This window comes from Roseateles sp. (genome assembly GCF_039595595.1).
In the GTDB taxonomy this organism is placed as follows: Bacteria; Pseudomonadota; Gammaproteobacteria; order Burkholderiales; family Burkholderiaceae_C; genus Roseateles.
This window is the reverse complement of the sequence record NZ_JBCNLG010000001.1, coordinates 560,743-610,373: the sequence shown is the minus strand read 5'-3', so window position 1 is coordinate 610,373 and position 49,631 is coordinate 560,743. Positions and strand designations below refer to the sequence as shown.

General features: G+C 69.4%; 44 protein-coding genes and 3 tRNA genes (1 of these 47 running past the window's edge). 19 read left to right on the top strand and 28 right to left on the bottom strand.

Features of this window, described 5'->3' with window-relative positions; all coding sequences use genetic code 11:
* The 4 genes from ABDW61_RS02745 to ABDW61_RS02730 all read right to left on the bottom strand — a co-directional run.
* Positions 1–139: GTP-binding protein (locus ABDW61_RS02745; protein ID WP_343635984.1), on the bottom strand; the 139-nt coding region annotated here is incomplete at its 3' end.
* A gap of 47 nt (positions 140–186) precedes the next feature.
* Positions 187–261, bottom strand: a tRNA-Thr gene (locus ABDW61_RS02740).
* A gap of 71 nt (positions 262–332) precedes the next feature.
* A tRNA-Gly gene (locus tag ABDW61_RS02735) sits at positions 333–406 on the bottom strand.
* Between the two features lie 83 nt (positions 407–489).
* Positions 490–575, bottom strand: a tRNA-Tyr gene (locus tag ABDW61_RS02730).
* A gap of 450 nt (positions 576–1,025) precedes the next feature.
* Between ABDW61_RS02730 and ABDW61_RS02725 the strand changes: the two genes are divergently transcribed.
* Positions 1,026–3,665: a TonB-dependent receptor gene (locus tag ABDW61_RS02725; protein WP_343635950.1), complete on the top strand. Its 2,640-nt coding sequence runs from the start codon at positions 1,026–1,028 to the stop codon at positions 3,663–3,665.
* A 144-nt stretch (positions 3,666–3,809) separates the two neighbouring features.
* On the opposite strand, the gene ABDW61_RS02720 is transcribed toward ABDW61_RS02725, so the two are convergent.
* The 15 genes from ABDW61_RS02720 to trpE form a co-directional block, all read right to left on the bottom strand.
* A complete protein-coding gene (locus ABDW61_RS02720; RefSeq protein ID WP_217648452.1) occupies positions 3,810–4,520 on the bottom strand; it encodes a DUF6445 family protein in 711 nt (236 codons plus the stop codon).
* Between the two features lie 28 nt (positions 4,521–4,548).
* Positions 4,549–5,622 (bottom strand): heparan-alpha-glucosaminide N-acetyltransferase domain-containing protein, encoded by a 1,074-nt coding sequence (locus ABDW61_RS02715; RefSeq protein ID WP_343635947.1) that lies wholly within the window; start codon positions 5,620–5,622, stop codon positions 4,549–4,551.
* A gap of 28 nt (positions 5,623–5,650) precedes the next feature.
* Entirely contained in the window at positions 5,651–6,553 is a 903-nt protein-coding gene (locus tag ABDW61_RS02710; protein ID WP_343635946.1) for a glycoside hydrolase family 16 protein, read from the bottom strand.
* Positions 6,550–7,869, bottom strand: a complete 1,320-nt coding sequence (locus tag ABDW61_RS02705; RefSeq protein WP_343635944.1) for an MFS transporter — start codon at positions 7,867–7,869, stop codon at positions 6,550–6,552. The genes ABDW61_RS02710 and ABDW61_RS02705 overlap by 4 nt, the downstream gene beginning before the upstream one ends.
* A 22-nt stretch (positions 7,870–7,891) precedes the next feature.
* Entirely contained in the window at positions 7,892–9,373 is a 1,482-nt protein-coding gene (gene nagZ, locus ABDW61_RS02700; protein WP_343635942.1) for a beta-N-acetylhexosaminidase, read from the bottom strand.
* A gap of 67 nt (positions 9,374–9,440) precedes the next feature.
* Positions 9,441–10,463: an SIS domain-containing protein gene (locus ABDW61_RS02695; RefSeq protein ID WP_343635940.1), complete on the bottom strand. Its 1,023-nt coding sequence runs from the start codon at positions 10,461–10,463 to the stop codon at positions 9,441–9,443.
* Positions 10,460–11,581: an N-acetylglucosamine-6-phosphate deacetylase gene (nagA, locus tag ABDW61_RS02690; RefSeq protein ID WP_343635938.1), complete on the bottom strand. Its 1,122-nt coding sequence runs from the start codon at positions 11,579–11,581 to the stop codon at positions 10,460–10,462. Before nagA ends, ABDW61_RS02695 begins: the two co-directional genes overlap by 4 nt.
* Positions 11,578–12,321: a GntR family transcriptional regulator gene (locus tag ABDW61_RS02685; protein ID WP_343635936.1), complete on the bottom strand. Its 744-nt coding sequence runs from the start codon at positions 12,319–12,321 to the stop codon at positions 11,578–11,580. The genes nagA and ABDW61_RS02685 overlap by 4 nt, the downstream gene beginning before the upstream one ends.
* 16 nt (positions 12,322–12,337) lie before the next feature.
* On the bottom strand, positions 12,338–13,282 hold the full coding sequence (locus tag ABDW61_RS02680; protein ID WP_343635934.1) for a BadF/BadG/BcrA/BcrD ATPase family protein: 945 nt from the start codon (positions 13,280–13,282) through the stop codon (positions 12,338–12,340).
* Positions 13,283–13,451: 169 nt separating this feature from the next.
* Positions 13,452–14,153 carry a uracil-DNA glycosylase gene (locus ABDW61_RS02675; RefSeq protein WP_343635932.1) on the bottom strand — a complete coding sequence of 234 codons (702 nt, stop codon included), beginning with the start codon at positions 14,151–14,153 and terminating at the stop codon, positions 13,452–13,454.
* On the bottom strand, positions 14,153–14,944 hold the full coding sequence (gene trpC / locus ABDW61_RS02670; RefSeq protein ID WP_343635930.1) for an indole-3-glycerol phosphate synthase TrpC: 792 nt from the start codon (positions 14,942–14,944) through the stop codon (positions 14,153–14,155). Before trpC ends, ABDW61_RS02675 begins: the two co-directional genes overlap by 1 nt.
* 36 nt (positions 14,945–14,980) lie before the next feature.
* A complete protein-coding gene (gene trpD / locus ABDW61_RS02665) occupies positions 14,981–16,021 on the bottom strand; it encodes an anthranilate phosphoribosyltransferase (protein ID WP_343635928.1) in 1,041 nt (346 codons plus the stop codon).
* A gap of 13 nt (positions 16,022–16,034) precedes the next feature.
* The gene (gene ltaE, locus ABDW61_RS02660; protein WP_343635926.1) at positions 16,035–17,117 is read right to left on the bottom strand and encodes a low-specificity L-threonine aldolase; all 1,083 of its coding nucleotides are present in this window, start codon (positions 17,115–17,117) and stop codon (positions 16,035–16,037) included.
* Positions 17,114–17,698, bottom strand: a complete 585-nt coding sequence (locus ABDW61_RS02655; protein WP_343635924.1) for an aminodeoxychorismate/anthranilate synthase component II — start codon at positions 17,696–17,698, stop codon at positions 17,114–17,116. Before ABDW61_RS02655 ends, ltaE begins: the two co-directional genes overlap by 4 nt.
* A gap of 20 nt (positions 17,699–17,718) precedes the next feature.
* Entirely contained in the window at positions 17,719–19,203 is a 1,485-nt protein-coding gene (gene trpE / locus ABDW61_RS02650; protein ID WP_343635922.1) for an anthranilate synthase component I, read from the bottom strand.
* Positions 19,204–19,583: 380 nt separating this feature from the next.
* Here trpE and ABDW61_RS02645 point away from each other — a divergent pair, with 380 nt between their 5' ends.
* Positions 19,584–20,264 (top strand): chalcone isomerase family protein, encoded by a 681-nt coding sequence (locus tag ABDW61_RS02645; RefSeq protein WP_343635920.1) that lies wholly within the window; start codon positions 19,584–19,586, stop codon positions 20,262–20,264.
* Positions 20,265–20,284: 20 nt separating this feature from the next.
* Here the strand turns inward: ABDW61_RS02645 and gph are convergent, their stop codons facing one another.
* A complete protein-coding gene (gene gph, locus ABDW61_RS02640; protein ID WP_343635918.1) occupies positions 20,285–20,950 on the bottom strand; it encodes a phosphoglycolate phosphatase in 666 nt (221 codons plus the stop codon).
* Between the two features lie 230 nt (positions 20,951–21,180).
* Here gph and ABDW61_RS02635 point away from each other — a divergent pair, with 230 nt between their 5' ends.
* On the top strand, positions 21,181–22,146 hold the full coding sequence (locus tag ABDW61_RS02635; RefSeq protein ID WP_343635916.1) for an endonuclease/exonuclease/phosphatase family protein: 966 nt from the start codon (positions 21,181–21,183) through the stop codon (positions 22,144–22,146).
* The gene (locus tag ABDW61_RS02630; RefSeq protein WP_343635915.1) at positions 22,143–22,553 is read left to right on the top strand and encodes a hypothetical protein; all 411 of its coding nucleotides are present in this window, start codon (positions 22,143–22,145) and stop codon (positions 22,551–22,553) included. Before ABDW61_RS02635 ends, ABDW61_RS02630 begins: the two co-directional genes overlap by 4 nt.
* A 208-nt stretch (positions 22,554–22,761) precedes the next feature.
* On the opposite strand, the gene ABDW61_RS02625 is transcribed toward ABDW61_RS02630, so the two are convergent.
* Positions 22,762–24,795, bottom strand: a complete 2,034-nt coding sequence (locus ABDW61_RS02625) for a sigma-54-dependent Fis family transcriptional regulator (protein WP_343635913.1) — start codon at positions 24,793–24,795, stop codon at positions 22,762–22,764.
* 249 nt (positions 24,796–25,044) lie between these two features.
* Between ABDW61_RS02625 and ABDW61_RS02620 the strand changes: the two genes are divergently transcribed.
* From ABDW61_RS02620 to ABDW61_RS02590, 7 genes are all read left to right on the top strand, one after another.
* On the top strand, positions 25,045–26,565 hold the full coding sequence (locus tag ABDW61_RS02620; RefSeq protein WP_343635911.1) for an aldehyde dehydrogenase family protein: 1,521 nt from the start codon (positions 25,045–25,047) through the stop codon (positions 26,563–26,565).
* A 211-nt stretch (positions 26,566–26,776) separates the two neighbouring features.
* The gene (locus tag ABDW61_RS02615; protein WP_343635909.1) at positions 26,777–27,862 is read left to right on the top strand and encodes a carbohydrate kinase; all 1,086 of its coding nucleotides are present in this window, start codon (positions 26,777–26,779) and stop codon (positions 27,860–27,862) included.
* Positions 27,863–27,891: 29 nt separating this feature from the next.
* Positions 27,892–28,824 carry a pseudouridine-5'-phosphate glycosidase gene (locus tag ABDW61_RS02610; protein ID WP_343635907.1) on the top strand — a complete coding sequence of 311 codons (933 nt, stop codon included), beginning with the start codon at positions 27,892–27,894 and terminating at the stop codon, positions 28,822–28,824.
* Between the two features lie 167 nt (positions 28,825–28,991).
* Positions 28,992–29,330, top strand: a complete 339-nt coding sequence (locus ABDW61_RS02605; RefSeq protein ID WP_343635905.1) for a hypothetical protein — start codon at positions 28,992–28,994, stop codon at positions 29,328–29,330.
* Between the two features lie 12 nt (positions 29,331–29,342).
* Entirely contained in the window at positions 29,343–29,594 is a 252-nt protein-coding gene (locus tag ABDW61_RS02600) for a hypothetical protein (RefSeq protein WP_343635903.1), read from the top strand.
* A 239-nt stretch (positions 29,595–29,833) separates the two neighbouring features.
* Positions 29,834–31,144, top strand: coding sequence for an efflux RND transporter periplasmic adaptor subunit (locus ABDW61_RS02595; protein WP_343635901.1), 1,311 nt, complete (start codon positions 29,834–29,836; stop codon positions 31,142–31,144).
* Positions 31,145–31,192: 48 nt separating this feature from the next.
* A complete protein-coding gene (locus tag ABDW61_RS02590; protein ID WP_343635899.1) occupies positions 31,193–34,336 on the top strand; it encodes an efflux RND transporter permease subunit in 3,144 nt (1,047 codons plus the stop codon).
* Between the two features lie 90 nt (positions 34,337–34,426).
* On the opposite strand, the gene ABDW61_RS02585 is transcribed toward ABDW61_RS02590, so the two are convergent.
* Positions 34,427–35,035: a DNA-3-methyladenine glycosylase I gene (locus ABDW61_RS02585; protein ID WP_343635897.1), complete on the bottom strand. Its 609-nt coding sequence runs from the start codon at positions 35,033–35,035 to the stop codon at positions 34,427–34,429.
* 97 nt (positions 35,036–35,132) lie between these two features.
* On the opposite strand from ABDW61_RS02585, the gene ABDW61_RS02580 reads away from it, so the two are divergent.
* Positions 35,133–37,535, top strand: a complete 2,403-nt coding sequence (locus ABDW61_RS02580; RefSeq protein WP_343635895.1) for a hypothetical protein — start codon at positions 35,133–35,135, stop codon at positions 37,533–37,535.
* Positions 37,536–37,593: 58 nt separating this feature from the next.
* On the opposite strand, the gene ABDW61_RS02575 is transcribed toward ABDW61_RS02580, so the two are convergent.
* Positions 37,594–38,073 (bottom strand): low molecular weight protein-tyrosine-phosphatase, encoded by a 480-nt coding sequence (locus ABDW61_RS02575; RefSeq protein ID WP_343635893.1) that lies wholly within the window; start codon positions 38,071–38,073, stop codon positions 37,594–37,596.
* Positions 38,074–38,120: 47 nt separating this feature from the next.
* Positions 38,121–38,807 (bottom strand): ribulose-phosphate 3-epimerase, encoded by a 687-nt coding sequence (gene rpe / locus ABDW61_RS02570; protein ID WP_343635892.1) that lies wholly within the window; start codon positions 38,805–38,807, stop codon positions 38,121–38,123.
* A 70-nt stretch (positions 38,808–38,877) separates the two neighbouring features.
* Here rpe and apaG point away from each other — a divergent pair, with 70 nt between their 5' ends.
* The 3 genes from apaG to ABDW61_RS02555 all read left to right on the top strand — a co-directional run bounded on the left by apaG (position 38,878) and on the right by ABDW61_RS02555 (position 42,687).
* Positions 38,878–39,252, top strand: a complete 375-nt coding sequence (apaG, locus tag ABDW61_RS02565; protein ID WP_343635891.1) for a Co2+/Mg2+ efflux protein ApaG — start codon at positions 38,878–38,880, stop codon at positions 39,250–39,252.
* Positions 39,252–41,261 (top strand): site-specific recombinase, encoded by a 2,010-nt coding sequence (locus tag ABDW61_RS02560; protein ID WP_343635890.1) that lies wholly within the window; start codon positions 39,252–39,254, stop codon positions 41,259–41,261. Before apaG ends, ABDW61_RS02560 begins: the two co-directional genes overlap by 1 nt.
* A 142-nt stretch (positions 41,262–41,403) precedes the next feature.
* Positions 41,404–42,687 (top strand): MltA domain-containing protein, encoded by a 1,284-nt coding sequence (locus tag ABDW61_RS02555; protein ID WP_343635888.1) that lies wholly within the window; start codon positions 41,404–41,406, stop codon positions 42,685–42,687.
* Here ABDW61_RS02555 and ABDW61_RS02550 read toward each other — a convergent pair.
* Positions 42,677–42,958: a DUF427 domain-containing protein gene (locus ABDW61_RS02550; protein ID WP_343635886.1), complete on the bottom strand. Its 282-nt coding sequence runs from the start codon at positions 42,956–42,958 to the stop codon at positions 42,677–42,679. The two genes, ABDW61_RS02555 and ABDW61_RS02550, sit on opposite strands and share 11 nt — an antisense overlap.
* An 11-nt stretch (positions 42,959–42,969) precedes the next feature.
* On the opposite strand from ABDW61_RS02550, the gene ABDW61_RS02545 reads away from it, so the two are divergent.
* Together ABDW61_RS02545 and ABDW61_RS02540 are read left to right on the top strand one after the other, a co-directional pair.
* Positions 42,970–43,239, top strand: a complete 270-nt coding sequence (locus ABDW61_RS02545) for a hypothetical protein (protein ID WP_343635884.1) — start codon at positions 42,970–42,972, stop codon at positions 43,237–43,239.
* 123 nt (positions 43,240–43,362) lie between these two features.
* Complete coding sequence (locus tag ABDW61_RS02540; RefSeq protein WP_343635882.1) at positions 43,363–44,535, top strand: Fic family protein; 1,173 nt, start codon at positions 43,363–43,365, stop codon at positions 44,533–44,535.
* Positions 44,536–44,539: 4 nt separating this feature from the next.
* Here the strand turns inward: ABDW61_RS02540 and ABDW61_RS02535 are convergent, their stop codons facing one another.
* Positions 44,540–46,189: a GDYXXLXY domain-containing protein gene (locus ABDW61_RS02535; protein ID WP_343635880.1), complete on the bottom strand. Its 1,650-nt coding sequence runs from the start codon at positions 46,187–46,189 to the stop codon at positions 44,540–44,542.
* On the bottom strand, positions 46,186–47,136 hold the full coding sequence (locus ABDW61_RS02530) for a DUF2157 domain-containing protein (RefSeq protein WP_343635878.1): 951 nt from the start codon (positions 47,134–47,136) through the stop codon (positions 46,186–46,188). The genes ABDW61_RS02535 and ABDW61_RS02530 overlap by 4 nt, the downstream gene beginning before the upstream one ends.
* A gap of 100 nt (positions 47,137–47,236) precedes the next feature.
* On the opposite strand from ABDW61_RS02530, the gene ABDW61_RS02525 reads away from it, so the two are divergent.
* Both ABDW61_RS02525 and ABDW61_RS02520 read left to right on the top strand, forming a co-directional pair.
* The gene (locus ABDW61_RS02525) at positions 47,237–47,908 is read left to right on the top strand and encodes a dienelactone hydrolase family protein (RefSeq protein WP_343635876.1); all 672 of its coding nucleotides are present in this window, start codon (positions 47,237–47,239) and stop codon (positions 47,906–47,908) included.
* Positions 47,909–47,921: 13 nt separating this feature from the next.
* On the top strand, positions 47,922–49,403 hold the full coding sequence (locus ABDW61_RS02520) for a M28 family peptidase (RefSeq protein ID WP_343635874.1): 1,482 nt from the start codon (positions 47,922–47,924) through the stop codon (positions 49,401–49,403).
* A gap of 24 nt (positions 49,404–49,427) precedes the next feature.
* On the opposite strand, the gene ABDW61_RS02515 is transcribed toward ABDW61_RS02520, so the two are convergent.
* Positions 49,428–49,631 carry the end of a hypothetical protein gene (locus ABDW61_RS02515; RefSeq protein WP_343635872.1) on the bottom strand. 489 nt of this gene lie beyond the right edge of the window, so only the last 204 of its 693 coding nucleotides appear in the window; its start codon lies off the right edge, out of view — the gene reads right to left on this strand; the stop codon is at positions 49,428–49,430.

The window sequence follows — 49,631 nt, the reverse complement described above, 5'->3', positions numbered from 1 at the left end:
AGGCCTTGGCTTCGCCGCCGAACTTGGAGGCCAGCACGGTCGCGATCGCGGCCGTCAGCGTCGTCTTGCCATGGTCAACGTGACCAATCGTGCCCACGTTCACGTGCGGCTTGGTACGTTCAAACTTGCCTTTTGCCATCTTGCGCTCCTGGCGATCAGATCAAGAAACGGGATAGAAGAGATTGGTGGTGCCCATGACGCGGATCGAACGCGTGACCTCTCCCTTACCAAGGGAGTGCTCTACCACTGAGCCACATGGGCATCGACACAGGATTGATGACCTTATCAGCAAACCTGTGCCGATCTCTCGACACGACACCTTCAGCTTCCGGTGGAGCGGGAAACGGGAATCGAACCCGTGTCATTAGCTTGGAAGGCTAAGGTTCTACCATTGAACTACTCCCGCCCGGGAGCTTTCCAATTCCAGCTGCCTGAACCGCGAAGCGGGTGACGATCACCCGCTTCGTTGCTCTTGCAATCTGTTCGCCTTGGTGGAGGAGGCTGGATTCGAACCAGCGTACGCGTTAGCGGGCAGATTTACAGTCTGCTGCCTTTAACCACTCGGCCACCCCTCCGAGGCGAGCCCACGACTATAGCAGCGTTCTTATTTGGCGCAAACACTTTTTAGCCCGGGAACCGCAGCCGTGCGATTGGCGATTTGCCGCTCATGACCCCAACGTGCCCGAACGCACGCATGCCGAGGCATGTATATGGACCACCAGTAATACCAATTTGCGACCAAGTGGTCTCGTTCCAGCGTTCGCCGCCGCCCCTCGAATCCGCCCTCGCCGAAACCGTCAGACACCGCTGTCCATGGGGGTCGCGGCGGCGCTACAGCAGGGAAAACACGCCCCTTGAACTGGTAGCAAAGTGGCTTTACCGGCCGTTATAGTGGCATGGCATTGGTTGTATTGAGGTGTATTCGGGGGCGCCAGCAGCACGTCCACTCAGCGGTCGAGTGGCGTGATTTCGGGTGCCGAGTCTTCATCAAGGCCACAACTCCCTGGCCACTCGAGGAGCAGTTCATGAAGGTCAACAAGACCCCTATCGCGGCGGCGGTCACGCTGACGCTGCTGAGCGCGGCGTTCGCCGCGCAGGCGCAAGAACAGAAGAAGGACGACGGCACCCAGCTGGAACAAGTGGTCGTCACCGGCATCCGCGCATCGCTGCAGTCGGCGGCCAACATCAAGAAGAACGCCAGCGCCGTTGTCGATGCCGTGAGCGCCGAGGACGTGGGCAAGCTCCCCGACTCGGACGTCGGCCAAGCCCTGGGCCGGATCCCCGGCATCTCGGTGGGCCGGGCGTTCGGCCAAGGCGCGTCGGTGTCCATCCGCGGCACCGATCCGCAGATGACGTACACCACGCTGAACGGCCAGACGGTCGCGTCCACCGGCTGGTATGACCAGATGGACATCGACCGCTCGTTCAACTATTCGCTGTTGCCCGCCGAAATGATCGGCGGCATGGAGGTCTACAAGTCCTCGCAGGCCAACCTGACCGAAGGCGGCATCGGCGGCACGGTGATCGTCAAGACCCGCAAGCCGCTGGACCTGAAGGCCAACACGGTCTTCGGCAGCGTGCGCTACGGCGACGGCACCATCAGCGACTCGGAGAAGGAAGCCTCCGGCCTGTACAGCTGGCGCAACGAAAGCCGCACCTTTGGCGCGCTGATCGCCGCCGGCCTGTCCAAGGGCGACTACATCCGCCGCGGCGTCGAAGCCGACAGCCGCTGGAACAGCGACGTGGCCCCGACCGCCTTCGTGCAGGAGCGCAAGCGCACCTCGCTCAACGTCGCCCTGCAGGCGCGCCCGGTCGAGGGCTTCGAAGTCGGCCTGAACCTGCTGAAGCTGAAGCTGGACGCCGACAGCTCCAACTCCAGTGACTACCTGATGCATGACCAGAATTGCGACCAGCGCAATACCGCGGTCAAGTCGGACTTCAACCCGAACGGCATGTGCCTGCACAGCACGACCACGGCCGCCAACCCGCTGCCGCACAAGTTCTTCCAGGTCTGGGCGCGCGGCGCCAGCATGGATTCGGAAAGCGCCGTGGCCGACGCCCACTACACCCTGGGCAGCGCCAAGTTCGACCTCGTTGTCGGCACGACCAAGGCGGACGGCGGTACCTCGGCCACCACCAACTACCAGACCGCCGCCTTCGACGGCGCCGCCGGCCCGTTCACGCGCCCGAACTGGCAGGGCACGATCGACGCCACCGGCAAGCAGATCAAGGTCAACCCGAGCAACGACCAGTCCTGGGGCGTCGGCTCCCTGCCGGCGCAGATGTCGCCGGAAACCTGGGCCACCTCCGCCGGTCCCAACAAGGACAAGGAGAAGTTCGGCCAGCTCGACGCCACCTTCGACCTGGACTGGGGCGTGATCAACGCCTTCAAGACCGGTGTGCGCTTTGCCGACCACACTTTCGAGAAGCGCAGCTACCGCCCGATCTGGAACACGACGATCACGCCGGTGGCCACCTCCGGGCTGTTCGACGGCTCGGTGAACGTCGGCGGATGGACGGTGCCGCGCGCCAACATCGGCGCGATGCTGGACAACACCAACCGGAACATCTCCGGCTGGGTCGAGGACCGCTCCGGCTATGGCGAGCTGAACGAGAAGAACCGGTCGGTCTACGGCATGTTCGAGTTCGAGACCAAGGGCATGCGCGGCAACTTCGGCGTGCGCTACATCTCCACCAAGGCCACCAGCACCGGTTACCTGTTCGACGGCGTGACGCCGGCCGACCAGTACGCCGGCAACCAGAACTGGGCCAAGACCACCACGTCCACCAAGTCGACCTACAACGACGTGCTGCCCAGCATCAACCTGGCCTTCGACCTGAGAAGCGACCTGGTGCTGCGGGCGACCGCCTCGCAGGCCATCACGCGCCCGAACTTCGCCAACATGTTCGGCGTGACGGTGTCCGGCTACAACGACGACCGCAACGGCAACGAGACCTGGACCATCGGCAACATCGGCCTCAAGCCGATGAAGTCGAGCCAGGCTGACCTCGGCCTGGAGTACTACTACGGCCGCGGCAACATGATGTCGGCGACCTACTTCATCAAGGACATCTCCAACTTCGTCGTCGCCATCGCCACGCCGAACCAGAAGGTCGGCCTGGTCGATCCCAAGACCGGCGTCGACAACTGGACGGTGCAGAGCTTCCAGAACGCCGGCGGCGGCAAGATCCGCGGTATCGAGCTGCAGGCCAACCACGCCTTCGGCAACGGCTTCGGCGCGCAGGGCAACTACACCTTCACCGAAGGCACGGCGCCGGCCAGCAGCTACCTGGATGGGCTGAGCCTGTTCACGCAGTCGTCCAAGCACAACGTGAACCTGGTCGGCTACTACGAGAACGAGCAGTACTTTGCTCGCCTGGCCTACAACTGGCGCTCGAAGTACATGATCCGCGAAGGCGCGTTCTGGTATGGCAACCGCATGCACGATGCCTACGGCACGCTGGACGCCAGCGTGGGCTGGAACATCACGAAGAACCTGCGGCTGTCGTTCGAGGCGATCAACCTGACCAAGGAAGACGACGTCCAGTACGGCGCCGCCGCGGCCTCCAACACCGCCATCAAGGATCCGCTGCGCGCCGGCTTCCCGGCCTGGAGCTTCAAGGGCGAGACCACCTACAAGCTGGGCCTGAGCGCCAAGTTCTGACCGGCACCGCTGCGTCACTTCGAAAGCCCGGCAGCCGCCGGGCTTTTTTCGTTGCGCTGCGCGGCCGGGCAAGCAAGCAAGCCAGCAAGCAAGCAAGCAAGCAAGCAAGCGACTCTCCGCCTGCGGGCGGGCGGCGCTCGCGCGCTAGAAGTCGTAGAAGGTGGTGATGGTCAGCCGGCCCTGGCGTGGATCGCTGCTGAGGCCCAGCGCGGGATTGACGATGGCCGAGTGCAACAGGCTGCCCCGGTAGGCCACCAGGCGGTTGAATCGCGCCGGCAGCATGCCCAGCAGCTCGAAGCAATCGTCCGAGTCGCTGAAATACCGCGGCGGCGCCGGGGAGCGCTCCATCTCCGCATAGATCAAGTCGCCGTAGCGTTCGCGCTGATCGGCGGTGATCTGCTGCAGGCCGCTGGCCTTGTGGCGGTAGAAGGCGGTACCGCCATGGCGCTCGTCGCAGAGGTAGAGCATCACGGCCATGAAGTGCGGCGTGCTGGCATCGAAATGCGGCACCCGCTGCAGGGGCCCCAGATCCTCGGGTGCGACCGTCGTCAGCGAGAACGCGCACGGCGACTTGCGCAGCGGCAGTTCCTCGGGGACGCCGAAGTTCAGCCGGATCAACGGGTCCAGCAGCTCCGTCAGGCTTTCGCTATAGGCCGCCGGCACCGGCGCTCGCAGCCCGGGATAGCCCTTGCGCTCGTCAGCGCCCGGGCAGCGGTCGAAGCGGGCCTGGCAGGCTGCCTCGACCAGCGCCTGCGGATGCGCGAGGAAATCGTCGATGACGACGACCGGATGCTCGCCGACCCGCACCGAGCGGATGTCGGGCGGCATGCGGATGGCGAAGGTCTCCGGGCTCATGGAACGGTATTGTGCGGGCGCGGTCCGCTCAGATCTTCCAGTACCAGCGGCGCCTGTCGAGCTCACGCACGATGAGCCACCACACGCCCACGAAGGCCAGCGCGAAGCCCAGCGACTGCGCATGCGGCCCGAGCCAGGCGCCCAGCCAGCCGAAGCCGTGCGCGTAGAGCGGGCTCATCCAGCCGAAGCCTTCGAGGAACACGGTGCACATCCATGCACCGGCATAGGCCGCGATCGCGTTGACGCCGAAGCTGCGGAACAGCGCGGGCGCGCCGAGCCGGTCGATCAGCGCGTGCGCGGCGAGCAGCACCAGCGCGGCCAGCCCCCCGGTCCACAACACGAAGGACGGCGTCCAGAGATTCTTGTTGATCGGCATCAGGCCGATGGCGTCGAGCGCGAAGCCCGTGGCCGCCGCGATGAGGCCGACGGCCGCGAGCTGCCTGAGGGCGCCGGCGCGCAGCGCCTCGCCGCAGCGCCAGCCCAGCAGTGTCGTCGCCAAGGCGCCCAGCGTCGCGACGACCCCCTCGGGGTCATGGCCCAGGCCGGTCGCCGGATCCCATTCATACCCATGCGGACCGAGCAGCCACGCGTCGACCCGGCTGGCGATGTTGCCGGCCTTGTCGAGGGGACCGCCCCACAGCAGCAAGGCGCCATAGCCGGCCAGCAAGGCGGCGAGCCAGACGCGTTGACCGGCGGCGCGCCACTGGATCGCGATCAGGCCGGCGAGCGCGAAGCACAGGCCGATGCGCTGCAGCACGCCGGGAATGCGCAGCGCCGGCTTGTCCATCAGCCACCAGGCCAGCGCGTGCAGCACCAGGCCCAGCGCGACGATGCGCAAGCCGCGCTTCACCACGGTGGCGCGCAGGGCCGCGCCGCCGCCGGTCTCGATGCGCGCGCCCATCGCCAGCGACAAGGAGACGCCCACGATGAACAGGAAGAACGGGAACACCAGGTCGGTCGGCGTCCAGCCGTGCCAGGCCGCGTGCTCCAGCGGCGCGTAGACGTGGCCCCAGTCGCCGGGGTTGTTGACCAGCAGCATCGCGGCGACGGCCAGGCCGCGCATTGCGTCGACGGACGCGATGCGTTTCGAGGAAGCGTTCATGGGACGAGGATCGGAAGGAAACAGACGCTCAGAAGTCGCAGCGGCTCTCGAGCGCGGGCGTGGCCGGCGGGACCTGGTCGAGCCGCGCGATGCCGCCGGCGCGCCAGCGCTTCACCTGCGCCTCCACCTGGGCCGGGCTCAGGACGATGTCCTTCGCGTGGAAGACCCAGTCGACGTCCTGCTCGTACACGCGCGGGGGGCCGCCGGCGGGACCTTTCGGCAGCGGGCCTTCCGGCGAGAACCACAGGTTGAAGTTGATCGACATCGGCACCACCGGGTAGTTGCGGCCGCCGTGTTCGTCGATCTTGCGGCCGTCGATGAACCATTGGGTGCGGCCGTCGGCCACCTGCATCACCAGCGTGTGCCAGTCGCGGCCGCGCTCGCCGAGCGGGCCGAACTCCTCGTGCTGCTGGTTGAAGGCCAGCCACGGATCGAGGCGCACCGTCTGCCAGGTGATGCCGTAGATGCGGGTCTTGTCGCTGCCCCAGCCGCCATTGGGCAGGTACTCCCAGTCGAGCTCGCTGAACTCGGGATCGAAGTCGTGCCTCAGCGGGCTGACCGCGTAGAAGGTCTGGATCACCGGGTCGCCATCGGCGCCGCTGACCGGCAGATCGCTGAAGCGGATCCGCGCGGCATAGGTCCCCGCGAGGTATTTGCGCTGGTGACACACCTGCACCTGCGCGGTGCCCGGCCCGGTGCCGTCGGTCACGCCATGCAGGCGCAGCTTGCCGTCGACGAGGCTCAGACCCTCGGGCGCCCAACGCGCGCCGGGAATGCCGGGATGGCCCGGCGCGCTGCGAACCGTCCAGCCCTGCTTGAACAGCGCGGCGGTGTCGGCGTAGCTGAAGTCGTCGAAGAAGAACTTCGGCTCGGCGGCGTGCGCGCCAGCGGCCATCGACAACGCCGCCAGGCTCGCGGCGATCGCCTTCATGTCGCGTTCTCCACCGGCGCCGCCGCGACCGCCGGCTCCTGCGGCGCCCGTCCGGGCATGCGCACGAACAGCAGCAGGATCAGCGCCGGCGCGCCGCAGGCGATGGTCCACAGGAAGAAATGCTCGTAGCCCATCGCGAGCTGGATGTCGCCGCTGATGGTCTTGGAGAAGATGAAGCCCAGCTGCATCACGCCCGAGCCCAGCGCGTAATGCGCCGTCTGGTACTTGCCCGGCGCGACGGCCTGCATGATGAACAGGATCATCCCGACGAAGCCGAAGCCGTAGCCCAGCATCTCCACCGCGACGGCGAAGCCGACATGCCAGAGATCCGCTGGCATCGTGACGGCCAGGTAGTAGAAGGTCGCGTTGGGCACGGCCATCGCCACGATCAGGAAGGGCATCGCGCGGCGCAGGCTCATCCAGCTGGTGAAGTAACCCCCGGCGATGCTGCCCAGCAGGAAGGCCGCCGTGCCCACCGTGCCGTAGATGCCGCCCACCTGCTCGGTGCTCAGTCCCAGGCCGCCCTTGCCGCGCGCCTCGATCAGGAACAGCGGCCCGATCGTCTGCACCTGCCCTTCGGCGAAGCGGAACATCACGATGAACAGGATCATCAGCCAAATGCCCGGCTTGCCGAGGAAGTCCGCGATGACCTCGCGCAGCGTGCGCCAGACGCCGGCCGCGGTGAGGTCGCCGTGATCGGTGTTGAGCGTGCCGGGCAGCGCGTACGCGTTGTAGCTGGCCAGCACGAAGAGCAGCACCGACAGCAGCCCGAAGATCACCGACCACGCGTTCATGACGCCGATGCCGCGCTCCAGGTGACCGGCCAGCACCAGCAGGCCGCCCAGCGTCAGGAACTTCGACGCGTTGAAGAACGCGCCCTGCCACCCGGCATAGGCCGCCTGCTGCTTGTCGTCGAGCGCTGCCATGTACAGGCCGTCGCAGGCGATGTCGTGCGTGGCCGACGCATAGGCGAGCAGGAACAGCACCGCGATGCTGGCCGCGAACCACATCGGCAGTTGCAGCGCCACCGCCATCAGCGCCAGGCCCGCCGCGCCGGTGAACTGCCCGGCGACGACGATCAGCTTCTTGCTGCGCGCCAGCTCCAGGAATGGGCTCCACAGCGGCTTGAACGCCCAGGCCAGGCCCAGCAGGCCGGTCCAGCGCGCGATCTGGTCATTGGCCACGCCCATGTTCTTGAACATCAGGCCGGCGATCAGCATGACGACGAAGAACTGCATGCCCTGCACGAAGTACAGGCTGGCGACCCAGCGGATCGGCGATCGCGCGGGCGCGGCGGAAGTCTGCGTCTGGCTCATGTCGAGGCCCTCGGATCGATGCTCAGTTCAGCGTCACCGGCGACTGGCCGCCGGCCTCGCCGCGGCCTTGCAGCCACGCGCCCAGGGCGGCCAGCGCGCCGTCCGCGTAGCCCCAGCTGATCACCGTCGGCGCGTCGACGTCCAGCGCCTGGAACGGATTCCACAGCACCAGGTGCAGGTCCGGCGCCCACGCGCCAGCGTTGTCGCCATAGCGCGCGCGGTGCGTCGAGGCCACGATGCTGAAGCGGCCATCGCGCGGCACCGTCGCCCAGTCAAGCGCCGTGATGTCGGTGAGCGACACGAATTCCACGTCCGCATGGCCGTTGAAAAGCGCCCTCACCTGCGCGCCGGTCGGTCCGGCCTCGGAGACGCCGTCGGTGGGCACCTCGTCCTGCACGAACACGCGGATCGGCCGGTCGATCGCCGGCGGCGTGGCGCCGCGCAGCGCGCTCAGGCCCGCCGCCCAGGCCGCGCGCATCAGCGCGTCGTCGGCTTCGCGCCGCGCGCCCTGGTAGTCGTCGAAATGGATCGGGAAATCGCGCGCCAGCCGGTCCAGCCGTGCCTGCGCCTGCCGGCCGCGCTCGACGCTCAGTTCGCCGCGCGTGAGCGCGTCCTGCAGCGCGTGGATGGCCTGCGCCTGCTCGTCCAGCGAGCCCTGCGCCAGGATCATGTCGGCGCCGGCGTTGATGGCCAGCACCGCCGCCTTCGCATAGCCGTAGCGCTCGGCGATGGCCTTCATCATCAGCGCGTCGGTGATGACCACGCCGTCGTAGCCGTACTCGCCGCGCAGGATGCCGCCGAGGATCGTCTTCGAAAGCGTCGCCGGATAGTGCGGATCGATCTTCGGATAGACGATGTGCGCCGTCATGATCGACGGGGCCGCGTCGCGCAGCGCCCTGAAAGGCTTGAGCTCGAGCGCGTCGAGCTCGGCGCGCGACTTGTCCACGGTCGGCAGGTCCAGGTGCGAGTCGACATGCGTGTCGCCGTGTCCCGGGAAGTGCTTGATGCAGCAGGCCACGCCCGCCGCCATCGAGCCCTTCATCCACGCGCCGGCCAGGCGCGTCACGAGTTCCGCCGTCTCGCCGAAGCTGCGCTCGGCGATAACCGGGTTGGCGGCGTTGTTGTTGATGTCGGTGACGGGTGCGAAGTTCCAGTTGATGCCGATGCCGCGCAGCCCGCGCGCCACCGCGGCGCCGACCTGTTCGGCCAGCCCCTCGTCGCCCGCCGCGCCCAGCGCCATCGCCGACGGCGGCTGCGGCAGGAAGGTGGCGCGCACGACGGAACCGCCCTCCTGGTCCAGGCCGATCAGCGCATCCGGGCCCATGGCCTCGCGCAGGTCGCGCGTCAGCTGGCGGACCTCGGCCTCGGTGCCCAGGTTCTTGCGGAACAGGCAGACCGCGCGGATCCGGTTGTCGCGCAGGAAGGCGGCGGTGGCCGCATCCAGGCGCTTGCCCTGGATGTCCACCATCACCAGCCGGCCCGGATGGAATGCTGTCTCGCTCATGTCGTTCTCTTGCTGCCGGAAATCAATGGGGAATCCATGCGGGCCCCTGGCGGGATGCCTGCGGGAATCAATGCGTCTTCGTGACCTTGGCCAGATGGCGCGGCTGGTCGGGGTTCAGGCCGCGCGCCTGCGCGAGCGCCTCCACCATCGGATAGAAGCTCTGCACCGCGGCGATCGGATCGAGGTCCTCATTGCCGGTGCAGCTCAGCGGCAGTTCGGCGCCCGGCGTGCCTTCCGGCGCCGCCAGCAGCACGCGCGCGCCGCGGCCGCGCATTTCCTCGGCCAGCGCGAGCAGCCCCGCCTGCGCCGGTCCGCGCGGCGCGAAGACCAGCAGCGGGTAGCCCTCGTCGACCAGCGCCATCGGGCCGTGCTTCACTTCCGCGCCGGAGAAGGCCTCCGCCTGGATGCCGCAGGTCTCCTTGAACTTGAGCGCGGCCTCGAGCGCGATCGGCAGCGAGGTGCCGCGGCCGATCACGAACAGCTTGTCCGCATCCTTCAGCGCATCGACGGCCACGTCCCAGCGCTGGCGCGCGGCCTGCTCCATGGCCTGCGGCAGCGCCTGCAGCGCGGCGGACAGGTCCTCGTCGCCCTGCCAGGCCGCGACGACGCGCGCGCCGGCGACCAGTTGCGCGATGTAGCTCTTGGTCGCGGCCACGCTCTGCTCGACGCCGGCGTGCAGCGGGAAGACGTGCTCGGCGGCGGCGGCCAGCGGCGAGCCCTCGGCGTTGACGAAGGCGACCGTGCGCGCGCCGTTGGCGCGGAAGTACTGCGTCGGCGAGACCAGGTCCGGGCTCTGACCCGACTGCGAGAACGCCAGCGACAGCAGCCCCTTGCTCTCGATGCGGCTCTGGTAGAGCGTGATCAGCGACATCGGCAGCGAGGTCACCAGCCGGCCCAGGCGCGCCATGACCAGGTAGGCCAGGTAGTTGGACGCGTGGTCCGAGCTGCCGCGCGCGATCGTCAGCAGCGCGGCCGGCGGCTGCTCGCGCAGCGCGTCGCCCAGCGCCGCATAAGCGCCCTGATCGGCGGCCATCTGACGGGCCACCACCTGCGGCGCGCTCAGCGCCTCTTCCAGCATTCGCGAGGTCATATCGATTCCCCTTCCACGACCACGCGTTGCAACTGCAAGCCACGGTCCATCACCACGACATCCGCCCAGGCGCCCGGAGCCAGCCGGCCCCGGTCATCCAGACCCAAGTAATCGGCCGCATGCGTCGAGACGCGCCGCGACGCGTCCTCGAGCGGCAGGCCCAGCTTCAGCACCAGGTTGCGCAGCGCCTGGTCCATGGTCAGCGTCGATCCGGCCAGCGTGCCGTCGGGCAGGCGCACGCCGCCCAGGCACTTGGTGACGCGGTGCCGGCCGAGGCTGTATTCGCCATCGGGCATACCGGCCGCGGCCGTCGAATCGGTGACGCAGAACAGCCGCGGGATGCTGCGCAGCGCGACGCGAATCGCGCCGGGGTGCACGTGCAGCAGGTCCGGGATGATCTCGGCGTACTGCGCATGCGCGAGCGCCGCGCCGACCATGCCCGGCTCGCGGTGGTGCAGGCCGGTCATCGCGTTGAACAGGTGGGTGAAGCCGCCGGCGCCGCGGCCGAGGGCGGCCACGCCGTCCTCGTAGGTGCCCAGCGTGTGGCCGATCTGCACCTGGAAGCCGGCCTCGCGCAGCAACGGCACGAGGTCCAGGTTGCCGGGCAGCTCCGGCGCCAGCGTGATCAGGCGGATCGGCGCGATCGCGTGCAGCTCGCGGATCTCGCTGATCGACGCGGCCTTGGCGAAGTCCGGCTGCGCGCCGAGCTTGCCGGGATTGATGTAGGGCCCTTCGAGGTGCACGCCCAGCACGCGGGCGCCGCCGGCGGGCCGCTCGGCGCAGGCGGGCGCGAGTGCGCGCATCGCATGGCGGATCTCGTCCAGCGGCGCGGTCATCGTCGTCGCCAGCAGCGAGGTGGTGCCGTGCTTCGCATGCAGCGCCGCGAGCCGCGCGGCGGCCTCGCCGCCTTCCATCGTGTCGTGGCCGGCGCCGCCGTGGACGTGGGTGTCGATGAACCCGGGCAGCACCAGGGGCAGGTCTTGCGCGCCGTGGCGCGCCTCATGCTCGGGGACCGCGCTCCCGTCTATGCGGGTCACGCGTCCTTCTTGATGTTCCAGCACACCGCGGATGAAACCGCTGGGTGTCAGTATGAATCCGTCGATGTGCTGGGCCGTCATCCGTCTCGCCTCATCTCCGCGACGAAGTCGTAGTAATCGCTGCGGCAATAGGAATGGGTCAGCTCGACGGCTTGCCCCTGGTCCAGATAACCCACCCGCGTGATGAACAGCACCGCCTGGCCCACCGGAACTTCCAGCAGGCCGGCCAAGCGCGAATCCGCGTTGATGGCTCGAATGTGTTGCAGCGCGCGCACCGGCGCGCCGCCGTGCCGGGCCAGGTGCTCGTAAAGCGAGGACTCGACCTTCTGCGGCTCGGGCAGCACGGCCTCGGGCAGCACGGACAGCTCATAGGCCATGACCACGGCATCCGCCAGGCGCAGACGCTCCAGGCGCGCGACGCGCTGGCCCGTCGTCAGGCCCAGGGACAGCTGCTCGTCGGGCGCGGCCATGGCGAAGCCGCGGGTCAGCCAGCGGCTGCTAGGCTTGAAGCCGCGCTGGTGCAGTTCCTCGGAGAAGCTGGTCAGGCGCGAGAGCGGCTGCTCCAGCTTGGGCGCGATGTAGTTGCCGGAGCCGCGCTTGCGCACGATCAGGCCCTGCTCGACCAGGCGATCGATCGCCTTGCGCGCGGTGACGCGCGACAGGTCCAGGGATTCGGAGAGCACGCGTTCGGACGGGAGGGCCTCGTCGGCCTGGTACTGGCCTTCGCGGATCGCCTGCGCCAGCTTGTGGGCCAGCTGCATGTACAGCGGCGAGGCGGCGGCGGAGTCGGGCTTGAACTGGAAGGGCAGCTTGGTGCTCATCGGGCGTCTCTTCTTCTCAACGTGTTTCGGAGAGAGCGCCGCGGACCAGCCGCAGCGCGCCGTCGGCCGAGTCGCCCTGAGGCGACACGCAACGGGCCCGAATGTTGCCTGAGAAAAGCGCGGCGAGCCGCTGCGCCACACTGCCCGCCAGCGACAGCGGCAGCTGCTGCGAAGGGTCCAGCGCGAGCGCGAGCTGCTCCAGTTCCGCCACCGCCTGCGCGACCAGCGCGTGAGCGGCCGGGTCGGCGTCCGAGTGCTCGAACACCAGCGGCGCCAGCTGCGCGTAGGCATGCTGGCCGGCCTGGGCGACCCAGGCGTTGACGGCGTCGCGGTCCTGGTCGTGCGCGCAGCCGGCGGCAGCCCACACGGCGCGGGCCAGCGGGCCGGGTTCAGCGCGGCCGTCCATGGCCTTCTGCGCGATGCGCATCGCCTGGATTCCCAGCCAGGCGCCGCTGCCTTCGTCGCCGCCGATCCAGCCCCAGCCGCTGACGCAGACCAGCGAGCCGTCGGCGCGCAGCGCCTCGCCCACCGTGCCGGTACCCGCCGCGATCACACCGCCGGGGCGGCCTGCGTGGGCGCCGATGACGGAGGTGGTGCCGTCGTTCACGAGTTCGATGTGGGCGTAGCCGGGCTGCTGCGCGACGAAGGCCTGCGCTTGCGCGGCGACGCCGGCGCCGGAGAGGCCGAGACCGATCGCGGTGTCGGCCAGCGGCAGCCGTTCGAGGCCGGCCTTGGCGGCGGCTTCCTGGACCGCCATCTGGATGTGGCGCCAGGCCTGCGCGATGCCCTGCCCCAGCGCGGACGGGCCGGCCCACCCCTGGCCGAGCAGACGTCCGTGGACATCGCTGAGCCGGACCCGAGTGCCAGTGCCGCCGCCATCCACTCCCACCAGGAAGCGAACGGCCGCGAACTGCGGCTGCAAGGGCGCGGACCAGGCGTCCGCCAGGGAGTGGCTCGTCATGATTAATACCAGTTTAGTACCAAAAAACGCGAAGCGTCAATTGGTAGCGCACTGGACTTAACCCTGATGCACAAATCGCTCCGCTAGGGGCTTGCGGATGATAACCACCAACGTACCAGTGATGGCGCGCGAGTGAAATCGGAAGGGGCGCGCGTCCTGCGCGGTCCCTTCAGTCGAGCGACCACTCGAAGTCGACGCCCTGGCCCTTGAGCCAGTCGCGCGCGGTCGAGAAGTGCCCGCAGCCGATGAAGGGCGCCGGCCCGCGCGTGGCCGAGAGCGGCGACGGGTGATTCGCCTCCAGCACCAGGTGTCCATGGCCCGCCGCCTCGACGAGCGGCGCCTTCGCCTGCGCGTGCGCCCCCCACAGCAGGAAGACCTTCGGCGCCGGGTCCTTCGCCGTCGCGGCGATGAGCGCGTCGGTCAGCGATTCCCAGCCCTTCTTCGCGTGCGAGCCGGCGGCGCCGTCCTCGACGGTCAGACTGGTGTTGAGCATCAGCACGCCGCGCCTGGCCCACGCCGACAGGTGGCCAGAGATCGCCGGCTGCTGGCCCAGGTCGCGCAGCAGCTCCTTGAAGATGTTGCGCAGCGACGGCGGCAGCTTCTGCCCCGCCGGCACCGAGAACGCGAGTCCCTCGGCCTGCCCCGGCCCGTGGTACGGGTCCTGGCCGACGATGACGACCCGCACGCTCGCCAGCGGCGTCAAGCGCAGCGCGCGCAGCGGATCGGCGGGATAGATCGCCGCGCCTGTCGCCAGGCGCTCGCGCAGCAGCGCCTCGATGCGCTGGCCCTCGGCGCTGGCGCGCCAGGCGTCGACCAGCGGCTGCCAGCCGTCACCCACCTGCCAGTCGATGGCGCTCAGCGTCGCCGGCATCAGCCGAACAGCGCCGCCAGCGCCGCGCCCGGATCGGGCGCGCGCATGAAGGCCTCGCCGACGAGGAAGGCGTTCACCTGCGCCTGGCGCATGCGTGCCACGTCGCCCGGGCCGAGGATGCCTGACTCGGTCACCAGCAGCCGATCCGCCGGCACCTGCTTCAGCAGGCCCAGCGTCGTGTCCAGCGTGACCTCGAAGGTCTTCAGGTTGCGGTTGTTGATGCCGACCATCGGCGTCTTCAGGCGCAGCGCGCGCTCGAGCTCGTGGCCGTCGTGCACTTCGACCAGCACGTCCAGGCCGAGCCCCAGCGCGCAGTCCTCGAGCTCGGCCATCTGGCCATCGTCCAGGCTGGCCGCGATCAGCAGGATGCAGTCGGCGCCCATCGCGCGCGCTTCGTAGACCTGGTACGGGTCGATCATGAAGTCCTTGCGCAGCACCGGCAGCGCGCACGCGGCGCGCGCCTGCTTCAGATACTCGACCGAGCCCTGGAAGTGCGGCGTGTCGGTCAGCACGCTCAGGCAGGCCGCGCCGTGCTGCTCGTAGCTGCGGGCGATGTCGGCGGGACGGAAGTCCTCGCGCAGCACGCCCTTGCTCGGGCTGGCCTTCTTCACTTCGGCGATGACGCCGCTGCGGCCCGCGGCGATCTTCGCGCGCAGCGCGTTCACGAAGCCGCGCGTGGGCTCGGCGCGCGACTCGGCCTCGGCGCGCAGCGCGGCCAGTGGCAGCTTGGCCTGCGCCGCGGCGATCTCCTCGCGCTTGACGGCGTTGATGCGATCCAGGATGTCAGACATGCGGTTCTCTCTCCGGTTCTCTCTCCGTTACCGGCCTCACGCGTGCGCGGCGGCCTGTTTCTGCGTCTCGGCGACGAACTGGTCGAGCTTGGCCCTCGCCGCGCCCGACTCGATCGCCACCCGCGCCCTGGCCACGCCGTCGGCGATGGACTCGACGACATTGGCCGCGTACAGCGTCGCGCCGGCGTTCAGCAGCACGATGTCGCGCGCCGCGCCCGGCTCGTTGCCGAGCACGCCCAGCAGGATCTGCCGGCTTTCCTCCGGACCGCCGACACGCAGGTTGCGGCTCGCCACCATCGGCATGCCGAAGTCCTCCGGGTGGATCTCGTATTCGCGGATCTCGCCGTGCTTGAGCTCGCCGACCATCGTCGCCGCGCCCAGCGAGATCTCGTCCATCCCGTCCTTGCCGTAGACCACGACCGCGTGCTCCGCACCCAGGCGCTGCATCACGCGCACCTGGATGCCCACCAGGTCCGGATGGAACACGCCCATCAGGATGTTGGGCGCGCCGGCCGGGTTGGTCAGCGGCCCCAGGATGTTGAAGATCGTGCGCACGCCCAGCTCCTTGCGCACGGGCGCGATGTTCTTCATCGCCGGATGGTGGTTGGGCGCGAACATGAAGCCAATGCCGGCCGCTTCGACGCAGCGCGCCACCGCCTGCGGCGGCAGCGACAGCGTCACGCCGAGCGCCTCCAGCACGTCCGCGCTGCCGGTCTTGGACGAGACGCTGCGGTTGCCGTGCTTGGCGACCTGCGCGCCCGCCGCCGCGGCGACGAACATCGAGCAGGTCGAGATGTTGAAGGTGTGCGCGCCATCGCCGCCGGTGCCCACGACATCGACCAGGTGCGGCCCCGGCGCGATCGGCACCTTGACGGAGAACTCGCGCATCACCTGCGCGGCGGCGGTGATCTCGCCGATGGTCTCCTTCTTCACGCGCAGACCGATCAGGATCGCCGCGGCGGTCACCGGCGAGATGTCACCGCTCATGATGCGGCGCATCAGCGCCAGCATCTCGTCGTGGAAGATCTCGCGGTGCTCGATGACCCGCGTCAGCGCTTCGTTGTCGGTGATGGGCATGGTGGCCTCCCGCTCAGGCGTTGAAGAAGCGGCGCACCGCCGCGATCGCGCGGTCGACGCCCACGGCGTCGACATCCAGGTGTGTGACGAAGCGCAGCTTGTACAAGCCCGTCGCCAGCACGCCCTGCGCCTTCAGATGCGCGACCAGCGCCGCGGCGATGTCCTTGTCGACATCGCAGAACACGATGTTGGTCTGCGGCGCCTCGACCGTCAGGCCGGGCAGTCCGCGCAGGCCCTCGGCCAGGCGGCTGGCGAGCGCATGGTCATCGGCCAGGCGCAGGACCTGGTGGTCGAGCGCGTGATGCGCCGCCGCCGCGAGCACGCCGGCCTGGCGCATGCCGCCGCCGAGCATCTTGCGCGAGCGGTGCGCGCGCTGGATCAGCTCGCGCGAGCCGCACAGCACCGAGCCCACCGGCGCGCCCAGGCCCTTGGAGAAGCAGACCGAGACGCTGTCGAAATGCGCGCAGATGCGCCGCGCCGCGGCATACGGATCGCCGCCCTCGGCGGCGGCCACGGCGACGGCCGCGTTGAACAGGCGCGCGCCGTCCAGGTGACGGGCCAGGCCGTGACGCCGCGCCAGCTCGGACGCGGCGGCCAGGTAGTCCATCGGCAGCACCTTGCCGCCGATCGTGTTCTCCAGCGCCAGCAGCCGGGTGCGCGCGAAGTGCGCGTCGTCGGGCTTGATGTTGGCCTCGATGTCGGCCAGCGGCAGCGAGCCGTCGGGCGCGTGGTTCAGCGGCTGGGGCTGGATCGAGCCCAGCACCGCGGCGCCGCCGCCTTCCCAGCGGTAGGTGTGGGCGAACTGGCCGACGATGTACTCGTCGCCGCGCTGGCAATGCGCCATCAGCGCGCACAGGTTGCTCTGCGTGCCGGTGGGCATGAAGAGCGCCGCCTCGAAGCCCAGCCGCTCCGCCAGCGCCGACTGCAGCGCGTTGACGCTCGGATCGTCGCCGAAGACGTCGTCTCCGAGCGGTGCCGCAGCCATCGCGGCGCGCATGCCGGCGGTGGGCTGGGTGACGGTGTCGCTGCGCAGGTCGACGACCGCCGCGTCCGCATTCCTGCCCGCATTCCTGCCCGCATTCGTGCTCGCATTCATCGCGCCAACTCCAGGAAGTTCTTGAGCATCGCGTGGCCATGCTCGGAGAGGATGGATTCGGGGTGGAACTGCACGCCTTCCAGCGGCGTGGCGGTGCCGGCCAGCGCGCGGTGGCGCACGCCCATGATCTCGCCGTCGTCGGTGCGGGCGCTGATCTCGAGCTCCGCGGGCAGCGTCGCCTCCTCGATCGCCAGCGAGTGGTAGCGGATCACGTCGAAGCGCTCCGGCAGCCCGCTGAACACGCCGCGCGTGTCGGTCGCGATGGTCGAGGACTTGCCATGCATCTGCACCTTGGCGCGGATGATGTTCCCGCCGAGCGCCGCGCCGATGCTCTGGTGGCCCAGGCACACGCCCAGGATCGGCAGCTGGCCGATGAAGCGCTGGATCGCCGGTACGCACACGCCGGCTTCCTTCGGCGTGCAGGGGCCGGGCGAGAGCACCAGATGGCTCGGCTGGAGCGCGGCGATCTCGTCCAGCGTGATCTGGTCGTTGCGCACCGTCTTCACGTCGGCGCCGAGCTCGGCGAAGTACTGCACCAGGTTGAAGGTGAAGCTGTCGTAGTTGTCGATCATCAGCAGCATGTCGTTCTCCGTCGTCAGCCTCAGAAGCCTTCCTCGACCAGTTCCGCCGCGCGCAGCAGCGCGCGGGCCTTGGCCTCGGTCTCCTTCCATTCGAGCTCGGGCACCGAATCGGCCACGATGCCCGCAGCCGCCTGGACGTACAGCACCTGGTCCATGACCACGCCGGTGCGGATCGCGATGGCCAGGTCCATGTCGCCGCCGAAGCTCAGGTAGCCGCAGGCGCCGCCATAGATGCCGCGCTTGACGGGCTCGAGCGTGTCGATGATCTCCATCGCGCGGATCTTGGGCGCGCCCGACAGCGTGCCGGCCGGGAAGCTGGCGCGGAACACGTCCATGTTGCCGATGCCCGGCTTGAGCAGGCCCTCGACGTTGCTGACGATGTGCATCACATGCGAGTAGCGTTCGACGGCGAACGCGTCGGTCACCTTCACGCTGCCGGTCTGCGCGATGCGGCCGATGTCGTTGCGGGCCAGGTCGATCAGCATCAGGTGCTCGGCGCGCTCCTTGGGATCGGCCTTGAGCTCCACTTCGAGCGCCTGGTCCTGCTCCGGCGTGCCGCCGCGCGGACGCGTGCCGGCCAGCGGGCGGATCGTCACCTTGCGGCCCTCGGGCGTCTGCTCCTGGCGCACCAGGATCTCGGGCGAGGCGCCGACGATCTGGAAGTCCCCCATGTCGTAGAAGTACATGTAGGGACTGGGGTTCAGCGAGCGCAGCGCGCGGTACAGGCTCAGCGGGGATTCGGTGTAGCGCTTCTTGAGCCGCTGGCCGAAGACGATCTGCATGCAGTCGCCCGCGGCGATGAAGGCCTTGGCCTTGTCGACCGACGCCAGGAAATCGGCCTTGGCGAACTCGCGCTCGACCGGATGCGCCTGGGCGCGCGCCACGCGCGGCGCGGCGACCGAGTAGCTCAGCTTGTCCTTCAGCTCGGTGAGGCGCTTCTTGGCCTTGAAGTAGGCCTCGGGCTGCGAGGGGTCGGCGTAGACGATCAGGTAGAGCTTGCCCGACAGGTTGTCGATGACGGCGAGCTCCTCGCACTGCAGCAGCATCACGTCGGGCGTGGGCAGGCCGCCTTCGGGCGTGGACGCCGCCAGGCGCGGCTCGATGTAGCGCACCGCGTCGTAGCCGAAGTAGCCGGCCAGCCCGCCGCAGAAGCGCGGCATGCCCGGCCGCAGCGCGACCTTGAAGCGCTGCTGGTAGGCCTCGATGAAGGCGAGCGGATCGCCCTCGTGGGTCTCGATCACCGCGCCGTCGCGGATCACGCGGGTGGTGCGGCCCTCGCTCTTGAGCACGGTGCGGGCCGGCAGCCCGATGAAGGAGTAGCGGCCGAAACGCTCGCCGCCGACCACCGACTCCAGCAGGAAGCTGTGGCGGCCCGGGCCGTTGCCGGCGCACAGCTTCAGGTAGAGCGAGAGCGGGGTCTCGAGATCCGCGAAGGCCTCGCTGAGCAGCGGGATGCGGTTGTAGCCATCGGCGGCCAGGCTTTGGAATTCCAGTTCGGTGATCACGTCGTCAAGCCTCTTGTCGGGCGCGGCGCGGCGTCAGTGACGCAACAGGTCACGCGCGCGCATGCGCAAACTCAGGTCGCCTGTTGGACCTGCCCCGTCGGGTAAGGGTGCAGCAAGAGTGTGACGGTGACCCGCGTCCCGGGGTAGACGGTGGACGGCGGGTGGCAAGCAGCAGGCGGCTTCAGATGAAGTCGTGCCAGGATCGCCAGGGCCAGGCTCCCCGGTCGTTCGACCCCTTGATGTGCTTGCGCGTGATAAACATGGTGGCGGGCAGTGTAGCAGGACGATCCCGGATGTCCGGCCCTTGGATCCATGGCCCATACTCGCGCCCAGAGCCGGCCGCGGAGCCGGCCGATCTTCCTTGGAGGGAAGGAGACACCATGTCCAAGCGCCTTGTCCCGACGACCGCCGGCCTGCTCGCGGCCGTGCTCCTGATGCCCATCGCGGCGTCCGCCCAGACCGCCCAGACCGCGCCAACGGTGAGCGCGGCCACCGCCGCCGCGCCGGTCGAGGTGGCCGGCGTGAAGTACGACGGCACCGTCGAGGTGGCCGGCCAGAAGCTCGTGCTCAATGGGGCGGGCATCCGGTACAAGGCGATCTTCAAGGTCTACACCGCCGGCCTGTACCTGAACGCGAAGGCCGCCACGGCCGAGGCGGTGCTGGCCAACACCGGCCCCAAGCGCATCCACATCCAGATGCTGCGCGACATCGACGGCGAGGAGCTGGGCAAGCTCTTCACCAAGGGCATGGAGCAGAACGCCTCGCGCGAGGAATTCGGCCGCTCGATCAGCGGCGTGCTGCGGATGTCCGAGATCTTCGTGCAGAAGAAGAAGCTCAAGAGCGGCGAGACCTTCGGCGTGGACTACATCCCGGGCACCGGCACGGTGATCTTCGTCAACGGCCAGTTGATCCCCGGCGAGCCCATCAAGGGCGAGGACTTCTTCCACATGCTGCTGAAGATCTGGCTGGGCAAGTCGCCGGCGGACAGCGACCTGAAGGTGGCGCTGCTGGGCGGCGCCAAGCCGGCCAGCAATCGCAACGCGGCCGGCAGCAGCCGCTGAGGCGCAAGGCCTCCGCGGCTTCAGCCGCGCAGCAGTTCGTCGAGCCGGTCGATGTGGCGCTGCGCGGACACCTCGCGGATCGGCTCGCCGTGGTTGTAGCCGTAGCTCACCAGCGCGATCGGACAGCCGGCCGCGTGCGCGGCGCGCGCGTCGTTGCTGGAGTCGCCGATCATCCAGGTCGTCGCCGGCGCTGAGCCCATCGATTCGCAGGTCTTGAGCAGCGGCAGCGGGTCGGGCTTCTTGCGCTCGAAGTCGTCGCCGCCGAAGACGCGGTCGAAATAGCCGTCCAGGCCCTTGCGCCTGAGCAGCTCGCGCGCGAACGCGGCCGGCTTGTTGGTCAGGCACGCCATCGGCAGGCCGAGCGCGCGCAGCGCCTCGAGTCCCTCCACCACGCCGGGGAACACGTCGGCGTGCTGCCCGTTGAGCACCTCGTAATGGCGCTGGTAGAGGATCCAGGCTTCCTCGTAGCGCGCCTGCGGCGCGCCGGCCTCGGCGAGCACGCTGCGGATCAGGTGCTCGCTGCCCTGACCGATGGTGTGCTCGACGAAATCGCGCTCGACCGGCGGCAGCGCCATGTCGGCCATCACGCGGTTGAGCACCGCGACGAAATCGCCCAGCGTATCGACGAGCGTGCCGTCGAGGTCGACCATGAAGGCGGTGGGAATGGGATGGAGCGGAAGGATCATCTCGGCTGAAAAAGCGGGAGTCGATGCGGCGCGCGACATCGTATCCGCAGGCTCCCACCATTGTCGGTGGGTCCGCTGACTGATGCTCGGCATCGGCGGCGGAAAGTGCATCAAAAGGAGAGCGATCAAGCGCTGGCGGCGTGAAATCCCGACACGTAGAGTGACTGCCTTCCCCGCGAAATGCGCGATGGAAAGGCCGCCGCCCCGCAAGGGCTGGCGATGTCCTCCACATGCTCGGCGACGTCCGCCTTCCCCCGATGAAGATCCAGCTGTCCCACACCGATCCAGGCCTGTGCATTGCATGGTGGAACACCGGCCTGGCGCCGCCGCGCGGCAGGAGGCCCGTCACAGACGCCCATATCGACGCCGCTGCCGGCGTGCTTCAGCATCTCATCGAGGACAACGGCGCTGATCTCATCGCGCTCGCGGAGATGTCTGAGGATTGCGCCCATCGCCTGCGCGCCCGCTGCGAGATCGCGCGCACCGAGTTCACATGGCTGAAAGCCTTCGTTCCGGCGGGCCGCGGCCGCTTCTCCCTGTGCGTGCTGAGCCGCACCCGCCGGCTCCAGGTGACGCTGATCCACCCGATCATCAAGAAGGAGGGCAATGCCTTCATCAAGGTCGGCCTGCACTTCAGCGTCCAGCCGCACCACGAGGACGAATACCCCTTCACGCTGATTGCGTCCCACTGGCCCAGCCGGCTCCACATGGACCGGCATGACAGCGAACGGACCCACATCGCGGCCCACCTGCGGCGCTGGATCGACGATCACATCCCCTCGATCGAGGACGTCTCGAATGTCCTGCTGATCGGCGACTTCAACGACGAGCCCTTCGACGAAGGCCTGGAGCGCTATCTCCACGCGAGCCGGGATCGGGAGAAGGTCCGGCGCAATCCGAGGCTGCTCTACAACCCGTTCTGGCGCCACCTGAGTTCCTTCCAACCCGAGGCGCCCGCCTGCGCACAAGCGGATCCGGGGACCTATCTCCACCACGGCGGGACCTGCTCGCGATGGAGGACCTTCGATCAGGTCATCGTCTCGTCAGCGGTGCTGTTCGGACGCTCGGGTTGGCGCCTGAACGAGGCCGACACCCGAGTCGCGTCCGTACCGCAACTCGACCTCGAGCGCCCGCCGGCGCACAGGGTCTTCGATCACCTCCCCATCGTGGGCCATCTTGAAAGGTATTTCGCATGATCGACTTCGCAGAACGCATCCGCACCGGCATCGAGAACGCCACCACCGCCGACGGCGAGCGCGCCGAGATCGAACGCATCCTCGAGCAGCTCGACGCCGCCGTGCGCAGCGCCACCTTCGGCAACGCCAGGCTGTTCGTGGGCAAGTTCCGCAATGCCGAGGACGAGGAGGTGATGCGGATCTCCGACCTCAGGCACCGCCTGGTCATCCGGAGCACCGAGAACGAGCACGAAGGCCGGATCATCGCGGGCTGGGAGATCGACAGCCACGGCGGCTACAGCGTCAATCTCGTCTACGAGTTCCAGAGCCTCTACTGCAGCGACGGCGACGAACTGATGGAGGAACTGGGCAATCTGCTCGAGACCGCACGGGTCGGCCGCGCGATCCAGCATTTCGCGAATCGCTGAAGCCCCAACGACAAGCCCCAAAGACGAAGGCGGACATCCTTTCGGATGCCCGCCTTACCCATTGACGTCCGGCTTGCGCCTCTGCAATCCACCACCAGAAACCTTGGACCGCATGAACGAAAGAATACGGGCCCCAGCGCGCGCGCAGAAGGCGCGTTCGCCGCATCGCGGCTTCGGCGGATGGCTGATGGCCACGTGAGGCGTTGCCCTACACCGCGGAGCCGCCGGCACGCTCGCGCAGCAAGCGGTACAGCGTGTTGCGGCCGATGCCCAGACGACGCGCCGCCTCGGAATGATTGCCGGCGCAGTCCGCCAGCACGCGGTGCGCGTGCGCGCGAGACTGCTCGCGCAGCATCGAAGCTGCGGGCGCCGGCTCGGACGTCGTGGCCGGCACCGGCTCGCGCAGATCCAGATCCTCGATGAGGTCGTCCGGCAGATGGCCGCGCCGGATCACCGATTCGCCAGGCTCCATCAGCGCGCAGGCGATGCGCAGCGCCTGCTCCAGTTGACGGATGTTGCCCGGCCATCGATAGGCCGAGAACTCGCGCTCCAGCGCCGGGTCGAGCACGACGCCCCGCGACGGTTCGATCGCGGCCAGCAGCCGCTCCACGAGCCGCCGCAGGTCCTGACGCTCGCGCAGCGGTGGCAGGCTGAGCGTCAGGCCGTTGAGGCGGTAGTAGAGGTCTTCGCGGAACTGGCCCTGCGCCACGAGCTGGCGCAGCGGGCGGTGGCTCGCGCCGATCAACTGGAAGTCGACCTGAACCGGCGGTCCGCCACCCAGCGGCTGCACCAGCCGGTCCTGCAGCACGCGCAGCAGCCGGGCCTGCAGCGGCAGCGGCATGTCGCCGATCTCGTCGAGGAACAAGGTCCCGCCATGCGCCTCGCGCAGCCGCCCTGATGCGCCTTCGCGCGACGCCCCGGTGAAGGCGCCCGAGCGGTACCCGAAGAGCTCGGCCTCGATCAGGGAGTCGGGCAGGGCGGCGCAGTTCACCGCCACGTAGGCGCGCTCGCGCCGCGGTCCGCTGTCATGCACCGCTCGCGCGAACACGTCCTTGCCCACGCCCGACTCCCCTTGCAGCAGCAGCGGGATCGGCTTGTCGAGCACGCGCCGCGCGCGCAGCACCGCCTGATGCATCGCCGCGTCGCCAAGGTCCAAAGCCTGCAACGCATCCGCGGCCGCAGCGGCCATGACCTGCGCCACGGCGCCGGGCTGCGGTCTCGACGCCGGTCTCGCCACTTGCGCGCCGGCGTCGGCGTCGGGGTCCATCTCGACGACAGCCGGCGAGCTGCGGGCCAGCCGCACTCGCCATGCGCTCGGCGCCTCCATCCGCACCCAGAGCGACGGCGCGCCCTCGCGGCGAACCAGCCGTGCCCCCTCCCCGCCCGACCGCGCCCCATCCATCAGCTCGCTCCACCGGACAGGCAGCAGCGATTCGAGCGGACTGGCACGCGCCGCCTCGGCGCCCAGCCACGCCTGCGCCGCCGCATTGCAGCCGAGGATCCAGCCGTCGTCGCTGAGGGCGAGCAGGCCCTCGGTTGGCGTGCCCAGCCCTTCGGGTTGCACGTGCAGCTGCAGCCGCAGTCCATCCGCGTGCCGTGTCTGGAAGAGCCGGTGCTCCACCATCCGCGCCGCCGATCGCACCAGCGCCAGCGTGTGCCGCTGGAAGCCGCGCTGCTCGCCGGAGAGGTCGAGGACGCCCAGCACCCGCCCTTGCGGATCGCGGATCGGCGCGGCGGTGCAGCTGAGGAACCCATTGCGCTCCAGGAAGTGCTCGCCGCCGAGCACCGAGACCGGCCGCTGTTCCGCCAGCGCCGTGCCGATCGCGTTGGTGCCGCGCCAGCGTTCGTCCCAGATCGCGCCCGGCCGCAGTGCCACGCGCTGCGCGCGGTCGACGAATCGGCCATCGCCGAGCGCCCCCAGCAGCAGCCCCTGCGCGTCGGCCAGGATCACCAGGCTGTCGCTGTCGCGGGTCTGCTCGAACAGGTCCTCCATCACCGGCCTCGCATGGGCGACCAGCTCGTGTTGGCGCTCCAGTGCGCGCCGCAGCTGAGCGCTCGACGCATGCGGCGCGCCCGGCGGACGGCCGACGGGGCTCAGGCCGAAGTCGCGGCTGCGCAGCCAGCTGCGGCTCAGCCCTTCGTCCAGCACCTCGACGCTCAGACGGCCGGTGTCCAGCAATTCGCGCCGCGCCGCGCGCAGCAGCCGGGACGCCGGCATGGCGCCGCTCGGGGTTTTCACCATCGTGTCGTCTCCTTGCGTCCGGTTCGAGCCGCTCGCGCGATGCGGGTGTTCCATTGCGGAACAGCTGTGCCGCGCGGGCTCATCGCGGATCAGTCTGTGGAGCGATCCTGACCAAAGGCTTGCGGCTTGGGAAGGGGCTTTACGCCGGCCGGCGGGGTCTTCGGCGCGAAGCGAGGCGCCGCGCGGCCCTGGCACGCGCCGTGCAAGAAGGCGTCCGGCACCCTTCCATTCCTGCACGGAGACATCCCCATGATCTATGCCAAACCCAACGCGGCCGGCGCGCCGCTGCAATTCAAGCCGCGCTACGACAACTTCATCGGCGGCCAATGGACCGCGCCGCGCGACGGCCAGTACTTCGACGTGATCACGCCCATCACCGGGCAGGTCTACACGCAGGCGGCGCGTTCGAACGCGGCGGACATCGAGCTCGCGCTGGACGCCGCGCATGCGGCGGCGCAGGGCTGGGGCGCCACGCCCGCGGCCGAGCGCGCGAATGTGCTGCTGCGCATCGCCGATCGCATCGAGCAGAACCTGGAGCGGCTGGCCTACGCCGAGACCATCGACAACGGCAAGCCGATGCGCGAGACGCTGAACGCCGATCTGCCGCTGGCGGTGGATCATTTCCGCTACTTCGCCGGCTGCCTGCGCGCGCAGGAAGGGGCGCTGAGCGAGATCGACGCGAACACCGTCGCGTATCACTTCCATGAGCCGCTGGGCGTCGTCGGCCAGATCATTCCGTGGAACTTCCCGATCCTGATGGCCGCGTGGAAGCTGGCGCCGGCGCTGGGCGCGGGCAATGCGGTGGTGCTCAAGCCGGCGGAGTCGACGCCGGTGAGCATCCTGGTGCTCACCGAGCTGATCGCCGACCTGCTGCCGCCGGGCGTGCTCAACATCGTCAATGGGTACGGCAAGGAGGCGGGCATGCCGCTGGCGCAGAGCAAGCGCATCGCCAAGGTGGCGTTCACCGGATCGACGGCGACGGGACGCGTGATCGCGCAGGCGGCGGCGACCAACCTCATCCCGGCCACGCTGGAGCTGGGCGGCAAGAGCCCCAACGTGTTCTTCCCCGACATCGCCGCCCAGGACGACGACCTGTTCGACAAGGCGATCGAAGGGCTGGTGCTGTTCGCGTTCAACCAGGGCGAGGTCTGCACCTGCCCGTCGCGCGCGCTGATCCATGAATCGATCTACGACCGCTTCATCGCCCGCGCGATCGACCGCGTCAAGGCGATCAAGCAGGGCAACCCGCTCGACACCGACACGATGATGGGCGCGCAGGCGTCCTCGATGCAGCTCGACAAGATCCTGTCCTACCTCGAGATCGGGAAGCAGGAAGGGGCGCAATGCTTGATCGGCGGCGGACGCGCGGAACTCGGCGGGGAGCTGGCGGGCGGGTATTACATCCAGCCGACGCTGTTCAAGGGGACCAACGACATGCGGATCTTCCGCGAGGAGATCTTCGGCCCGGTGCTGGCCGTCACCACCTTCAAGACCGAGGAGGAGGCGCTGCGCATCGCCAACGACACGCCCTATGGCCTGGGCGCGGGGGTGTGGTCGAGGGATATCAACACGGCGTTCCGGATGGGCAAGGGGATCAAGGCCGGACGCGTCTGGACCAATTGCTATCACGCGTATCCGGCACATGCGACGTTCGGCGGCTACAAGGAGTCCGGCATCGGACGCGAGACCCACAAGATGATGCTGGACCATTACCAGCAGACCAAGAACCTGCTGGTGAGCTACTCGCAGAAGAAGCTGGGGTTCTTCTGAGATTGCTGGCACTGGCCGCCGCTGATATCCCACTCCCTCGCCCCGCCGGGGAGAGGGCGGGGGAGAGGGGGCGGTTCGATGGGCAGCAGCGCTGCGGCGAGACCCCTCTCCCCTTCCCTCTCCCCCTGGCGGGGGCGAGGGGGAAATACGGGCAAAGATTGTGAATTTTGGACATTTGTCTTTGTTGAAAACATTTGTCTAGAATGGGCCGATGTCTTCATCCAAGGACCAGTTGCTCGCCCTGGTCGAATCCAACCCCTTCATCAGCCAGCAGGAACTGGCCGACCAGCTCGGCCTGTCGCGCTCGGCAGTCGCTGGCCATCTGGCGCAGCTGACGAAGGAGGGCCGCATCCTCGGTCGCGCCTATGTGCTCCCGCAGCGCCAGCCCATCGTCTGCATAGGCGGCACCAACCTCGACCGCAAGCTGCGTGGCCTCGGGCCGCTGCGCATGGGCAGCTCCAATCCCGCGACCCAGCATGAGACCGCCGGCGGCGTCGCCCGCAACATCGCCGAGAACCTCGCGCGGCTCGGCCTGCCGGTGCATCTGCTGACGGCCGTCGGCCGCGATGCCGCGGGGCAGGCCTTGCTGGCGCAGCTGCAGGCGCTCGGCGTCGATTGCGCGGGCTCGCTGCAGGCGGTGGACGCGGCGACGGGCAGCTACACCGCGGTGCTCGATCCGCACGGCGAGCTGGTGCTGGCGCTCGCGCACATGGAACTCACCGACCGGCTCGATCCCGCGTTCCTGCGCCAGACCGCACCGCAGCGGGCGCCGGCGCGCTGGCTCGTTGCCGACCTGAACCTGCCGCGCGAGACGCTCGACGAGTTGCGCGCCGAGGCCCGCCTGCGCGAGCAGCGATTGCTGCTCGTCGCCGTGTCGGAACCAAAGATGGCGCGCCTGGGCCCCGACCTGCGCGGCGTGGAGCTGCTGGTGCTGAATCGCGGCGAACTGCAGGCGTTGGTCGGCCGCGCGCTGCCCGACGACGGCGCGCTCCGCGGCGCCTGGCATGCGCTGCGCGAGGCCGGCCTGCAGCGGCTGGTGATCAGCGACGGCGCGCGGGGCGTGCGCCACTCCGAAGGCGATGAACTCGCCCTGCTCGCCCCGCCACCGCTGGATCCCGCGGCCATCCGCGAAGTCACCGGTGCCGGCGACGCGATGACCGCCGGCATCGCCGCGGCGCTGCACCGCGATCCCGACGACCTGCGCAGCGCCTGTGCGCTGGGCCTGCGACTGGCCGCGCTGACGCTGCAGAGCGACGCGACGGTCAGCGAGGCGCTGAGCCCGGCGCTGCTCGTCTGACCCCTTTCCAAGAATCCAAAAGAGACCGCATGAACACGCAAGACCGCTTCGACCCGACCCTGATCGATTTCTCGCCCGAGGTATCCGCCGCACGAGCCGAGGGCCGCCCGCTGGTGGCCCTGGAGTCGACCATCATTTCCCACGGCATGCCGTATCCGCAGAACGTGCAGACGGCCCGCGAGGTCGAGGCCATCGTGCGCGAGCACGGCGCGGTGCCCGCGACGATCGCGGTGCTGGACGGCAAGATCCGCGTCGGCTTGGGCGATGAGCAGCTCGAGCTGCTGGGCAAGTCGCCCGAGGCGATGAAGCTGAGCCGACGCGACCTGCCCTTCGCGCTGGCGACGGGCCGCATCGGCGCGACGACGGTGGCCGCGACGATGATCTGCGCGCGGCTGGCCGGCATCGAGGTCTTCGTCACCGGCGGCATCGGCGGCGTGCATCGCGGCGCGGAGACCAGCTTCGACATCTCGGCCGACCTGCAGGAACTGGCGCGCACGCCGGTGGCCGTGGTGTGTGCCGGCGCCAAGAGCATCCTGGACCTGGCGCTGACGCTGGAATACCTGGAGACGCACGGCGTGCCGGTGCTGTCGGTGGGCCAGGAGAACTTCGCCGCGTTCTACACGCGCGACAGCGGACTGAAGGCGGACTTCCGCATCGACGCGCCGGCGGAGCAGGCCAGGTTCCTGCGCGCGAAGTGGGCGCTGGGCCTGGGCGGCGGCGCGGTCATCAGCAACCCGGTCCCGGTCGAGCACGAGATGCCAAAGGCGCTGATCGACGGATTCATCGAGCAGGCGCTGGGCGAAGCCGCGGCGCAAGGCATCAGCGGCAAGGCGGTGACGCCTTATCTGCTGGCCCGCATCAAGGACCTCAGCGGCGGCGCGAGCCTGGCGACCAACATCGCGCTGGTCAAGCACAACGCCAAGGTGGGCGCCGCCTTGGCGAAGGCGCTCAAGGGCTTCTGAACCCACGGCGGCTGGTTCTCACGCCGCTCCTCACCCGCAAGCCTGAGCCCCCAGCACCCACTCAAACCAGTCAGAAATTTGACTTGTTCCGGGAATGGCAGCGCATCGGCTGTCTCTGAAGAATTGCTCTCCACCGGCCATGTCGGCCGGCAATTGAAGGAGTTCTCATGAGTACGGCAGTGATGGGCTCATTGGCGGCCGCCCAGGTGTTGAACGACGACGAGATCGATCAGATCCGAGGCGGGCTAGGACCGCTTGTCGTAGGTCCCGCGATTGGGGCGTTTGGTGCGGGTCTCGGCTACCTGCTCGACACGCGAGGATCGGGGACGGCGGTGGGCTTCGCCCACGCCGTGGCTTATGGCGCGATCGGCGGACTGCTTGGCGGCGCGGGCACGCTCGTGCGTGGTGCGGGAGGAATCGCGGCTCAAATGGGCGGGACGGCGATCGGCACCTTCGGCGCGTGGATGTCCAATGACAAGAATCTCCCCAAGCAATCGTCGCAGTGAAGGTGCTATGACATGAGCGCCTTGATCCTGATCGCGGCGTGTCAGCTTTGCAGCCTTGCCGCCATGCAATATCGGCGCGGCCTGGCACCCACGCTGGGCCTCGCAGCCTCGGGATGGCTTCTCGGTTCGGCAGCACTTGCGCTTCGCGAAAGTAATTCCGAAGAGTTCTGGCTCTTCGAATCAGTCCTGACTGCCAATGCGGTGCTGATGGCGGGGCCGGTCCGCCAGCTTTTGCGTCGACTCGACCCGCCCTTCCTCAGATGACGGCTCCCATTCAACCAACCGGCGCTTCGCCGGTTGGTTGATTGCCAAGCCACACCGTTCCCCTGCCGTTTGTCACACTCCATCGGCGGGCATCCAGGCCGCCGCGCAGCGGACACGCTCCAAATCGCACAGGTTTTCCTCTGTCCTACGCAGGATTAACCTGAACGAAACATTCATCGCAGGGCCGCGGCCTAAGCTTCCGCGCCCCTCGAAGAAGACCGTCGTTGGAGAACGTGTTCATGCGCCGCCAGTCCCTCGCCCTGTCCCTGATCGTCCTCTTGCTGTTGGCCGGCGGGGGATGGTGGTGGAAGGCCCGATCGGCCGATGGCCGGTCCGGGGCCGTCACCGCCGACGGCGCCCCCGCGCCGGCGCGCGGGGCCTCGGGCGCGGGCGGCACGCAGCTGGTCGGCGTCGTCACCGCGCAGCGCCGCGACGTGCCGGTCACTGTCGAGGCCAGCGGCACCGTCACGCCGATCAACCAGGTCGACATCCGCGCCCAGACCACCTCCACCGTCCGCGACGTCCTGGTACGCGACGGGCAGACCGTCGCCAAGGGCCAGCCGCTGTTCCGCTTCGATGAGCGCGCGGACCGCGCCAACCTCGACAAGGCCCGCGCCCAGCTCGCCCGCGACAAGGCCAGCCTCGCCGACCTGCAGCGCCAGTACGAGCGCGCCAAGGACCTGCTCGCCCAGAAGTTCGTCGCGCAAAGCGCGGTCGACACGGCGCTGGCCAACCTTGAGGCCGGCCGCAGCCTGGTCGACGGCGACGCGGCCGCGCTGCAGTCCGCCAACGTCGCGCTCAGCTACAACGAGATCCGCGCCCCCTTCGCCGGCCGCGCCGGCGCCGTCAACGTCTGGCCCGGCAGCCTGGTCCAGGCCAGCGCCACCGGCACGCCGCTGGTGAACATCGTCCAGATCGATCCGATCGCCATCAGCTTCAACCTGCCCGAGACCGAACTCGCGCCGGTGCTCGACGCGATGCGCCCGCAAGGCGGCAACGCCAAGGCCGCGCCGCCCGAAGTCCAGGTGGTGCTTCCCGCCATCGAGGGCGGCCCTTCTCGCAAGGACAGCCGCGGCGGCAAGCCGGTCGACGCCGTCGCGCGCGGCAAGCTGATCTTCGTGGACAACCTCGTCGACGCCACTACCGGGACCATCAAGCTCAAGGCCGAGTTCGAGAACGGCGCGCAGAAGCTCTGGCCGGGCCAGTACCTGCGGGTGCGCATGACGCTGCGCAGCCTGCCCGGCGTCGTGGTGATCCCGCAGGCCGCGATCATCCTGCGCGGCAGCGATCGCCAGGTCTACGTGGTCGGCCCGGACAAGACCGCCCAGCTCAAGCCCGTCAAGCTGCGCTACACCTTCGGCGAGATGGCGGTGGTGGACGGCGTGGACGCCGGCGCGATGGTCGTGCTCGACGGCAAGCAGAACCTGCGCCCCGGCACGCCGCTGCGCACCCAGCCCGCCGCGGTCGATCCGGCCGCGGCCGCGCGCCTGGCTGCGGCCTCCGCCGCCGCGGGCGGTGGCGCGTCCGCCACCGACGTCGCCGCGCCCTGAGCCCCCCGGCTCCGATTCGACGCCCCCGCCCCCGCCGCGAACGACGCCATGAATCTCACCGAACTCTTCATCCGGCGGCCGGTCATGACCGTGCTGCTGAACATCGCGCTGGTCGTCGCCGGCATCGCCGCCTGGAGCCGCATTCCGGTCGCCGCGCTGCCCAGCTTCAACACGCCGGTCATCAACGTCCAGGCGGTGCTGCCCGGCGCCAGCCCCGAGACCATGGCCTCCTCGGTCGCGCTGCCGCTGGAGAAGCAGTTCTCGACGATCGCCGGCATCACGACGATCTCGTCCACCAACACGCTGGGCAACAGCTCGCTGACGCTGGAGTTCGACCCCTCGCGCGACATCGACGCCGCCGCCGTCGACGTGCAGGCGGCGCTGTTCCGCTCGCTGCGCGCGCTGCCCACCGAGATGACGACGCCGCCGTCGTACCGCAAGGTCAACCCGGCCGACGCGCCGGTGCTGCTGGTGGCGCTGACCTCGCCGTCGATCAACCTGTCCGAGCTCAACGACTACGCCGAGAACCTGATCACCCCCAGCCTGTCCACCATCGACGGCGTGGCGCAGGTCTCGATCTACGGCCAGAAGCGCTTCGCGGTGCGGATCAAGGCGCGCAACGAGCTGCTGCAGCAGCGCAACATCACGCTCGACGAGCTGCAGGCCGCGGTCAAGGGCGCCAACGCCAACACGCCGGTCGGCACGCTGGACGGCACGCGCCAGACGCTGACCATCCAGGCCAACAAGCAGCTGCGCGACGCCGAGGCCTTCGGCGGCATCGTCGTGGCCACGCGCAACGGCGCGCCGGTGTTCCTGCGCGAAGTGGCCGACGTCCAGGACAGCTACGAGACCGTCAAGTCCTTCTCCAACTTCAATGGCGAGCGCTCCATCGTGCTGGCCGTGCAGCGCCAGCCTGACGCCAACACGGTGAAGGTCGTGGACGCGGTCAAGGCGATGCTGCCGCGCTTTGCCGCGCAGCTGCCGGCCTCGGTGCAGATGAGCACGCTCAATGACCGCTCGGTCTCGATCCGCGAGTCGCTGCACGACGTCTACTTCACGCTCGCGCTCACCGTGGCGCTGGTCGTGATGGTGATCTTCCTGTTCCTGCGCCGCATGGTCGCGACGCTGATCCCGACGCTGTCGCTGCCGATCTCGCTGATCGGCGCGGTGACGCTGCTGTTCGCGCTGGGCTACAGCCTGGACAACATCTCGCTGCTGGGCATCACGCTGGCCGTGGGCCTGGTGGTCGACGACGCGATCGTGATGCTCGAGAACATCGTGCGCCACGTCGAGGACGGCATGGCCCCATTCGACGCCGCCATCCGCGGCGCGCGCGAGATGGCGTTCACCATCATGTCGATCTCGATCTCGCTGGTGGCGGTGCTGATCCCGATCTTCTTCATGCCCGGCGTCATCGGGCTGCTGTTCCACGAGTTCGCGGTGGTGGTGTCGCTGGCGATCATGGTCTCGGCCGGCGTGTCGCTGACGCTGGTGCCCATGCTGTGCAGCCGCTTCCTGAGCAGCCACCACGAGGTCCGTGAGAACGCGCTGGGCCGCACCTTCGAAGCCGGCTTCACCTGGGTGCTGGACCGCTACACGGCCTCGCTGGACTGGGCGCTGCGGCATCGCTGGGTGATCGGCGCGGTGGCGATCGCGAGCTTCGTCGCCAGCGCCGGGCTGTGGATCACGATCCCCAAGGGCTTCTTCCCGGAAGAGGACATCGGCCAGATCCAGGCCAGCACCGAAGCGTCGGAGGACATCTCCTTCGCCGCGATGACGGTGCTGCAGGAGCGCGTGGCGAAGATCGTGCAGGACGATCCGTCGGTGTCGTCGGTCTCCGCCGCGGTGGGCGGCGGCGGGGGCGGTGGCAACGTCAACACCGGCCGGCTGTTCATCAACCTGAAGCCGCGCGGGGAGCGTCCCGCGATGCCGCAGGTGCTCGAGCGGCTGCGCAAGCAACTGCGCGCGGTGCCCGGCATCGCGGTGTACCTGCGCCCGGTGCAGAACCTGCAGCTCGGCGGCCGGCAGTCCAAGAGCCGCTACCAGTTCACGCTGCAGTCGGTGAGCGCCGGCGAGCTCAACACCTGGGCGGAGAAGCTGCAGGACAGGCTGCGCAATGACCCGGTGTTCCGCGATGTCACGAGCGACTCGCAGCTGCGCGGCCTGCAGGCCAACCTGGTGATCGACCGCGAGCGCGCCACGCTGCTGGGCGTGCAGATGCAGGACCTGCGCAATGCGCTGTACTCGGCCTTCGGCGAGCGCCAGGTCTCGAGCATCTACGCGGAGAGCAACACCTACCAGGTGATCATGGAGGCGACAGACAGCGACCGGCTGAGCGAGGACGCCTTCGACAAGATCTACCTGCGCGGCAGGAACAGCACGATGGTGCCGCTGACCGCGTTCGCCAGCGTCAAGCGCGAGCTCGGTCCCACCGCGGTCAACCACCAGGGCCAGCTGCAGGCGATCACGCTGAGCTTCAACCTCGCGCCCGACGTGCCGCTGGGCAACGCGACCGCGAAGATCGACCAGTTCACGCGCGAGATCGGACTGCCGCCGTCCATCATCACGAGTTACGGCGGCGACGCGGCGGTGTTCAAGGACTCGCAGGGCGGCCAGGTGCTGCTGATCGTGCTGGCGGTGGCGGTGATCTACGTCCTGCTGGGCGTGCTCTACGAGAGCTACATCCATCCGCTGACCATCCTGGCGGGACTGCCGTCGGCGGCGGTGGGCGCGCTGCTGACGCTGCAGCTGGCAGGCATGGAGCTGACCATCATCGCGACCATCGGCATCCTGATGCTGGTGGGCATCGTGAAGAAGAACGCGATCATGATGATCGACTTCGCGCTGGACGCGCAGCGCAACGGCGGCATGACGCCGGCCGAAGCAATCCGCGAGGCCTGCATCCTGCGCTTCCGTCCGATCATGATGACGACGATGGCGGCGCTGATGGGCGCGCTGCCGATCGCGCTGGGGCTCGGCGCTGGGGCGGAGCTGCGCCAGCCGCTGGGGCTGGCGGTGGTCGGCGGGCTGATCCTGTCGCAGGCGGTGACGCTCTACATCACGCCGGTGATCTATCTGGCGCTCGATCGCTTCAGTGGAAAGGGGCCGGACACGCGGGAGGTGGCGCATACGCGATTGACCGAACATCCGGCACATTCAGTCCAGCATCCGGCGCCAGGGCACGCGGACTGACAGGGACCGACCACCTGCCATCGCCAGGCGCGGCCTCCACGGGGCATGGGGGCTCCCTCCTGGACCCCCAAGCCCCATGCAGGCCCAGGATCACCGGGGCGGTCGGAACGCGTGGCGCGCAGCAGCAGCGGCTCGGCGGCCGATGCAGCCCGGCGCGTGGTCGTTGATCAAGCCCATCGCCTGCATGAACGCGTAGACCGTCGTCGGGCCGACGAACTTCCAGCCGCGCTTCTTCAATTCCTTGGACAGCTTGATCGAGGTGTCGGAGGTCGGCCGCACGTCGCCGCCCTCCTCCGGGTCCTCGAAGCGCCAGAAGAACGCAGCCAGCGAGCCCGCCTCCTTCTGCAGCTCCAGCGCCCGGCCGGCGTTGTGGATCACCGCCTCGATCTTGCCGCGGTGGCGCACGATGCCCTCGTCGGCCAGCAGCCGCTCGATGTCGGCCTCCTTGAACTTGGCGACCTTGGCGATCTCGAACTGCTTGAAAGCCTTGCGGAAGTTCTCGCGCTTGGCCAGGATCGTTCGCCACGACAGCCCCGACTGGAACCCTTCGAGGCACAGCTTCTCGAACAGCCGCCGGTCCTCGTGCACCGGGTAGCCCCATTCGTTGTCGTGGTAGTCGCGGTAGGCATCGAAGCCCGGGGCCTCGCACCATTTGCATCGCCATTGGCCATCGGGGCCCTGCGCCAGTCGTTCGCTCATCGTTCCTCCAGCGTCGCACAGTCGAGCGCGCGATTCTGGCCTCGCGCGGCACGAAACCCTGTCAGCAGGGCCTCGCCGCCGGCGCCACTGAGGCGCCATGCATCCGATCCATTCCCATTACGCCAACGCCTTCCTGTCGCCACCCGCCTCGAAGGAGGCGTCCGGGACCGCCCCCTCCGGCCTTGAGGCCGCGCTGGCGCCCGGCGTGCCGGTCTATTGCCCCGCGAGCCATGGCTGCGTCGCCGAGTTCGCCCTCAGCGACGGGTTCAAGGCGTTCCGGGAGAGCCTTCAGCGCGACATCGGCACGCTGATCGATGTCGCCGGCGGCATGCCAATCACCGTGTCGGCTCTGGAGGAGTGGCGCGAAAAGCTGTTCGACGTCGATATCCACGGACGGCATCTGGGCTACGGCGAGGCGGAAGCAGCGCTCATGTATCGGCATGGCGCCGACCTGCTGCGCCGTCTGGTGCAACTGATCCGCGAGGAGCGCCTGCCCCTCTCCAGCCGCCAACTGGAGCTGCAGCGGCTGGGCCAGCAGTTGCAGGTCTGCGCGCCCGCCGTGCTCTCGGAACTGGCGGGCTGCATTGGCCGGCTCGATCCGGAGCGATCCGGCATCGCCGGCAAGTTCCGCAGCGTGGTCGAGCAGATCATCGAACACGTCGCCATCGAGGCCGTCGAGATCGCTTATGGAGAGGACTTCACGGAAGCGCGGCTGGCCCAGGCGCACTTCGTCAACGGGCTGAAGAAGCGGCTCTACGAAGCGCTCGAACTTCCCTGGCCGCTTCAGGAGGACGTCTTCGCCCATCACCGGCACGACCAAGCGCTCGTCCAACAATGCGTCCAGACCTTGCGTCCGGCGCTGGCTCCGGGATCCGTGGCCCGCATCGTGGCGGACGACTATCTGCAGCGATTCACCGACGCAATGCGCAAACTGGCGGCTCGTCACGGGCCGATGCCGCATCCGACACTCGATCAGCTCAAGGACTGCACGGAACCGCTGGATACGGAGTTCGGCGCTCCGCCGCCGCTGGAGGCCCTCCTGGTCACGCGCAACGAAGGCAAGGACTACGAATGCGCCACGGACTCGACGCGGGTGGCGCTGCACTTCCTCGACGCGATGCGGACCGCCAAGCTGCTTGTCTCGGACCCCGGCGCGGACATCGAGGCCGCGTCCGGGCGCCCGCCGGACGGCGACACCGGCCTGCAGGAGCCGGGCCGCGGCCCGGTGGGACAACTGCGATGGACGAGCGAAGCCGGGGGTGGCGTCGTGCGCCATGAGCTGGCGGAATCGCAGATCCGGGAGCTTCTGGATCAGCGTGTGCGGGGTGAACCGTTGCCGCAGAGCCTCCAGATCCAGCTGAGCGATCTGCTGACCGCTGTCACGGCAGTGACCAAGTCGTCAGCGCGCGGGCGTCTCGCTCCGCATTCCGAGACCAGCCGCAGCATGTCGGTCACGCAGCCGTTGCGGCTGTGGTGGCGCGTGACCGGCGAGGCACTGCGCGCCGATCCTCCACGGCTCGAGCCGCAGGAATTGCTGGACGTGCTGACCTGTCCCGGCAGTACGGCCGTGCCGCCACTCATCGAATGCCTGCGGACCGCCCATGAGGACATCGTCCATATCCTCTTCGCAGGCCTGACGGAGCTGCAACGCGATGGCCTGCTGTCCGCCGAGGCGCTGTTCAAAGCACTTGATCCGCATGCGCCCGCCGTGTCCGGCGGGTGGCCCGCCGCACTGGCCGCCTGCAGCCCCCATGGTTTGAAAGCGCTGCTGACGTTCGCCGTGAAGGCCGCAGCCGACGGCAACTTGGCGTCCGATCGCTGCCGCGAACTGCTGCTGGGCCCCGATACGCCGCTGGCACCGGTTTCCACCTCGCCCGGCGGCGTTCGGCGCACATCGCTGGCGGTGCCGCTCGCGTGGCTCGCCGGGCCGCTCACCGACGACGCGCGATGCTCCCGCTTGAGCGCTCGCCTGAATGCCTACTTCGACGTGCTGAGCGAAGCATCGTCGCGTCAGCTGATCGCGAAAGAGGACCTGTTGCGTGTACTCGATGGCCTCGATCCGCTGGCGGCGACCTGGGAAGCGGATGGCGCGGCGGGCAGGAACTTCGATGCCGGTCTGTCGAAGTGGTTCTCCCGGGTCGTGCGTCTCTGCCTGAACGGTCAGTTGTCCGTCGAGGAAACGGCAGCGGCGCTGCGCTTCCCTGCCCACTGGCCGGAGACACGGCGGGTGGCCTTCGCCTCGACCCTCATCGGCGCCGTGGGGCCCTTGCTCCAGCTCGGCACAGGACGGAGGGAACCGGAGAACGAGTCCCGGCTGCGCCGCCAGTTGCTGGACAGCGTGATGGGGCTGGATGTCCCGGCGCCCTGCCGCCTGATCCGGGAGCTCCGCGACGCGGACCATGCGCGTGCGGCGAGGGACTGCGCCTTCCACCTGACTCGTGTCATGGGGATGCTGGGCTACACCGGCGAGCAAATCGCCCTCGCGACCCAAGGGCCTTGACCGCGTCGCAGCGTTCGCTCAAGCGGCCGCTGATTCCTGGCCTGTCAGGAAGGCCGGCTCAGGCGCCGGCCGTCTTGTGGAAGACCGCTTCGTCGCGCGGCCAGGTGTGCACGCGCGCTTCGATGAGGTCGAGCACCTGCACGAACGCGTTGCCCGCGCCGTAGTACGGATCGGGCACCTCGTCCAGGCCCAGGCCGGTCATGCCCGCCATGAACAGGCCCAGCCGGGCCGGCGACACCGCCGGCCGCATCGCTCGCAGCCCGCGCAGCACGCTGCGGTCCATCGCGAGGATCAGGTCATGGCGATCGAAGTCCTCCGCCGTCACCTTGCGCGAGCGCCAGCGGCGGTCCATGCCGTAGCCGCGCTGCTCGAGCACCGTCAGCGCGCGCTTGTCCACCGGATGCGCCTTCGAGGACGCGAACACGCCGGCCGATCGCACCTCGCTCAGGCCGAGCTCGCCGGCGCGCAGCCGCAGCACGGCCTCGGCCATCGGCGAGCGGCACAGATTGGCCGCGCAGACGAGCAGCAGTCGGGTCACGGGACGTTCGCTCCGCGTGGCGTTCAGCGTGGCGCTCAACGTCGCGTTCAGCGCGTCAGCTCCGCGCGCATCGCGTCGATGACGCTCTTGTAGTCCGGCTTGCCGAAGATGGCCGAGCCCGCCACGAAGGTGTCCGCGCCCGCGTCCGCGATCTCACGGATGTTGTCCACCTTCACGCCGCCGTCGATCTCCAGGCGGATGTCGCGGCCCGAGGCCAGGATCATCGAGCGCGCCTGCTGCAGCTTCTTCAGCGCGCCGGGGATGAAGCTCTGCCCGCCGAAGCCCGGGTTGACGCTCATGATCAGCACCAGGTCGACCTTGTCGATCACCCACTCCAGCACGTCCAGCGGCGTGGCCGGGTTGAACACCAGACCGGCCTGCGCGCCCTCGGCCTTGATCAGCTGCAGCGTGCGGTCCACGTGCTGGCTGGCCTCCGGATGGAAGCTCACCAGATCCGCGCCGGCGCGGCAGAAGGCCTGCGCCAGCGCGTCCACCGGCTGCACCATCAGGTGCACGTCGATCGGCGCGGGCGTGCCGTCGGGCTTGACGGCGTGCTTCTTCAGCGCCTCGCAGACCATCGGGCCAAAGGTCAGGTTGGGCACGTAATGGTTGTCCATCACGTCGAAATGGATCCAGTCCGCGCCGGCGGCCAGCACGTTGCGGACCTCGGCGCCCAGGTTGGCGAAATCGGCGGACAGGATGCTGGGGGCGATGCGATGGGTGGGCGGGTTCATGGCGGGCGGGCGCGGGGCGCTGGCGGGGGAAAGGGAGCGATTGTAGAAACCCGCCGCCTAGAATCCCCGGATGGCACATCCGCAATTCCACTGCAGCGTGGCCGTCGAGCCCCTCGCCGAGCAGACCGTCCCCGAGCGCAACGAGTTCGCCTTCGGCTACACGATCACCATCGAGAACCGCGGCGACGTGACCGCCCAGCTGATCGGCCGCCACTGGTCCATCGTCGACGCCAACGGCAAGGTGCAGGAGGTGCATGGACTGGCCGTCGTCGGCCACCAGCCGCTGCTGCAGCCCGGCGAGCGCTTCCAGTACAGCTCCTGGGCCCAGATCGAAACGCGCTGCGGCACCATGAGCGGCCGATTCCTCTGCGTCACCGAGCACGCCGAGATCTTCTACACCGACGTGCCCGAATTCCTGCTGGCCGATTCCGGATCGCTGCATTGATGTTCCAACGTCAAGGCTGGGACCTCACCGCGCTGCTCAACGCGGCGCATCCACAGGCACCGCTGGCCGAGCGCAATCTCTGGCTGGTGCGATTGATCGAATGGCTGCGGCACGCGCCGCTGAAGGACGAACGGGCCGCCGCCCCGCCCGCCGAGGCCGCCCCCGCGCCCTCCGCGCCGCTGCCGGTGCGGCGCCTGAAATACCTGCTCAACCTGCTCGAGCGCCACCCCGAGCACGCCAAGGCCTTCGCCGAGGTCATCGCCAGCGTCTGGGCCGATGTCGACGCGATCAGCCTGTTCGCCGAGGTCGGCTTCGCGCCCCGGATGGCGCTGTGGAACGAGTTCCTCGGCCGCCTGCGCCGCCGCCTGCTCCCGCTCAGCGCCGACACCCGCGATCTGTCCGAACTGTTCGAGCTGCTCTTCCCCGAGGAAGGCGACGAGCAATGGATCAACGCCGTCGATGACGACCTGCTGCGGCGGCTGGGGCTGCTGTTCGCCGGCGCGCCCGAGGGCGACTGGCGCGACGAGATGCGCGCCGCGATCACCGTGCTGGTGAGCGCGGTGCGCTCGGCCGGCCTGTCCGGCGCGCTGCGCGTGCGCATGGATCCGCAGCGGCTGGCGCGCCGGCCGTTCCGCAACCTGGCCACCGCCTGGGAGCAGGTCGAACACGCGCTCGACGACGGCGACACCGCCGCCCTGCCCGGCAAGCTGCAATTCCTGCGCGGACTGCTCGACGAGTGCCGCGCGGCGGTGCGCTCGGTGCCGGACCATCTGGAGGAGCACGGCGTCTCGGTGGATCTGATGTTCGGCGTGGAGCAGATGCAGGCGCGGCTGCGCCGCGTCGAGGACCTGCTGGCGGTGCTGCTGGCCGAGCATCCGCAGCGCGAGCTGCTGCGGCTGGTGGCCAGCCTGGTGGCGGTGGTGCATGACCGGCGCAGCGTCCGCACGCTGTTCGCGCGGCATTACTCGCTGCTGGCGCGCAAGGTCGCCGAACGCAGCGCCGAGACCGGCGAGCACTACATCACCCGCAACCGCGAGGAGTACGGCGACATGCTGCGCCGCGCCGGCGGCGGCGGGCTGGTGATCGCGGGCACCACCTTCATGAAGTTCGCCATCATGGCGATCGGGCTGTCCGCGTTCTGGGGCGGTTTCTGGGCCGGCGTGAACTACGCGGCCAGCTTCGTGCTCATCCTGCTGCTGCACTGGACGGTGGCGACCAAGCAGCCCGCGATGACCGCGCCGGCGCTGGCCGACAAGCTGCGCCACATCGACAGCGACGCGGGCCTGCAGGCTTTCGTCGACGAGGTCGCGCACCTGTTCCGCTCGCAGACGGCCGGCATCATCGGCAACCTCGCGCTGGCCGCGCCGATGGTGCTGGTCGTGCAGATGGCGGCCTGGCTGAGCTTCGGCCGGCCGCTGGTCGGCGCCAAGGAGGCCGAGCACGTGCTGCATTCGCTGACGGTGCTCGGACCCTCGCTGTTCTTCGCGGCCTTCACCGGCGTGCTGCTGTTCGCGTCCAGCCTGATCGCGGGCTGGGTCGAGAACTGGTTCGTCTTCCACCGGCTGGACAGCGCGATCGCCTGGAACCCGCGCATCATCGCCAAGCTCGGCGCGGGCCGGGCGGCGCGCTGGTCGCGCTGGTGGCGCGACAACATCTCGGGCCTGACCGCCAACATCAGCCTGGGCCTGATGCTGGGACTGGTGCCGGCGCTGCTGGGCTTCTTCGGGCTGCCGATCGAGGTCAGGCACGTCACGCTGTCGACCGGCCAGCTGGCGGCGGCGGCCGGGGCGCTCGGATGGGACGTGCTGCGGCACTGGCCGTTCTGGCTCTGCGTGCTCAGCATCCTGGGCACCGGCGTGCTGAACGTCGGCGTCAGTTTCTTCCTGGCGTTCAAGGTGGCGCTGCGCTCGCGCGGCATCCGGCTGGCCGACCAGAGGCGCGTGCGCGCGGCGGTGTGGGCGCGGATGCGCCATCAGCCGATGAGCTTCCTGGTGCCGCCCAAAGCATGAGCCAGTGAGCCGAATGGCGCTGGCTCAGGCCGGATCGCGGTCGTCCGGGCGCTCGCCGCCCTTGCGGCCCGAGAACATCGTCCACCAGACGATGAAGACGAGCAGCGCGAGGGCGCCAAGCGCCTCCAGCAAAATCACGCCCATGATTCGTGGTCCGATCCGTTGCAGAACTCGCCGCTGGAGCGCGGCGCTGGCGATTCTAGGGGTGCTGTCGGCCTGCGCCGGCTCACAGCCCGTGCGCGAGCCGGGGGCCTCCCCGAAGGCGCCACCCGGCCCGGCGGCCGCGGCGCGGCCCGTGCTGCCGGGTGTCATCGCGCCGCGCGCGGCGGTCGATCCCGAGAAGCTGCTCAACGGCGAGGACGACACCGCCGGCCGCCGCGTGCTGCTGCGCGAGCGCTCGCGCTGGGTCGCGGCCGAATGGAACGAGTTGCCCGGCTGGGGCCAGGATCGCGCGCTGGAATGGTGGCCGGCGCTGCTGCGCGGCTGCGAGAAGCCGATGCCGGGCTGGACCGCCGTCTGCGCGCAGGCGCGGGCGCTGCGTCCCACCGATGACCGCGACGCGATGATCTGGCTGATGAAGACGCTGCAGCCCTACCGGATCGAGACGCCGGATGGCCAGCGCGACGGCGTGATGACCGGCTACTACGAGCCGCAGCTCGAGGCGCGCCGGCAGCCGCAGGGCGAGTTCAAGGTGCCGCTGCTGTCGCCGCCGCCGGACCTGGCGCAGCGCAAGCCCTACGACTCACGCCAGCAGATCGAGAGCAACGCGTCGCTGTCCCGGCTCAGCCTGGCCTGGGTGCAGGATCCGCTGGACGCGCTGGTGATGCAGATCCAGGGCAGCGGCCGGCTGCGCGTGACCGAGCGCGACGGCTCCAGCCGCTGGGTGCGCCTGTCCTTCGCGGCGCACAACGAGCAGCCTTACCGGTCGATGGGCCAGTGGCTGATCGCCCAAGGCGAACTGCGGCCGACGGAAGCTTCCTGGCCCGGCATCAAGGAATGGAGCCGGCGCAATCCGCAGCGGCTCAAGGAGGCGATGTGGGCCAACCCGCGCTACGTCTTCTTCCGCGAGGAGCCGTTGCCGGACCTGGCCGTCGGCCCGCGCGGCGGCCAGGGCGTGCCGCTGACGCCGGGGCGCTCGATCGCGGTCGACAAGGCCAGCATTCCCTACGGGACGCCGGTCTGGCTGGACACGACCGAGCCGCTGTCGACGACACCGCTGCGCCGCCTGGTGATGGCGCAGGACACCGGCAGCGCGATCGTGGGCGCGGTGCGGGCCGATTTCTTCTGGGGCTGGGGCGAGAGCGCCGAGGCGCAGGCGGGCCGCATGAAGCAGCCGCTGCGGCTATGGGCGCTGTGGCCGCGCGAGGCCGGCGGCATGGCAGACGGGACCACGGGCAGCGCGGCGGGCGCGCCGCTCACTCGGTGACCTGGACGCCCTTCCAGAACGCGACGCGGTCCTTGATGTTGGCGGCGGCCTCGGACGGCTCGGGGTAGTACCAGACGGCGTCGGGGTTCATGTCGCCGTGGACCAGCAGGCTAAAGTAGTGCGCCTGCCCTTTCCAGGGGCAGCTCGTGCGGTGATTGCTGAACGTGGTGAATTCGCGCTTGAGCGCGGCCATCGGGAAGTAGTGATTCCCTTCGACCACCACGGTGTCGTCGCTCTCGGCGATGACTTCGCCGTTCCAGGTTGCCTTCATTCCATCTCCTCGTGCAGAAACGTTATTTCGCCCATCGGGGCAAGGACATCTTCGTCACCGCCGGCTCGGCGCGGGATCTCGCGCCCGGCAGCTTCGGGATCTGCGCGATCGGGGGCGGCGCGGAGGGCTGGTCGGTCGTCCACGTCGGCCCCGATGGCGACGCCGCCGATCTGGGCGGCGAGTACTACTTTGCCACCGCTGAAGAGGCCCTCGAATTCCTGCGCGAACTCATCGACCTGATGACGGACGGCGGTGAGCCCGAAGGACTGCGCGGGGAGTGAATCCGTGGCCGTGAGGCGATTAGAGGCCTTAATCGACTCAAATTTGAGTCGATTCTTGGTTATACGCGAGTTACACTTCTTAATCGCCTCAATTTTGAGTCGATTGCCTCCAGGAATCGCCTCATGGCCTACGACCTCCCGCTGATCTGGCAAGCCGCTGACTGGCCAAACCTGCATGCCAACCCTGAACGCATCCAGGAAGCGCTGTCGCGTGCGCGCCGGGCTCAGGGCATCGTGGAAGGTCGCCTCGCATTGGTCGGGTTCGAGCATCGATTGACCCTCGAAGCCGACGCCTGGAGCCAGGATGCCATGGCCACGGCTGCGATCGAGGGGGAGCGCTACGACCTTGCGGCAGTCCGTTCCTCCATCGAGCGCCGCCTGGGGGTGGGTGGGCAGGATGGTCCGGCGGCACCCCGCAATGTCGAAGGTTTGCTCGACATCATGCAGGACGCCGTGAACGGCAGCCAGGAGCCTCTCACGCATCAGCGCTTGCATGGCTGGCAAGCTGCCCTCTTCCCGGACGGCTACTCCGGCATGCGGCGGATCTTGGTGGGTGCCTACCGGAATCATCGCGAACCCATGCAGATCGTGAGCGGTGCACATGGTCGCGAAAAGGTGCATTACGAAGCGCCGCCTTCCTCGCAGTTGCCGGTGGAAATGAGCGCCTTCGTCACCTGGTTCAATTCGACGGCGGGCCAGGACCCCTTGGTCACTGCCGCAGTGGCTCATGTCTGGTTCGAGACCATCCACCCGTTCGAGGACGGCAATGGTCGTATTGGCCGCGCCCTGATCGACTTGGTGCTGGCGCGAGAAATGGGTCCGAGCAGCCGACTGATCCGCACCTCGCAACGCTTGTTGGAGGCACGCAAGGCGTATTACGACGAGTTGGAGGCTGCACAGCACGGCACCGTGGATGTCACTCGCTGGGTGCTCTGGTTCCTGGAGCAGGTCCGCGTCTCCTGCGAAAGCGCGACCGTGACGATTGACGCAACCTTGGACAAGGCGCGCTTCTGGGCAGCGCATGAGAAGGCACCGATTTCGCCACGCCAGCGCAAGGTGATCAACGTGCTGCTCGATGCCGGCCCCAACGGTTTCGAAGGCGGCATGAGCACGCGCAAGTACGAGAGCATCGGCGCGACCTCGCGCGCGACCGCCTCGCGGGAGCTGCTGGAGCTGGAGGCGCTGGGCCTGCTGCGGCGCGCCGGCGCGGGGCGCTCGACGCGCTACTACATCGCCCTCGACGGCTGGGCGCCCGCGCCGGACGCCGGCGCCACGGCCCAGGCACCGGGCGGCTGATCGCTCACAGCGGCTTCAGGTCCTCGCCGACCACGCGCACCAGCAGCCCCTTCCCTTCGGGGGTCACGCGGAACTCCCCATAGCGCGCGGCCTGCCAGCGCTGAGCCTCGCCCTCCTTGAAGAACCAGCCGTCGGAGACGAAGGTCCAGCCGCCGCCCTTGGGCGTGAGCTGCAGCAGCTGCGTCCCCGGCGGCGCAGCTTCATCCGGGCCGAGCAGCCGAGGCGATTGCGCGACGCCGCGCGCGTCGAGCGTCACCGCGATGCGCGGCCGCGCGCCCCACAGCATCGGAGCTTCAACGCGGTGTCGGCTGCTCCAGTCCACGCCGGGCAGGTCGTAGCTCAGCCGCATGTAGTCGCCCTGCATCAGCGAGCGCGGGTCCACCGGCGCCAGCTTCACGAACACGGGCCGGCCGGTGTCGATCAAGCGCTCGCGGCCGGCGATGCCGACGTTCACCACCGCCAGCGCGAGCACGCCCGCGCCGATCAGCACCGCCGGCGCGCCACGCATCGCGAACGTGGCCGGCGATGCCGTGCCGGGCGCCGGAGCCGGATGCCAGGCCAGCCAGCGGACCCACGCGAGCAGCGCCGCGCCCGCCGCCACGAGCGCGAGCGACTTGTGCGCCAGCGGCAGATGCCATTCGTAGTACAGGGCGCCGATGGCCCACACCGCCGCGGCGCCGGCGAGCATCGCCAGCCGCCAGCGGCGCGTCGACAGCATCAGCGACAGCACCAGCAGCGTGCCGCCGAGCGCCGGCATCAGCGCGGCCAAGGCCGCCAGCACCAGCACGGGCGGCAGCATCCGGGCCGCGCCGGCCAGCCGCCAGCGATGCTGCAGCCAGACGGCCGCGATCAGGACGAGGGCCACCGACAGCCCTCGCGACGCGGTGTGCAGCACCGCATGCCCGGCCGGCATGCCGGCCCAGAGATCGCGCGACACATTGGCCGTCGGACCGAACGCCCCCACCGCCCCGAACGACCAGCCCGCCGCGAGCGCATGGCAGGCGAGCACGACGATCCACCATCCGGCCAGCGCCGGCTCCATCGCTGCGGCGATGGGTGCCGTGGCGGCATTCCGGCCAGCGCGCGCCTGAAGCCCCGCCATCGCCAGCCCGAACGCGAGCAGCAGCGCCGCCTGCGTCAGCGGCTGGCCGCCGTCGAACCGGTACCAGGCGTGAGGCGTCAGGTCCCTCAGCGCGAGATGGATCAGGAAGGCCACCAGCCCCGCCATCCCCGCGCCGAGCAGCACCCGCAGCCAGCCTTGCGGCAGCAACGCGATCAACGCGGCGCCGATGACCAGGCCAGTCAGCGCCGCGCCATCGTTGGACAGATCGCGTGCCAGCCCGTAGCCCAGGCAGACACCCCCCGTCAGCAGCAGCGGAATCGCGGCCTGTTCGACGAACAACGGCAACGCGCGGCTGCGCAGCAGCACGACCGCCAGCGTCAGCAGGCCGATGCCTTCGATGTAGGCCATGGGGCCGTGGTCCCAGTCGCGGCCGAAGATCATCGCGAGCAGGAAGATGAACGGCGGCACCGCCAGCCACGCGCCCAGCGCCGTGAGCACCACCACCGGCCACGGGCGCTCCGGCGCACCCGCTTCCGCAGGCGCGAGCCCTTCGGCGCGGGCCTGCTCGACCCAGTCCTCGCGCGCGCTCATGCCCGGGCCTCCTTCGCGCCCACGCGGCGCATGATCAGACTCACGCTGGCCGCCAGCAGCCCGCAGGCGACCAGCCCGATCAGGAACACGCCGCCGATGTCGCCGCGCGCCTCGATCACCGCCCGGGCCAGGCCCGCGACCAGCAGCGTGTCGACCGCCAGCGCGAGCGCGCTCAGCGCGTAGACCTCCGCATGGCGCCACGCCAGCACCAGGCCCACGCCCATGACGCCAAGGCCGAGATAGAACTGCGGTCCCACCTCGCGTTCGAACAGCGCGCCCAGCGCGGTCCCCGAGATCGCGACCACCGACGCCAGCACCGCGATGCGCCAGGCCCAGGGCTGCGCCGCGGCGCCCGGGCGGAAGGCCAGTCCGGCGCACAGCGCGCCGTACGCGACGAAACCGATCGCATGCACCGGCACCGTCGACGCGTCGAAGCGCCACAAGTGCCCGCCGAAGGTCTGCATCCACAGCCCGATCCCGGTCGCCACGACCAGCGCCCACGGCGTCCACACCAGGTCCGAACGCGCGGCCCAGGCGATCGGCAATCCGATCGCGGCCCACAGCGCGAACAGCTGCCAGGGGTCGGCGCCGGTCTGGTAGGTCTGGCCGAAATACGCGAGCAGCCCGCCCAGCGCCAGGAACGCCGCCATCGCCAGCGGCGCCCGCCAGGCCGCGAGCAGCGCGGCGGCGACCAGCGCCACGCCCAGCACCGCCTCCAGCAGCCCGAAGCGCAGCGCGCGGCCGAAGTCGTCCCAGTTCGCGGCCACCCACAGGATCAGACCGAAGCCGATCAACCCCGCCGCCAGCGCGCCCGCGCCGCGGCGGATCGGCGTCCAGGCCCCGGCCGGCGGATCATCGACGCCGGCGAGCGCGCGCAAGCGCCGTGCGCTGCTCGCATCCAGGCCCTGTCGGGCCGTCCATTGGTACAAGCGCTCGTGCAGACTCACAGCTTCCTCCCTCAGGATGCGGCCGTCTCCGGGCCGCCCGTGGTGTTCATCGAGGGAGCCGATTCTTCCTCATCCTTCGCCTGCCAACCGGGAGATCCACATGGGACAGATGATCGACTTCGAACGCCCCGACGGCGCCCTCACGCCCGGCTACCTCGCCAGCGCCGGCGAGGGCTCGCCCGGCATGATCCTGATCCAGGAATGGTGGGGCCTGAAGCCCCACATCAAGGACATCGCCGAGCGGCTCGCCTCGGCCGGCATCACGGCGCTGGCGCCCGACCTCTTCCGCGGCCGCATCGCCAGCGACGCGGACGAGGCCAGCCATCTGATGAACGGGCTGGACTTCGCGGACGCGACGACGCAGGACCTGCAGGGCGCCCTCAATCACCTGCGCGATCAGCTCGGCTGCGGTGCCGTGGGGGTGATGGGCTACTGCATGGGCGGCGCGCTCACCATCGCGGCCGGCGTGCACATCAGGGACCTGCAGGCGGCGGTCTGCTACTACGGGATCCCGCCAGCGGAATTCGCCGACCCGGCGAAGATCGCCGCGCCCTTCCTCGGCCACTTCGCCACGCGCGACGACTGGTGCACGCCCGAGAAGGTCGACGCGCTCCAGGCCCGGATGAAGGGCGCCGGCAAGCAGCCGGTGATCCATCGCTATGTCGCCGACCACGCGTTCTCCAACAGCACCCGGCCCGAGGTCTACGACAAGGCCGCCGCGGACCTCGCGTGGACCCGCACGCTGGACTTCCTCCACCACCACCTCGCCTGACCCGCACATGCCCATGCACCGCCGACTGATCCCCGCCGCCGCTGTCTGGGCGCTGTCCGCCGCCTCCGCCTTCGCGCAGGTCACCCCGGCCTCGGGCCCTGCGTCGGCGACGGCCCGCGCCGTGGCCGAGACCGCCCCGCCGCCGCTCGATCCACGCGTCGCGCCGATGCTGGCGGACATCTCCGCCGAGCGCATCGAGCGCACCATCCGCCAGCTCGCCGCCTTCGGCACGCGCCACACCGCGTCCGAGACCGCGAGCGACACGCGCGGCATCGGCGCCGCGCGGCGCTGGATCGAGCGCCAGCTCAAGGACTGCGCCGCCAAGGCCGGCGGACGGCTGCAGGTGACGATGGACGCCTTCATCGAGCCGGCGGGCAACCGGCTGTCGGCGCCGACGGAACTGGTCAATGTCGTGGCGACGCTGCCCGGCGCGTCGGCCGGCACGCCGCGCGAGCGGGTGCTGGTGGTGAGCGGGCATTACGACTCGCGCAACAGCGACGTGATGGACGCCCGGGGCGAGGCGCCCGGCGCCAACGACGACGCCTCCGGCACCGCGGCCGTGATGGAGATGGCCTGCGCGATGGCGAAGCAGCGCTTCGACGCGACGCTGGTGTTCATGGCCGTCCCAGGCGAGGAGCAGGGCCTGCTGGGCGCGCGCCACTGGGCCCGGCGCGCGCGGGCGCAGGGACTGAACGTCGAAGGGATGATCACCAACGACATCGTCGGCAGTTCGCGCGGCGACAAGGGCGAGCACGACCCGAAGCGGCTGCGGCTGTTCGCCGACGGTTTCGACCCCTTGCTGCGGCTGCTGGTGAACGCCGGCAGCAACACGCCCACGACCGAGGACGAGCTCAAGACCAATGACGCGATCCGGGCGCAGCTGCAGCCGCTGGCGGTCGCCGGCGGCGGCGAGGACCTGCCGACGCAGCAGTTCGGCCGCCATCTGAAGGCGCAGGGCGAGCGCTACCTGCCGGGCTTTCGCATCGATCTGATCCAGCGCCGCGACCGCTACCTGCGCGGCGGCGATCACCTGCCCTTCCTGGAGCGCGGCTACGCGGCAGTGCGCTTTTCCGAGCCCTTCGAGGATTTCCGCCACCAGCACCAGAACCTGCGCACGGAAGGCGGCGTCGTCTACGGCGACCTGCCCGAGTTCGTCGACTTCGGCTACGTGGCCGACGTCGCGCGGATCAACCTGGCGGGCCTGGCGACGCTGGCCTGGGCGCCGTCGCCGGTCAAGGGCGCGCGCATCGACGCGCGCGAACTCACCAACGACACGACGCTGCTGTGGACGGCCAGCGCCGACCCCGAGCTGGCGGGCTACCGCGTGGTGTGGCGCCGCAGCGAGTCCCAGGCCTGGGAGGGCGCCAAGGACGTGGGCATGGTCACCACGGTCACGCTGCCGCTGTCCAAGGACAACCTGATCTTCGGCGTCCAGGCGCTCTCCAAGTCCGGCCACGCGAGCCTGGCGAGCTACCCGCTGCCCTTGTCGCGATGAGCGCGGTCCGGGGCCGGCGCGGGGCTATCTCAGCACGCCCTTGCCCAGCCACTGGCTCCAGATCTTCATCGTCACGCGCTGATCGGACAGGCCGGGATACTCGGCCATCGTCTTGCGCAGCGCGGTCTCGTCGGTGCCGCGCATGAAGAGGACCTCGCCGATCGGCCCGTCCTCGAGCGAGTACCACGCCCCGATGACGCCGTCGTCGAGCGCCCGCTGCAGGAACAC

What these genes read in the sequence shown, in the direction of transcription:
- ABDW61_RS02725 (WP_343635950.1), top strand. Translation starts at nt 1,026, where the DNA reads ATGAAGGTCAACAAGACCCCTATCGCGGCGGCGGTCACGCTGACGCTG.
- ABDW61_RS02720 (WP_217648452.1), bottom strand. Translation starts at nt 4,520, where the DNA reads ATGAGCCCGGAGACCTTCGCCATCCGCATGCCGCCCGACATCCGCTCG.
- ABDW61_RS02715 (WP_343635947.1), bottom strand. Translation starts at nt 5,622, where the DNA reads ATGAACGCTTCCTCGAAACGCATCGCGTCCGTCGACGCAATGCGCGGC.
- ABDW61_RS02710 (WP_343635946.1), bottom strand. Translation starts at nt 6,553, where the DNA reads ATGAAGGCGATCGCCGCGAGCCTGGCGGCGTTGTCGATGGCCGCTGGC.
- ABDW61_RS02705 (WP_343635944.1), bottom strand. Translation starts at nt 7,869, where the DNA reads ATGAGCCAGACGCAGACTTCCGCCGCGCCCGCGCGATCGCCGATCCGC.
- nagZ (WP_343635942.1), bottom strand. Translation starts at nt 9,373, where the DNA reads ATGAGCGAGACAGCATTCCATCCGGGCCGGCTGGTGATGGTGGACATC.
- ABDW61_RS02695 (WP_343635940.1), bottom strand. Translation starts at nt 10,463, where the DNA reads ATGACCTCGCGAATGCTGGAAGAGGCGCTGAGCGCGCCGCAGGTGGTG.
- nagA (WP_343635938.1), bottom strand. Translation starts at nt 11,581, where the DNA reads ATGACGGCCCAGCACATCGACGGATTCATACTGACACCCAGCGGTTTC.
- ABDW61_RS02685 (WP_343635936.1), bottom strand. Translation starts at nt 12,321, where the DNA reads ATGAGCACCAAGCTGCCCTTCCAGTTCAAGCCCGACTCCGCCGCCGCC.
- ABDW61_RS02680 (WP_343635934.1), bottom strand. Translation starts at nt 13,282, where the DNA reads ATGACGAGCCACTCCCTGGCGGACGCCTGGTCCGCGCCCTTGCAGCCG.
- ABDW61_RS02675 (WP_343635932.1), bottom strand. Translation starts at nt 14,153, where the DNA reads ATGCCGGCGACGCTGAGCGCCATCGACTGGCAGGTGGGTGACGGCTGG.
- trpC (WP_343635930.1), bottom strand. Translation starts at nt 14,944, where the DNA reads ATGTCTGACATCCTGGATCGCATCAACGCCGTCAAGCGCGAGGAGATC.
- trpD (WP_343635928.1), bottom strand. Translation starts at nt 16,021, where the DNA reads ATGCCCATCACCGACAACGAAGCGCTGACGCGGGTCATCGAGCACCGC.
- ltaE (WP_343635926.1), bottom strand. Translation starts at nt 17,117, where the DNA reads ATGAATGCGAGCACGAATGCGGGCAGGAATGCGGGCAGGAATGCGGAC.
- ABDW61_RS02655 (WP_343635924.1), bottom strand. Translation starts at nt 17,698, where the DNA reads ATGCTGCTGATGATCGACAACTACGACAGCTTCACCTTCAACCTGGTG.
- ABDW61_RS02645 (WP_343635920.1), top strand. Translation starts at nt 19,584, where the DNA reads ATGTCCAAGCGCCTTGTCCCGACGACCGCCGGCCTGCTCGCGGCCGTG.
- gph (WP_343635918.1), bottom strand. Translation starts at nt 20,950, where the DNA reads ATGATCCTTCCGCTCCATCCCATTCCCACCGCCTTCATGGTCGACCTC.
- ABDW61_RS02635 (WP_343635916.1), top strand. Translation starts at nt 21,181, where the DNA reads ATGCTCGGCGACGTCCGCCTTCCCCCGATGAAGATCCAGCTGTCCCAC.
- ABDW61_RS02630 (WP_343635915.1), top strand. Translation starts at nt 22,143, where the DNA reads ATGATCGACTTCGCAGAACGCATCCGCACCGGCATCGAGAACGCCACC.
- ABDW61_RS02625 (WP_343635913.1), bottom strand. Translation starts at nt 24,795, where the DNA reads ATGGTGAAAACCCCGAGCGGCGCCATGCCGGCGTCCCGGCTGCTGCGC.
- ABDW61_RS02620 (WP_343635911.1), top strand. Translation starts at nt 25,045, where the DNA reads ATGATCTATGCCAAACCCAACGCGGCCGGCGCGCCGCTGCAATTCAAG.
- ABDW61_RS02615 (WP_343635909.1), top strand. Translation starts at nt 26,777, where the DNA reads ATGTCTTCATCCAAGGACCAGTTGCTCGCCCTGGTCGAATCCAACCCC.
- ABDW61_RS02610 (WP_343635907.1), top strand. Translation starts at nt 27,892, where the DNA reads ATGAACACGCAAGACCGCTTCGACCCGACCCTGATCGATTTCTCGCCC.
- ABDW61_RS02605 (WP_343635905.1), top strand. Translation starts at nt 28,992, where the DNA reads ATGAGTACGGCAGTGATGGGCTCATTGGCGGCCGCCCAGGTGTTGAAC.
- ABDW61_RS02600 (WP_343635903.1), top strand. Translation starts at nt 29,343, where the DNA reads ATGAGCGCCTTGATCCTGATCGCGGCGTGTCAGCTTTGCAGCCTTGCC.
- ABDW61_RS02595 (WP_343635901.1), top strand. Translation starts at nt 29,834, where the DNA reads ATGCGCCGCCAGTCCCTCGCCCTGTCCCTGATCGTCCTCTTGCTGTTG.
- ABDW61_RS02590 (WP_343635899.1), top strand. Translation starts at nt 31,193, where the DNA reads ATGAATCTCACCGAACTCTTCATCCGGCGGCCGGTCATGACCGTGCTG.
- ABDW61_RS02585 (WP_343635897.1), bottom strand. Translation starts at nt 35,035, where the DNA reads ATGAGCGAACGACTGGCGCAGGGCCCCGATGGCCAATGGCGATGCAAA.
- ABDW61_RS02580 (WP_343635895.1), top strand. Translation starts at nt 35,133, where the DNA reads ATGCATCCGATCCATTCCCATTACGCCAACGCCTTCCTGTCGCCACCC.
- rpe (WP_343635892.1), bottom strand. Translation starts at nt 38,807, where the DNA reads ATGAACCCGCCCACCCATCGCATCGCCCCCAGCATCCTGTCCGCCGAT.
- apaG (WP_343635891.1), top strand. Translation starts at nt 38,878, where the DNA reads ATGGCACATCCGCAATTCCACTGCAGCGTGGCCGTCGAGCCCCTCGCC.
- ABDW61_RS02560 (WP_343635890.1), top strand. Translation starts at nt 39,252, where the DNA reads ATGTTCCAACGTCAAGGCTGGGACCTCACCGCGCTGCTCAACGCGGCG.
- ABDW61_RS02555 (WP_343635888.1), top strand. Translation starts at nt 41,404, where the DNA reads ATGATTCGTGGTCCGATCCGTTGCAGAACTCGCCGCTGGAGCGCGGCG.
- ABDW61_RS02550 (WP_343635886.1), bottom strand. Translation starts at nt 42,958, where the DNA reads ATGAAGGCAACCTGGAACGGCGAAGTCATCGCCGAGAGCGACGACACC.
- ABDW61_RS02540 (WP_343635882.1), top strand. Translation starts at nt 43,363, where the DNA reads ATGGCCTACGACCTCCCGCTGATCTGGCAAGCCGCTGACTGGCCAAAC.
- ABDW61_RS02535 (WP_343635880.1), bottom strand. Translation starts at nt 46,189, where the DNA reads ATGAGCGCGCGCGAGGACTGGGTCGAGCAGGCCCGCGCCGAAGGGCTC.
- ABDW61_RS02525 (WP_343635876.1), top strand. Translation starts at nt 47,237, where the DNA reads ATGGGACAGATGATCGACTTCGAACGCCCCGACGGCGCCCTCACGCCC.
- ABDW61_RS02520 (WP_343635874.1), top strand. Translation starts at nt 47,922, where the DNA reads ATGCACCGCCGACTGATCCCCGCCGCCGCTGTCTGGGCGCTGTCCGCC.